At 48.3% G+C, this 57,671-nt stretch carries 47 protein-coding genes (2 of these 47 running past the window's edge); 6 read left to right on the forward strand and 41 right to left on the reverse strand.

Annotation, left to right across the window (positions count from 1 at the left end; genetic code table 11):
* The 6 genes from rho to FO446_RS26805 all read right to left on the reverse strand — a co-directional run.
* A protein-coding gene (gene rho / locus FO446_RS26780; RefSeq protein ID WP_237899542.1) for a transcription termination factor Rho crosses the window boundary here: on the reverse strand, nucleotides 1-684 show its 5' portion. It extends 597 nt beyond the left edge of the window; the window shows 684 of its 1,281 coding nt (coding positions 1-684); the start codon lies at nucleotides 682-684; the stop codon falls past the left edge of the window.
* 67 nt (nucleotides 685-751) lie between these two features.
* Nucleotides 752-1,714, reverse strand: coding sequence for a class II fructose-bisphosphatase (glpX, locus tag FO446_RS26785; protein ID WP_173610446.1), 963 nt, complete (start codon nucleotides 1,712-1,714; stop codon nucleotides 752-754).
* A 28-nt stretch (nucleotides 1,715-1,742) separates the two neighbouring features.
* Nucleotides 1,743-3,026: a UDP-N-acetylglucosamine 1-carboxyvinyltransferase gene (locus FO446_RS26790; RefSeq protein ID WP_173610445.1), complete on the reverse strand. Its 1,284-nt coding sequence runs from the start codon at nucleotides 3,024-3,026 to the stop codon at nucleotides 1,743-1,745.
* Nucleotides 3,027-3,105: 79 nt separating this feature from the next.
* The gene (fsa, locus tag FO446_RS26795) at nucleotides 3,106-3,750 is read right to left on the reverse strand and encodes a fructose-6-phosphate aldolase (RefSeq protein ID WP_015893657.1); all 645 of its coding nucleotides are present in this window, start codon (nucleotides 3,748-3,750) and stop codon (nucleotides 3,106-3,108) included.
* 14 nt (nucleotides 3,751-3,764) lie between these two features.
* On the reverse strand, nucleotides 3,765-4,619 hold the full coding sequence (gene fba, locus FO446_RS26800) for a class II fructose-1,6-bisphosphate aldolase (protein ID WP_016740164.1): 855 nt from the start codon (nucleotides 4,617-4,619) through the stop codon (nucleotides 3,765-3,767).
* A 103-nt stretch (nucleotides 4,620-4,722) separates the two neighbouring features.
* Nucleotides 4,723-5,097 (reverse strand): response regulator, encoded by a 375-nt coding sequence (locus FO446_RS26805; protein ID WP_007725537.1) that lies wholly within the window; start codon nucleotides 5,095-5,097, stop codon nucleotides 4,723-4,725.
* Nucleotides 5,098-5,267: 170 nt separating this feature from the next.
* Here FO446_RS26805 and FO446_RS26810 point away from each other — a divergent pair, with 170 nt between their 5' ends.
* Nucleotides 5,268-6,062, forward strand: coding sequence for a lipid II flippase Amj family protein (locus tag FO446_RS26810; protein WP_173610444.1), 795 nt, complete (start codon nucleotides 5,268-5,270; stop codon nucleotides 6,060-6,062).
* Nucleotides 6,063-6,132: 70 nt separating this feature from the next.
* On the opposite strand, the gene FO446_RS26815 is transcribed toward FO446_RS26810, so the two are convergent.
* The 18 genes from FO446_RS26815 to speE form a co-directional block, all read right to left on the reverse strand.
* The gene (locus tag FO446_RS26815; protein WP_173610443.1) at nucleotides 6,133-7,728 is read right to left on the reverse strand and encodes a CTP synthase; all 1,596 of its coding nucleotides are present in this window, start codon (nucleotides 7,726-7,728) and stop codon (nucleotides 6,133-6,135) included.
* Nucleotides 7,729-7,934: 206 nt separating this feature from the next.
* Nucleotides 7,935-8,495, reverse strand: a complete 561-nt coding sequence (gene rpoE / locus FO446_RS26820) for a DNA-directed RNA polymerase subunit delta (protein WP_173610442.1) — start codon at nucleotides 8,493-8,495, stop codon at nucleotides 7,935-7,937.
* Nucleotides 8,496-8,752: 257 nt separating this feature from the next.
* On the reverse strand, nucleotides 8,753-12,004 hold the full coding sequence (gene icmF, locus FO446_RS26825; protein ID WP_232773911.1) for a fused isobutyryl-CoA mutase/GTPase IcmF: 3,252 nt from the start codon (nucleotides 12,002-12,004) through the stop codon (nucleotides 8,753-8,755).
* A 121-nt stretch (nucleotides 12,005-12,125) separates the two neighbouring features.
* Nucleotides 12,126-12,758: a TetR/AcrR family transcriptional regulator gene (locus FO446_RS26830; RefSeq protein WP_007725542.1), complete on the reverse strand. Its 633-nt coding sequence runs from the start codon at nucleotides 12,756-12,758 to the stop codon at nucleotides 12,126-12,128.
* 170 nt (nucleotides 12,759-12,928) lie between these two features.
* Nucleotides 12,929-14,071 (reverse strand): acyl-CoA dehydrogenase, encoded by a 1,143-nt coding sequence (locus FO446_RS26835; protein WP_173610440.1) that lies wholly within the window; start codon nucleotides 14,069-14,071, stop codon nucleotides 12,929-12,931.
* Nucleotides 14,072-14,106: 35 nt separating this feature from the next.
* Nucleotides 14,107-15,249: an acyl-CoA dehydrogenase gene (locus tag FO446_RS26840; RefSeq protein ID WP_173610439.1), complete on the reverse strand. Its 1,143-nt coding sequence runs from the start codon at nucleotides 15,247-15,249 to the stop codon at nucleotides 14,107-14,109.
* 30 nt (nucleotides 15,250-15,279) lie between these two features.
* Nucleotides 15,280-16,131 (reverse strand): 3-hydroxybutyryl-CoA dehydrogenase, encoded by an 852-nt coding sequence (locus tag FO446_RS26845; RefSeq protein ID WP_173610438.1) that lies wholly within the window; start codon nucleotides 16,129-16,131, stop codon nucleotides 15,280-15,282.
* Nucleotides 16,132-16,146: 15 nt separating this feature from the next.
* Nucleotides 16,147-17,325 carry an acetyl-CoA C-acetyltransferase gene (locus tag FO446_RS26850; protein ID WP_173610437.1) on the reverse strand — a complete coding sequence of 393 codons (1,179 nt, stop codon included), beginning with the start codon at nucleotides 17,323-17,325 and terminating at the stop codon, nucleotides 16,147-16,149.
* Between the two features lie 161 nt (nucleotides 17,326-17,486).
* Nucleotides 17,487-18,596, reverse strand: coding sequence for a hypothetical protein (locus FO446_RS26855; RefSeq protein ID WP_232773910.1), 1,110 nt, complete (start codon nucleotides 18,594-18,596; stop codon nucleotides 17,487-17,489).
* Nucleotides 18,593-19,132, reverse strand: a complete 540-nt coding sequence (locus tag FO446_RS26860; protein ID WP_237899543.1) for a sigma-70 family RNA polymerase sigma factor — start codon at nucleotides 19,130-19,132, stop codon at nucleotides 18,593-18,595. Before FO446_RS26860 ends, FO446_RS26855 begins: the two co-directional genes overlap by 4 nt.
* A gap of 115 nt (nucleotides 19,133-19,247) precedes the next feature.
* Entirely contained in the window at nucleotides 19,248-21,323 is a 2,076-nt protein-coding gene (locus FO446_RS26865; protein WP_237899544.1) for a heterodisulfide reductase-related iron-sulfur binding cluster, read from the reverse strand.
* Between the two features lie 266 nt (nucleotides 21,324-21,589).
* Nucleotides 21,590-22,954 carry a lysine 2,3-aminomutase gene (ablA, locus tag FO446_RS26870; protein WP_173610433.1) on the reverse strand — a complete coding sequence of 455 codons (1,365 nt, stop codon included), beginning with the start codon at nucleotides 22,952-22,954 and terminating at the stop codon, nucleotides 21,590-21,592.
* 164 nt (nucleotides 22,955-23,118) lie between these two features.
* Nucleotides 23,119-24,537: a sigma-54 interaction domain-containing protein gene (locus tag FO446_RS26875; RefSeq protein ID WP_221867343.1), complete on the reverse strand. Its 1,419-nt coding sequence runs from the start codon at nucleotides 24,535-24,537 to the stop codon at nucleotides 23,119-23,121.
* A gap of 77 nt (nucleotides 24,538-24,614) precedes the next feature.
* Entirely contained in the window at nucleotides 24,615-25,007 is a 393-nt protein-coding gene (locus FO446_RS26880) for a hypothetical protein (protein WP_173610431.1), read from the reverse strand.
* A 74-nt stretch (nucleotides 25,008-25,081) separates the two neighbouring features.
* The gene (locus FO446_RS26885) at nucleotides 25,082-25,495 is read right to left on the reverse strand and encodes a YwiB family protein (RefSeq protein ID WP_173610430.1); all 414 of its coding nucleotides are present in this window, start codon (nucleotides 25,493-25,495) and stop codon (nucleotides 25,082-25,084) included.
* Nucleotides 25,496-25,550: 55 nt separating this feature from the next.
* The gene (locus tag FO446_RS26890; protein WP_237899545.1) at nucleotides 25,551-26,795 is read right to left on the reverse strand and encodes an MFS transporter; all 1,245 of its coding nucleotides are present in this window, start codon (nucleotides 26,793-26,795) and stop codon (nucleotides 25,551-25,553) included.
* 179 nt (nucleotides 26,796-26,974) lie between these two features.
* Nucleotides 26,975-27,844, reverse strand: coding sequence for an agmatinase (gene speB / locus FO446_RS26895; RefSeq protein WP_017252411.1), 870 nt, complete (start codon nucleotides 27,842-27,844; stop codon nucleotides 26,975-26,977).
* Between the two features lie 19 nt (nucleotides 27,845-27,863).
* Nucleotides 27,864-28,697: a polyamine aminopropyltransferase gene (speE, locus tag FO446_RS26900; protein WP_088911020.1), complete on the reverse strand. Its 834-nt coding sequence runs from the start codon at nucleotides 28,695-28,697 to the stop codon at nucleotides 27,864-27,866.
* Between the two features lie 196 nt (nucleotides 28,698-28,893).
* On the opposite strand from speE, the gene FO446_RS26905 reads away from it, so the two are divergent.
* Complete coding sequence (locus tag FO446_RS26905; protein WP_237899546.1) at nucleotides 28,894-30,945, forward strand: transglycosylase domain-containing protein; 2,052 nt, start codon at nucleotides 28,894-28,896, stop codon at nucleotides 30,943-30,945.
* Between the two features lie 51 nt (nucleotides 30,946-30,996).
* Here the strand turns inward: FO446_RS26905 and FO446_RS26910 are convergent, their stop codons facing one another.
* The 9 genes from FO446_RS26910 to FO446_RS26950 all read right to left on the reverse strand — a co-directional run bounded on the left by FO446_RS26910 (nucleotide 30,997) and on the right by FO446_RS26950 (nucleotide 42,601).
* A complete protein-coding gene (locus FO446_RS26910; protein WP_015893678.1) occupies nucleotides 30,997-31,254 on the reverse strand; it encodes a hypothetical protein in 258 nt (85 codons plus the stop codon).
* Nucleotides 31,255-31,494: 240 nt separating this feature from the next.
* On the reverse strand, nucleotides 31,495-31,992 hold the full coding sequence (locus tag FO446_RS26915; protein WP_173610426.1) for a YwhD family protein: 498 nt from the start codon (nucleotides 31,990-31,992) through the stop codon (nucleotides 31,495-31,497).
* 97 nt (nucleotides 31,993-32,089) lie between these two features.
* Nucleotides 32,090-32,407 carry a hypothetical protein gene (locus FO446_RS26920; protein WP_237899547.1) on the reverse strand — a complete coding sequence of 106 codons (318 nt, stop codon included), beginning with the start codon at nucleotides 32,405-32,407 and terminating at the stop codon, nucleotides 32,090-32,092.
* Nucleotides 32,408-32,433: 26 nt separating this feature from the next.
* The gene (locus FO446_RS26925) at nucleotides 32,434-35,220 is read right to left on the reverse strand and encodes a lipase/acyltransferase domain-containing protein (protein WP_237899548.1); all 2,787 of its coding nucleotides are present in this window, start codon (nucleotides 35,218-35,220) and stop codon (nucleotides 32,434-32,436) included.
* Between the two features lie 66 nt (nucleotides 35,221-35,286).
* Entirely contained in the window at nucleotides 35,287-39,234 is a 3,948-nt protein-coding gene (locus tag FO446_RS26930) for an ABC transporter permease (RefSeq protein WP_237899550.1), read from the reverse strand.
* A gap of 39 nt (nucleotides 39,235-39,273) precedes the next feature.
* Nucleotides 39,274-40,173: an S-layer homology domain-containing protein gene (locus FO446_RS26935; RefSeq protein WP_237899552.1), complete on the reverse strand. Its 900-nt coding sequence runs from the start codon at nucleotides 40,171-40,173 to the stop codon at nucleotides 39,274-39,276.
* A 36-nt stretch (nucleotides 40,174-40,209) separates the two neighbouring features.
* The gene (locus tag FO446_RS26940; protein WP_237901097.1) at nucleotides 40,210-40,599 is read right to left on the reverse strand and encodes a thioredoxin family protein; all 390 of its coding nucleotides are present in this window, start codon (nucleotides 40,597-40,599) and stop codon (nucleotides 40,210-40,212) included.
* A 186-nt stretch (nucleotides 40,600-40,785) separates the two neighbouring features.
* On the reverse strand, nucleotides 40,786-41,313 hold the full coding sequence (locus FO446_RS26945) for a YwgA family protein (protein ID WP_221867337.1): 528 nt from the start codon (nucleotides 41,311-41,313) through the stop codon (nucleotides 40,786-40,788).
* Entirely contained in the window at nucleotides 41,306-42,601 is a 1,296-nt protein-coding gene (locus tag FO446_RS26950) for an HD domain-containing protein (protein WP_007724798.1), read from the reverse strand. The genes FO446_RS26945 and FO446_RS26950 overlap by 8 nt, the downstream gene beginning before the upstream one ends.
* Before the next feature lie 197 nt (nucleotides 42,602-42,798).
* Here FO446_RS26950 and FO446_RS26955 point away from each other — a divergent pair, with 197 nt between their 5' ends.
* Nucleotides 42,799-43,650 carry a CPBP family intramembrane glutamic endopeptidase gene (locus FO446_RS26955; RefSeq protein WP_237899553.1) on the forward strand — a complete coding sequence of 284 codons (852 nt, stop codon included), beginning with the start codon at nucleotides 42,799-42,801 and terminating at the stop codon, nucleotides 43,648-43,650.
* Nucleotides 43,651-43,710: 60 nt separating this feature from the next.
* Here FO446_RS26955 and FO446_RS26960 read toward each other — a convergent pair whose 3' ends face one another.
* From FO446_RS26960 to FO446_RS26980, 5 genes are all read right to left on the reverse strand, one after another.
* Nucleotides 43,711-46,821: an efflux RND transporter permease subunit gene (locus FO446_RS26960; RefSeq protein WP_237899554.1), complete on the reverse strand. Its 3,111-nt coding sequence runs from the start codon at nucleotides 46,819-46,821 to the stop codon at nucleotides 43,711-43,713.
* Nucleotides 46,818-48,050, reverse strand: coding sequence for an efflux RND transporter periplasmic adaptor subunit (locus FO446_RS26965; RefSeq protein ID WP_237899555.1), 1,233 nt, complete (start codon nucleotides 48,048-48,050; stop codon nucleotides 46,818-46,820). The genes FO446_RS26960 and FO446_RS26965 overlap by 4 nt, the downstream gene beginning before the upstream one ends.
* 31 nt (nucleotides 48,051-48,081) lie before the next feature.
* Nucleotides 48,082-48,708 (reverse strand): TetR/AcrR family transcriptional regulator, encoded by a 627-nt coding sequence (locus FO446_RS26970; RefSeq protein ID WP_173610417.1) that lies wholly within the window; start codon nucleotides 48,706-48,708, stop codon nucleotides 48,082-48,084.
* A 127-nt stretch (nucleotides 48,709-48,835) separates the two neighbouring features.
* Complete coding sequence (locus FO446_RS26975) at nucleotides 48,836-49,564, reverse strand: bactofilin family protein (protein WP_173610416.1); 729 nt, start codon at nucleotides 49,562-49,564, stop codon at nucleotides 48,836-48,838.
* Between the two features lie 14 nt (nucleotides 49,565-49,578).
* Nucleotides 49,579-50,202: a YhbD family protein gene (locus tag FO446_RS26980; RefSeq protein ID WP_237899556.1), complete on the reverse strand. Its 624-nt coding sequence runs from the start codon at nucleotides 50,200-50,202 to the stop codon at nucleotides 49,579-49,581.
* Between the two features lie 139 nt (nucleotides 50,203-50,341).
* On the opposite strand from FO446_RS26980, the gene FO446_RS26985 reads away from it, so the two are divergent.
* Nucleotides 50,342-51,355: a hypothetical protein gene (locus FO446_RS26985; protein ID WP_237899557.1), complete on the forward strand. Its 1,014-nt coding sequence runs from the start codon at nucleotides 50,342-50,344 to the stop codon at nucleotides 51,353-51,355.
* Between the two features lie 96 nt (nucleotides 51,356-51,451).
* Here the strand turns inward: FO446_RS26985 and FO446_RS26990 are convergent, their stop codons facing one another.
* A complete protein-coding gene (locus tag FO446_RS26990) occupies nucleotides 51,452-52,384 on the reverse strand; it encodes an RluA family pseudouridine synthase (protein WP_232773901.1) in 933 nt (310 codons plus the stop codon).
* Nucleotides 52,385-52,935: 551 nt separating this feature from the next.
* A complete protein-coding gene (locus FO446_RS26995) occupies nucleotides 52,936-54,048 on the reverse strand; it encodes an aminopeptidase (protein WP_173610412.1) in 1,113 nt (370 codons plus the stop codon).
* Between the two features lie 569 nt (nucleotides 54,049-54,617).
* On the opposite strand from FO446_RS26995, the gene FO446_RS27000 reads away from it, so the two are divergent.
* Together FO446_RS27000 and FO446_RS27005 are read left to right on the forward strand one after the other, a co-directional pair.
* Nucleotides 54,618-55,865, forward strand: coding sequence for an MDR family MFS transporter (locus FO446_RS27000; RefSeq protein WP_173610411.1), 1,248 nt, complete (start codon nucleotides 54,618-54,620; stop codon nucleotides 55,863-55,865).
* Nucleotides 55,866-55,945: 80 nt separating this feature from the next.
* Nucleotides 55,946-56,593, forward strand: coding sequence for a hypothetical protein (locus FO446_RS27005; RefSeq protein WP_237899558.1), 648 nt, complete (start codon nucleotides 55,946-55,948; stop codon nucleotides 56,591-56,593).
* A 53-nt stretch (nucleotides 56,594-56,646) separates the two neighbouring features.
* Here FO446_RS27005 and FO446_RS27010 read toward each other — a convergent pair whose 3' ends face one another.
* On the reverse strand, nucleotides 56,647-57,671 hold the 3' portion of the coding sequence (locus tag FO446_RS27010; protein WP_237899559.1) for a DUF4855 domain-containing protein. It continues 1,690 nt past the right edge of the window; the window shows 1,025 of its 2,715 coding nt (coding positions 1,691-2,715); its start codon lies beyond the right edge, outside the window; its stop codon occupies nucleotides 56,647-56,649.

Below are 57,671 nucleotides of genomic sequence, written 5' to 3' on the forward strand. Positions count from 1 at the left end.
GTCAAAAGTCGAGGCAACTACCTCTCCTTTGACAGATCGCTGCATATCCGTCACCTCTTCCGGGCGCTCATCAATGAGCAAGACAAACAAGTGGATATCCGGGCGGCTTTCGGTAATGCTGTTGGCAATTTCTTTGATCAGCATGGTTTTCCCCGCTTTTGGCGGAGCCACAATCAATCCACGCTGACCCAGTCCAACAGGAGAGAGAAGATCCATCAGGCGAGTGGAAACACGTGTAGGGGCTGTCTCCAGTACGAGCTTGGTTTGGGGATACAACGGTGTCAAAGCGGGGAAATGAAGACGCTCTGCGGCTGTCTCAGGGTCTTCTCCGTTCACAGCCTCTACTTGAAGGAGCCCAAAATAACGTTCATTCTCCTTCGGTGGTCTTGCTTTTCCTGATACCACATCCCCCATCCGCAGATCAAAACGGCGAATCTGCGACTGGGAAATGTAGATATCTTCTGAGCTGGGGAGATAGTTAATGGGGCGGAGGAAGCCGTATCCCTCCGGCAATATTTCGAGAACCCCCTCCATAAACATGAGACCATCCCGCTCCGCTCGTGCCCGAAGAATCGCGAAAATCAATTCCTTCTTCTTCAGTTGGGAGTAGTACGGAATATGGTATTCCTTGGCCAACTTATAGAGGTCGGTCAGCTTCTTTTCTTCTAGTTCAGAAAGTAACATACATCCACCACTCTTTATTTACTCTTGAAAAAACCTAGCTCAACAAATAGATGCGAAAATGATTTTCTTACAAACCTTTCATCGGCTTGCGTTCCAAGCGGTGGTTCCCTTCAATGAAGCGTACCGTTCCGGTTTTTGCACGCATAACAACGGAATTGGTCGTCGCACGAGTTCCTTGGAAGCGAACCCCTTTGAGCAACTCGCCATCCGTTACACCTGTCGCTGCAAAAATAGCGTCATCACCTTTGACCAAATCATCCATGAACAGTACTTGATGAGGGTTCGTCAATCCCATTTTGACACAGCGTTTAATCTCATCTTCATTTTGTGGCAAGAGCTTGCCCTGAATTTCTCCCCCGAGGCATTTCAAGGCAACTGCTGCCAGAACACCTTCAGGAGCTCCTCCAGAACCGAACAAAATGTCTACACCTGTATCCGGGAAAGCGGTATTGATCGCAGCCGCTACGTCTCCGTCAGAGATGAGGCGAATACGCGCCCCTGCCTCACGAATCTCGTGGATCACCTTGGAGTGGCGATCACGGTCAAGTACAATAGCGACCAAATCGCTGATATCTTTCCCTTGTGCCTGTGCTACCGCCTTCAGGTTATCGCGAACCGGTGCGTTGATATCGACCTTGCCGACTGCTTTAGGCCCTACTGCCATTTTCTCCATATACATGTCAGGAGCATGCAACAAATTTCCGCGGTCTGCGATAGCAATGACCGAAATCGCTCCCCACGTACCTTTTGCAAGGATATTTGTTCCCTCCAAAGGGTCTACAGCCACATCGACTGCTGGAGCCACTCCCTGGCCCAGACGCTCACCGATGTAAAGCATTGGCGCTTCGTCCATTTCGCCCTCGCCAATTACTACGACGCCATCCATCGGCACTTTCATAAATTCATTGCGCATTGCGGTCGTTGCCGCATCGTCAGCCTCATCTTTTTTTCCGAGACCCATCCAACTGGCAGAAGCCAAAGCAGCGGCTTCAGTCACACGTACCAATTCAAGTGTTAAACTGCGTTCCATTCTGGAAGACTCCTCTCCTGGTGATTGGTTAACGCTGGTGGTTTTCCATGCTTTGCAGGCCCACACGAGTAATGTCGGCCCCCAAGGCTTGCAACTTGCCCACCAGGTTTTCGTAGCCACGATCTATATGTTCGAGTCCTTCTAATTCTGTCGTGCCGTTCGTTGCCAGGCCGGCAATGAACAAAGCTGCTCCCGCACGCAAATCTGAAGCGACCACCTTGGCACCATTCAGTTTGCTTCCGCCTTCGATGACAGCCGATCTTCCTTCAATCTTCAAGGAAGCTCCCATACGGCGCAGTTCATCTACATGTCGAAAACGCGAGCTGTAAATATTGTCCGTCACGATGCTTGAGCCTTTGGCAAGAGTCAGCAAGGTCGTGATCGGCTGCTGGAGATCCGTTGGAAAACCCGGATACGGACTCGTTTTCACATCGATTGATCGATAAGAATCATGTCCGATGACTTGAATACTGTCATCCTGCTCTACCACGTGCACACCAATTTCGCGCAGCTTGGCCGTTACAGACTCCAAATGTTTCGGTATAACATTCTCCACCATCACATTGCCGTTCGTTGCTGCTGCCGCAATCATGTACGTCCCCGCTTCGATTCGATCGGGGATAATCGTATGACGGCATCCGCGCAAGCGTTCGACGCCTTGAATGCGGATCATATCCGTTCCTGCCCCTTTGATGTTTGCTCCCATATTGTTGAGCAAGGTTGCTACATCGACGATTTCAGGCTCACGGGCAGCGTTTTCAATAATGGTCACACCGTCTGCTTTGGCAGCAGCCAGCATGATGTTAATGGTCGCACCAACACTGACCAGATCGAGATAAATTCGCGCACCCTGCAAACGTCCATTTTGGGCACGGATAGTCATGACGCCGTTTTTGTTCTCCACTTCGGCGCCCATCGCTTCAAAGCCTTTGATATGCAAATCTACTGGACGCGGGCCCAAATCACAGCCACCTGGCAAGCCTACCTGGGCTTCACCGAACTTGGCGAGCAAAGCTCCCCACAAATAGTACGAGGCACGAAGCTTTTTGATGCGACCATTTGGCATGAGCATCAGCCTCATACTGCGTCCGTCTACTTCCATCCAATCTTCTTCGAACAGCACGTCAGCTCCCATTTCCTGCAAGAGCTCGTGATAAATACCTACATCCTGAATACGGGGGAGATTCTCAATAACAACGGGTCCATCTGCCAGCAACGCTGCTGGAATGAGTGCGACCGCGCTGTTTTTTGCTCCGCTGATGGTCACCGTCCCCGCGAGCGGTTTTCCACCGTTGATGATCAGCTTATCCATGCTTTGCTCTCCTCAGGCGTAATCGGGAAAGAAGCACCTTCCCCAATGGAAAAGGTGCTTGGACTTTCAACACGTGTCCTTATTTTTGCATGCTTGCCCAGTCAGCGAGGAATTTCTCCAAGCCACTGTCTGTCAGTGGGTGGGCAATGAGTTGTTTGAAGACTTTCGCTGGAATGGTAGCGAAGTGAGAACCACGGCGGGCTGCCTCCGTTACGTGAACAGGGTGGCGCACAGATGCCGCAATGATTTCGGTGTCGATACCGTGAACAGAAAAGATTTCTGCAATATCTTCGATCAATTGCATACCATCTTGACCAATATCATCCAAGCGTCCCAGGAACGGAGACACGAAGCTCGCACCTGCGCGCGCAGCCAAAAGTGCCTGGTTCGCGGAGAACACCAGTGTTACGTTTGTTCTGATTTTGCGCTTGGCAAAATACTTGGTTGCCTTCAAACCTTCTGCGGTCATTGGCAGCTTGATAACGATGTTTTTCGAGAGAGCAGCGAGCTTCTCTCCCTCTTCGATCATGCCTTTTGCATCGGTACTGATGACTTCGGCACTGATCGGACCGTCAACAATATCGAGAATTTCTTTCAGGGTTTCAACAAAATCGCGTCCTTCTTTGGCAACCAGAGACGGATTTGTCGTTACGCCCGCCAGAACTCCCCATTCGTGAATCTCGCGAATTTCTTCAACGTTTGCTGTATCGATCAAAAAACGCATGATTATCCTCCCAGTTACGCGCGGTTGCTGCTTCCGAACAGGCGCATTTTTCCTTTGACTACTTCCTTGATCGCATCGCGAGCAGGGCCCAGGTATTTGCGTGGGTCGATCTCATTCGGCTTGGCAGCCAGCACTTTGCGAACTGTTTCCGTGCATGCGACTTGGCTTTCTGTATTTACATTGATTTTTCCTACGCCCAAACGGATGGATTCGATAATCGCTTCGTCTGGTACGCCGGAACCACCGTGAAGAACGATCGGCGCTCCAATATTGCTCGCTACTTTTTCGATAATGTCGTAGCGGATTTTTGGAACTCCTTTGTACATACCGTGTGCTGTACCTACAGCAATCGCTACGTAGTCTACTTTTGTTTCTTCCCAAAAGCGGATTGCTTCCTCAGGATTTGCCAGAGTGGCATCTTCCTCGTCAACAGACAAGTCGTCTTCCACCCCGCCGATGGTACCGAGTTCACCTTCTACCGATACGCCAACAGCGTGAGCAGCCTCTACAACCTGTTTGGTCAGGCGAAGGTTATCTTCAAACGAATGATGGGAACCATCGAACATAACAGAAGAGAACCCAGCACGAATGCACTTCATTACCATGTCAAAATTGCTACCATGGTCAAGATGCAAAGCAACAGGAACTCCTGCTCGTTCAGCAGCCACTTTTGCAATCGCTACTGTATAATCGATCCCCATGTATTTCAATGCACCCTCAGAAACACCAAAGATCACAGGCGATTTTTCTTCCATCGCAGCTTCCGTAATCGCTTGAGTAAACTCCAGATTGTTCAGGTTAAATTGTCCGACGGCGTATTTATGCTTTTTGACGTCTTCGGTAAAAGCGGTCATAGGTACCAGTGGCATTTTGTAAATCCTCCTCTAGCAGACTTCAGTCATGTGGCTTATTATACCACAGACAAGCATTTGTTAACAGGGACGCTTGTACCCTGACCTTTGCAGTCTGTTTCTAACAAGCTAATTGCTGATGTACTGCCATTCGTAGTTCATCGATATCAAAAGGCTTTGTAAAATGAGTCAATGCTCCCAGTTGTGTTGCTTCTTTGATCATGTCCAGCTCTCCGTAAGCTGTCATCATGATGACTTTGATTTCCTGATTGATCTTCTTGATGTGTTTCAAGATCTCAATACCATCCATCCCAGGGATCTTCATGTCGAGGATAACCAAATCTGGTGATTCTTTTTCCACGATTTCCAATGCCATTTTCCCGTTTGCTGCCTGAAAGGTCTTGTACCCTTCTTTTCCCAGCACCTCATACAGTAAAATGCGAATCCCATACTGGTCATCCACAACCAGTACCTTTTTATCTTGTTTGTCGAACAATCTGATTCCCCCCTGACGAATGCGTTTTCTTAATTATTATGGGTTCGCCTAAAATCAGGAAACTCCTTCACCTTTTTTGCTAAACGTCAACTTAAAATTTCCCATGGGCCTCATTTCGAGTATAATGGAAAAACCAATTTCCCCTACACACAAGGAGCCAGATACTTACTATGGATGCTCTGTGGCTGATTTGCTTGTTAACATTTATTATCCATACGACAGAGACACTTACCTACGGAATCCGTTTTGCAGGGGTACAAACGGGCAGGATTGCTGTAGCGATGTCTTTGGTCGGGATCGTATTGCTCCTCTCCCGTACTTCCAACCTGATTCAAGGACCCTTTACTGGGGGATTGATGGATCAAGCTGCAATGGAACACTTTGATCCTAGCACGCATTTGCACGTAATTATTGCAGCGTCCTCGCTCGGAACCTTGGCGGCTATTGTACTGTTTCCCACTTTTGTCCAAATATCGAAACGAATGATCTCGCACTTGGAGATAGCTGGCTCGATTCCACAAATGATTCGCACGGCAGTTAGTGTCGATACCATCCGACGTGTCCACCACCATGTTCGGATTCCTAGCTGGCAAGCCATCTCTCGGTTTCGAATCAAAGGCGTTCCCAAACGATTACTGTTATTAAATGCATTTGGGACAGCCATCTACACAAGCAGCGTACTGTCCGTGTTGTACGCGACATTGCTAGCCCCCGATTACAAAGCAACCGTTTTGATGTCTTCCGGATTAATCAACGGTTTTGCCACGATTTTCATGACGATTCTGGTAGACCCGCAAATTGCCCTTTTGACAGAAAAAGCAATGCAAGGGAAAACCACGCAGCAATCGATTCGTGATATGTACCTGTGGCTGATGATCTCACGTTTTATCGGAACGATTTTGGCTCAATTCCTACTCATTCCCGCCGCCTACTGGGTAGCCTGGCTATCACCCTTGTTCCATTGATCTGCTTCTAAAAGCACAAGACGCACCTGCGAATACATCGCGGGTGCGTCTTTCTATTTATCGATCTATGTTATTTGTTCAGGGAAGCCTTCACGAAGTCACGGAACAGTGGCTGTGGACGGTTCGGACGGGATGTGAACTCTGGATGGAACTGTGTCGCTACATACCATGGATGTTCGGGAACTTCCACGATTTCAACCAGACGACCATCTGGAGTTGTACCCGCAAAACGCAAGCCCATTTGCGCCAATTGATCACGGTATTCGTTGTTCACTTCATAGCGATGACGATGACGTTCATAAACCAGAGTGCTTCCGTATGCAGCCTCAGTCAGCGTGCCTTCTTCCACTTTGGTTGGACCGAGGCCCAGACGCATTGTACCGCCCTTGTCCTCGATATCTTTTTGCTCTGGCAAAAGGTCAATCACCGGATACGCTGTATTCGGGTTGATCTCGGAGCTGTTTGCTCCATCCATACCCGCTACGTGGCGAGCGAACTCGATCACAGCGATTTGCATACCCAGGCAAATTCCGAGGAATGGCACTTTATTTTCACGAGCATAGCGCGTAGCGATGATTTTACCTTCGATACCACGATCGCCAAAGCCGCCTGGTACGAGGATACCATTTACATCACCGAGCAATTCGCCAACATTTTCTGGCGTAACTTCTTCCGCGTGCACCCATTTGATTTCTACTTTGGAGTCGTTCGCATAGCCACCATGGTACAGCGCTTCTGCTACGGACAAGTAAGCATCATGCAATTCTACATATTTACCAACAATTGCAATGGTAGTCGTTTTCGACAGGTTTTTGATTTTCGATACGAGCGATTTCCACTCTGTCATATCCGCATCCTGGCAAGTCAGCCCCAGGTGGCGGCATACGTAATCGTCCAATCCTTGTGCCTGCAATTGCAGTGGCACATCGTAAAGGCTATCAGCGTCTACACATTCCACTACCGCGTTCTTATCGATATCACAGAACAGAGCCAACTTGTCTTTCATTTCTTGTGTCATCGGTTGCTCCGTACGTGTCACGATCACATTTGGTTGAATACCCAAGCTGCGCAGTTCTTTCACGCTGTGTTGCGTAGGTTTGGTTTTCATTTCACCTGCTGCCTTGATATATGGTACCAGGGTTACGTGGATGTACATGACGTTTTCACGACCGATGTCACTTTTGATCTGGCGAATGGATTCAAGGAATGGCAAGCTCTCGATATCCCCAACAGTTCCACCGATCTCGGTAATCACTACATCTGCCCCGGTTTCGCGACCTGCACGGAAAATGCGATCTTTGATTTCGTTCGTGATGTGAGGAATTACTTGAACGGTTCCTCCCAAATAGTCGCCACGGCGTTCTTTGGCGATGACAGTCGAGTAAATTCTACCCGTCGTCATATTGGAGTTAGCGCTCAGGTTGATATCGATAAAGCGCTCATAGTGGCCCAAGTCCAGGTCTGTTTCCGCACCATCGTCCGTTACGAAAACTTCCCCGTGTTGATATGGACTCATCGTTCCCGGGTCAACGTTGATGTATGGGTCACACTTCTGAATGGTTACCTTCAGACCCCTATTTTTCAAGAGTCGGCCCAGAGAAGCCGCTGTAATTCCTTTTCCCAACGAGGATACAACCCCGCCTGTCACAAAAATATACTTCGTCATCGTTAACGTCCCCTCTTTCCCTCACCCTTAAGTTGTTATAAAAATCGAATGAAGACGGCTCCAAAAAAAAAGAAAAACAAAAGCGAGTCCTATCCCGTAAAGAAATGGGGTAGGGGCACTTTTGTTTTATAGTTTCCCATATTTGATCCTTCTTCATGTGAAGCCCAAGGAGTATTTTATCTGTCCCTTAAGCGGAAGTCAAGGATCTATTTCTCGTCTTCGTCGTCGAGCTCTTCGTCGGATTCCTCTTCCTCAAGCTCTTCGTCCTCTTCGAACATCTCATCTTCTTCGTCTTCGAGTTCTTCCTCGTCGATTTCTCCATCGATTTCTTCTTCTTCGATATCAGAATCTTCGTCGACGAATTCCTCTTCGTCCTCAAAGATGACAACATCGTCGTCTTCGTATTCTTCGACACCTTCGTCTTCGGTATCGTAATCGTCGAAGTCGTCTTCCGTGACGATTTTCTTCTTCTTCGTTCCGCCACCCTCTTGAGTTTCCTCCACGGTGTCAGTTGGGTACCAACGTTTCAATCCCCATACATTGTCACCAAGGCACACGAAACGGCCATCAATGTTAATTTCTGTGTATACTTGCGCGATGATTGCCATGAGTTGTTCATCAGTTAGCTTGCGCACTGCAACCAGTTCATTCATCAGCTCGCGGAAGTTGTAAGTGCGGTTAGTTTCACGCAAAATTTCATACGCAATGTCAACTAACGCCATCTCACTCAGTTTCTCGGAATCAATATGAGCAAACAATTGACTCACTCAGGGCACGTCCTTTCCATATGAAAACGATTGATTTGAATACTGACCCGGTGCCCTGTTCGGGGGACGCAGGCCTGTATAAGTCATTCATAAATGATATCGATTTCTTCGATTGTACAACGTACAACATAAGAAGGCTATCATACAGTATTCCTTATTTTAGACGAAAATGCAAGGCTTTCAAACAGGGGCTGACTAATTCTTGTCGACACCAAAACCAAAGACATCCCTCGGCAATCGTTACCGAGGGATTTGTCTTACATATTTCTGCGGTATTGGCCACCCACTTCATACAGGGCAGCACTGATTTGTCCAAGCGATGCTACTTTTACCGTCTCCATCAGCTCGGCAAAGATGTTCTCTCCCGCCATAGCCACTTCCTGCAGGCGCCGGAGTGCAGCCGCAGAAACATCCTTGTGGCGCTCCTGGAACGCACGGAGATTTATGATTTGCTGTTCTTTTTCCTCTTCGGTCGCGCGAGCCAATTCAATCTCGTAATCGTCCTCGGATGCATTCGGGTTAATGAACGTGTTCACCCCAATAATTGGCAGTTCACCCGTATGCTTTTTCATTTCGTAATACATGGACTCGTCTTGAATTTTGCCGCGCTGGTATTGAGTCTCCATTGCCCCCAGCACGCCTCCGCGAGAACTGATCCGCTCGAACTCTTGCATAACTGCCTCTTCTACCAGATCTGTCAGCTCATCGATGATGAATGCCCCTTGAAGCGGGTTCTCGTTTTTGGCGAGTCCCATTTCCTTGTTGATGATCATCTGAATCGCCATCGCCCGTCGCACAGAGTTCTCAGTCGGGGTTGTAATCGCTTCGTCGTATGCATTCGTATGGAGAGAATTACAGTTGTCGTATATCGCAATCAAGGCCTGCAAGGTCGTTCTGATGTCGTTGAAATCCATCTCCTGCGCGTGCAAGGAACGGCCGGACGTCTGAATGTGGTACTTCAGCTTTTGACTGCGGTCATTTGCACCATAACGATTTTTCATCACAGTTGCCCAAATCCGGCGAGCCACACGTCCAATCACGGTGTATTCCGGATCGAGACCATTGGAGAAGAAGAAGGACAGGTTCGGCGCAAAGTCATCGATGTTCATCCCACGGCTCAAATAATACTCGACATAAGTAAATCCGTTAGAGAGCGTAAACGCAAGCTGCGTAATCGGATTCGCCCCCGCCTCCGCAATATGATAGCCGGAAATGGACACGGAGTAGTAGTTCCGCACTTTATGGTCGATAAAATACTGCTGGATATCCCCCATCATCCGCAAGGCAAATTCTGTCGAGAAGATACACGTGTTTTGCCCTTGATCCTCTTTCAAAATATCTGCCTGAACGGTTCCGCGAACAGTCGACAGCGTGTACGCTCTGATTTGCTTCGCTTCCTCTTCGGTAGGCTGACGCCCTTCTTTTTGAACAAAGGCATCCAACTGCTGCTCAATCGCCGTATTCATGAACATGGCCAAAATCATTGGAGCAGGACCGTTGATTGTCATGGACACAGAGGTGCTAGGTGCACAAAGATCAAAGCCGGCGTACAGCTTTTTCATGTCATCCAAAGTACAAATGCTAACCCCACTCGTACCGATTTTCCCGTAAATATCCGGGCGGTAGTCAGGGTCCTCTCCATACAACGTAACCGAGTCAAAAGCAGTACTGAGTCGCTTCGCTTCATCATTTTGAGACAGGAAGTGAAAGCGTCTGTTCGTCCGCTCTGGAGTACCTTCGCCTGCAAATTGTCGCTTGGGGTCTTCTCCCTCGCGTTTAAACGGAAATACTCCTGCAGTATACGGGAATTCCCCCGGGACATTTTCTTTTAACGACCACTTTAAAATTTCGCCCCAATCCTCGTAATCAGGGACGGCTACTTTTGAAATGCGTGTACCCGACAAAGATACGCTGAACAGCTTGGTAACCAATTCCTTGTCGCGAATTTTCGTGACGAATTGATCCTTCCGATAGGCCTCCTTGAGCTTGGGCCAATTTTCCAGGATACGTCGGCACTCCGGATGCAGCTTTTCTTCAAAGAGAACGATTTGTTTATCAAGTACCGCAACCAGCTCGGAAGCCGCAGAATCTCCCGAGGCCAGAATTGTTTCCTTCGCACCCTGCAACTGAAAAAGCTTGCGTGCAATCGCTGACTGTTCTTCTGTATAGGCACGATATTGACGAACGGTGTTGGCAATGTCTTGCAAATAATTGATTCTCTCTGTCGGAATCAACGAAGTTTTATGAATCTTTACGGGAGTCGTATCCAAATGCTCTACAGACCAGTCAACGCCAGTCTTTTCTACAATCCGATGCATCAGGGCAGCAAACAACACATTTGTTCCCGGGTCGTTAAACTGGCTCGCAATCGTACCATACACAGGAACCTTCTCATCCGGCAGCTCAAAAAGCTGATGATTGCGTCGATATTGCTTGCGAACCTCGCGAAGAGCGTCCTCTGAGCCTTTGCGCTCAAATTTGTTGATCGCGATCACATCAGCGAAGTCGAGCATATCAATCTTTTCCAGCTGAGATGGCGCCCCGAATTCACTGGTCATGACATACATGGAGACGTCGCACACTTCTGTGACCTGCGCATCCCCCTGACCAATCCCGCTCGTTTCCACAATGATCAGATCAAAATGGGCAGAGCGCGTTACTTGAATCGCGTCTTTTAATGCAGCAGACAGCTCCATGCCTGATTTGCGAGTAGCGAGACTGCGCATATAAACGCGGGGTGTCGAGTTGGCATTCATGCGGATGCGGTCACCAAGTAACGCTCCACCTGATTTTTGCTTGGATGGATCGACAGACAAGATTGCAACCGTCTTCTCGGGATAAACGCGAATAAATCGACGAACAAGCTCATCGGTTAATGAGCTTTTTCCTGCTCCACCCGTACCTGTAATCCCTAATACCGGTATGGTTGAATCGGCTTCCACTAAACTTTCACGGAGAGGCTCTGTCCATTCGGGCTGGTCCACTGCATACTCCGCAACGGAAATAAGCCGGGCAATCGCCTGATGGTTTTGCTCGCGCAAGCCTGCTACTTCTTCCTCCAGCTGCTTGACGGTTGGGAAGTCGCTGCGTCTGATCATGTCGTTGATCATGCCCTGCAAGCCCAATCGTCTGCCGTCATCTGGCGAGTAAATCTTACAGACTCCGTACTCTTCCAATTCCCGAATCTCGCGTGGAACGATAACGCCACCACCGCCGCCAAAAACACGGATATGCTCTGCTCCCCGCTCGCGTAATAGATCAATTACGTATTTGAAATACTCCACATGACCGCCTTGGTACGAACTGATGGCAATCCCTTGCACATCCTCCTGGACAGCGGCTGTTACAATATCGTCAACAGAGCGGTTATGTCCGAGATGGATAACCTCTACTCCCGACGATTGTAAAATACGGCGCATGATATTAATCGAGGCGTCGTGACCATCATACAGACTGGCTGCGGTCACAAAGCGAACCTTGTTTTGCGGACGATACACTTCCGTTTCCATCGTTCCACTCTCCTTTTTATACGTTTAAAAAGGCGGAAAAACAGGGCCAAGCAGATCAAGGCGCGGTAGACGCGAAGTATGCTTGGCACCCTATGTTTCCCAGACTTTTTAAACTCTTTTCTTAATCGGAGACACTGATTTCGCGAAGCAACAGGGCAATTTGCTTCTCTGTGTACTCCTCAATGGTATAGTGCTTTTTCAATGCCCAGCGGCGGAAGACCCACATTTCGCCCAAAACCATGATATTGTCCGCCATTAGCTTGACGTTCTTTTCGTCAATGCGCAACGAACCATCGGCAATCCCTTTTTCCAGGATTTCGACGAAAATATGCGAAATGGCTTCTTCACGGCCCAATACGTAGCGGAGTGTTTCTTTTGGCAATGATTTGGCTTCCTGATAAATAAGCAACACGCGGTCGCTCATCTGATCCATCACGCGGATCAGACTTTTTAGTGCTACCTTTAATGTTTTCAAGCCAGTTCCGTTGAAGTTGATCGCTTCACGCAAGCGCGTCTCCATCTCCGCATGAATGGCATCGCAAACAAGATAAAGCACGTCTTCTTTTGACTCGATATACTCGTACAACGTACCAATACTAAATCCAGACGCCCGGGCAATCTCCCTTGTCGTCGTTTTATGAAAACCTTTATTAATGAAGAGATGAACGGCAGCCTCAATAATCTGCTCTCGTCTTCTCTCGATCAGTTTTGGGTCCTTTACCAGGGACGGTATCGTTTTTCTCTTGTCAGACACTCCAAAATCCACCTTTCCAACCGACTGAGCGTTTGGTCAGACGCCTCATAGAAAAGAAGGCGCAAACACTCTACTTTTGTATCATCGCAGATCATTATACGCGAGTAAGAGCACAAAGCCAAACTTTTCTTTTCTATGTGTGTAATCGTGTTGGAAGACGGGACAGCTTCCTACTCTTTTAGAAGGAAATTGCTGATCACGACACGTTGGATTTCATTTGTTCCTTCATAGATTTGTGTAATTTTGGCATCACGCATGAAGCGCTCCACAGGATACTCCCGCGTGTAGCCGTAACCTCCGAAAACTTGAACAGCCTCGGTTGTCACTTCCATCGCTGTATCCCCTGCAAATACTTTGGACATCGCAGATGCTTTGCCATATGGTAGACCTTGATCCTCCAGCCACGCTGCTTGGTAAGTGAGCAAACGGGATGCCTCGATCTTGGTTGCCATGTCTGCCAGTTTGAACTGGATTGCCTGCAAGGAAGCGATTGGTTTGCCGAACTGACTGCGTTCTTTGGCATAATTCCGTGCATGCTCGTACGCACCTTGTGCAATTCCCAATGCTTGAGCAGCGATACCGTTTCTTCCACCGTCCAACGTCATCATCGCGATCTTGAAGCCTTGGCCTTCTTCGCCCAGTCTATTTTCTACCGGCACGCGTACATCTTCAAAGTTGACCGCAAGTGTTGGCGAGGAACGGATGCCCAGCTTTTTCTCCTTTTTCCCCATCGTGAAGCCATCCACGCCTTTTTCAACGATGAAAGCCGTGATGCCCTTATGCTTCAGCTCTGGTTGAGTGACCGCGAATACGATGTAGATTTCGGCTTCGCCTGCATTGGTAATGAAGATTTTGGTGCCATTTAAAATGTAGTGATCGCCATCACGTACGGCTGTCGTGCGCATTCCAGCAGAATCGGACCCAGATCCCGCCTCGGTCAAACAGTACGCGCCCATCTTCTTACCTTCTGCCAATGGACGCAAAAACTTTTGCTTTTGCTCCTCTGTCCCGAATTTGTAAATCGGCCAGCTCGCCAAGGAGACATGGGCAGACAGTGTCACCCCAATAGAGGCATCCACACGGGAGAGTTCTTCGACTGCAATAACGTAGCTCAGGTAATCTGCACCTGCTCCGCCGTATTGTTCGGGCCAAGGAATACCTGTCAGTCCAAGCTCAGCCATTTGTTCAAAAATGGAACGATCAAAGCACTCTTCTTCGTCGCGCTCGGCTGCTGTCGGAGCTACTTGATTCTCTGCAAAGTCGCGAATCATCTTGCGCATCATGTCATGTTCTTCCGTCAGTTGGAAATTCATATGGCTCACTCCCCCATGTGCTTTTCATTTTTCTATCAATCAGCAAGCAAATGCTTGGCGATAACAATTCGCTGAATTTCGTTGGTGCCCTCATAGATTTGCGTTACTTTCGCATCCCGGAATAGTCGCTCAACCGGATATTCTCTGGTGTAGCCATAGCCGCCAAAGATTTGTACTGCTTCTGTGGCGAGCTCCATCGCAGAGTCTGTGGCAAAGCGTTTTGCCATCGAGGCTTCCATTCCACAAGCAATTCCTTGACTGCGCAGCCACGCCGCTCGGTATACCAGCAATCGGGCTACTTCTGCTTTTGTCGCCATGTCAGCCAGCTTGAAAGCGATGGCTTGCTGCTTGGCAATCGATTGTCCGAACTGCTTGCGTTCCCGCGCGTACTCTGTCGCGTATTGGACTGCGGCCTCGCAAATACCAAGGGCTTGTGCAGCAATCCCGATTCTACCAGAATCCAGATTCGCCATCGCGATACAGAAGCCTTCCCCTTCCTGTCCAAGCAGGTTGGCAGCCGGTACACGGGCATTGTCGAATATGAGCTCTGTCGTATAGGAACCGTGAAGTCCCATCTTCTTTTCCTTTTTCCCAACCGTGAAGCCCGGGGTATCCTTGTCTACGATAAAGGCCGATATTCCCTTGGGTCCTTTTGTCGAGTCAGTAACGGCAAAGGCGATATACGTATCAGCCTCCCCGCCGTTTGTGATGAACACCTTGTTTCCGTTCAGGATGTATTCATCGCCTTTTTTCACGGCTGTGGTTCGGATACTGCTCGCATCAGAACCTGCATGCGGCTCAGTCAAGGCAAAAGCTCCGAGGTATTCCCCACTCGCAAGCTTGGTCACGTATTTGCGTTTTTGCTCCTCGGTACCGAAGTAGAGAATCGGATTCGTCCCGACGGAGGTATGCACGGACAAAATGACACCTACTGTCGCACTCACCTTGGAAATCTCGTGAATGGCCAAAATGTAGGAAATAAAGTCCGCTCCCGCTCCTCCCCACTCTTCGGCGATTGGAATGCCCATGAGCCCCATTTCGCCCATCTTTTTGAGGATCTGACGTGGAAACTGGTCCGTCTCCTCCATCACCGGGACGAATGGTGCGATCTCTTTCTGGGCAAAGTCTCGCACCATGCGGCGCATCATCTCTTGCTCTTCGTTCAATCGGAAATCCATGTCCGTCCTACCTTTCTGCGAAATCTTCGGCTAGCTGTACACGTAGAAACCACGACCGGATTTTTTGCCTAGCCATCCTGCTTTTACGTACTTGCGCAGCAATGGGCATGGGCGGTATTTCGAATCACCGAACCCTTCGTGCAGTACTTCCATAATGTAGAGGCAAGTATCCAGCCCGATGAAATCAGCCAGTTGAAGCGGTCCCATCGGATGGTTCATGCCCAGCTTCATCACTTCATCGATCGCTTCCGGTGTTGCAACTCCTTCGTACACGCAATAAATCGCTTCATTCAACATTGGCATCAGTACCCGATTGGACACAAAACCTGGGAAATCGTTGACGCTCACGGGTACCTTGCTCATTTGTTTGGACAAATCTTCTGTCAGCTGATAGACCTCATCGGACGTTTGCAGCCCACGGATGATCTCAACCAGCTTCATCACTGGAACGGGGTTCATAAAATGCATCCCGATTACTCTTTCCGGCCGCTTTGTAACTGCCGCAATCTCAGTAATCGGCAGCGAGGATGTATTGCTCGCGAGCACCGTATGCGGCGGACATACTTCATCCAGCTTGGAAAAGATTTGCGTTTTGACCGCCATGTTTTCTGTCACCGCTTCTACCACAAAATCTGCTTCAGACGCATCTGCCAGATCAGTAGACAGTGTCAAACGGCCGAGAATCGCTTCCTTATCTGCTTCGCTGAGCTTGCCTTTTTCCACGTTGCGCGACAAGTTTTTCGTAATCGTGGCCAGACCGCGCTCTACAAATGCTTGCTGGACATCGTTCAGAAAAACGCGAAAGCCAGCCTGCGCCGCTACTTGGGCAATCCCGCTGCCCATTTGTCCTGCCCCGATGACCATAATCGTTTGTACGTTCATGTAAAAAGGCCTCCCTTACTCTACTTTAATCAAGATGGCGTCACCCTGTGCGGCACCACTGCAAATGGCCGCGATCCCTAAGCCGCCGCCTCGTCTTTTTAATTCATAAGCAAGGTGCATAATGATCCGAGCCCCACTCGCGCCAATCGGGTGTCCGAACGCAATCGCTCCCCCGTTTACATTCACTTTCTCTGCGTCCCAGCCAACGATTTTGCCACTTGTCAAAATCACCGCGGCAAACGCTTCGTTTACCTCAAATAGATCGATCTCCGAAAGCGAGACACCTGTCTTTTCCAAGAGCTTGTTGATCGCAAGCCCCGGAGTTGTCGCGATATAAGGAGCTTCTGCGCCGACTGCGGCGTGCCCCAGTATCGTCGCAAGCGGCTTGATGCCCAGCTGTTGTGCTTTCGCGTCTGACATCAGCACCATTGCTGCCGCCCCGTCGTTGATTCCTGGTGCATTGCCTGCCGTGATTGTTCCGTCCTTTTTGTACACGGGTGGCAGCTTCGCCAATCCTTCCTCGGTGGTATCCGGACGTGGTCCTTCATCGACGGTTACTTGCAGCGGATCCCCTTTTCTTTGCGGAATGGAAACCGAGACAAGCTCGTCGGCAAAAAGTCCTTTTTCCATCGCTTGTGCGGCTCTCTGCTGGCTGCGCAGCGCCCACGCATCCTGCTCTTCTCGCGTAATCCCGTTCTCTTCCGCCACATTGCTGCCGTGAACAGCCATCGCCACTTGATGAAACGGGCAAGTGAGGCCGTCGTACATCATGAGATCGCGAACGGTCGAATCTCCCATCCGCATTCCGTTACGTGCATCTGGCAGTGCATACGGTGCGTTGCTCATGCTCTCCATGCCGCCAGCGACGATGATTTCTCCGTCTCCGGCCCGAATGATCTGGTCCCCCATCGTCACTGCACGCATCCCGGACGCGCATACTTTGTTGATCGTCTCACTCGCTACATTCCACGGCAAACCAGCTTTGCGAGCTGCCTGGCGTGAGGGCACCTGACCCGCACCTGCCTGCAAGACCATACCCATGATCACTTCGTCCACCTGATCGCCGGAAATACCAGCGCGCTCTACCGCTTCCTTGATCACAATGGAGCCGAGCTCTACTGCCGATAGCGCTTTCAAAGAGCCACCAAACTTACCAAAAGGGGTACGCGCTGCCCCTGCAATGACCGTTTTCATCGAATGCCCTCCATTCGGATGATGTTTCACATCAATAAAAACTAAATTGATCGAGCGTTCGTTCATTTTACATACTTTTATTTTGCCGTCTTCCGTACGAATAGTCAATCTATAATGAAAAAAAGAACAGCCTGACTTTTGTGAAAGCCAGGCTGTTGCTGCTATTGTCGTGCCATCCAGCTTAGTTTCCAGATGCCTTGTTTGTTTTTCTGCATTTTATATCCAACCTTATCCCTGTTGTCCTTGAAGGTCACCCATACAACCGCTTCCTTGTCAGACGTTTGTTCAAGCGTTAAGTCATTTGCCAACTCTCGCATCGTTTTCAACTGCTTCCAGCTATTTCGTGCTCCAACCGGATCTTTTTTCATATCTTCCAAATATTGCTCCAGTGTTGGCTTCTCGAATCCATCGTCCTCGATATGCAAAGCGTACTGCATTTCGAGCTGACCCTCTTGCTGTGCTTGCACATACAGCTTCCATACATCGATTGGAGATAATCCACGCAAAAGCTCATCTTTTTTCTCATACATGTAATTGTAATAACGATCCTGTTCCTCTGTCTTTAAATCGAATATGGACGGAGGAGCAGGTGTCTCGGCACCATCTTGAACGATTTCTTCTTGGACAGTTCCGTTGCTATTCAGCTTGAAAAAATAGACGTCTTTGCCTTGGACATAGCTCACGGAATACCAATGAAGCTTTTTATCCTTCCATCCAACTAACATCTCCAAGCCCACGTCTCTTTTTAGTAGAGCCTCTGTCTCGATCATTGTCCAGTCTTTTCGCTGATATCCTTCTTTTGCGAGAATCGAATAGCCCCAGTACTCTTCTGTGCCATCGTCCCCGCTTCCGCCATAATCGTCTACAACTTTGTAAGGGATCGAAATCTTTTCTTTCATTTGTTCTTGTGTCATCCCAACACGCAAGACATCGATGATCTCATCTACCGTTTCCATAATCACCTGATCATCAGAGGCCGGGTGAGCTTTTGGATCGGGCTTTTGATGGGTACCTGGCTCGGCAGACGTTTCCTTCGGCGTATGTGTACTCGTCGTGCTTTCCTTCTGCAGTAGATAAGGGGTAAGCACGATGACAAGCGCGACCGCAACAAGCGCTGCGCTTACGGGGTAGATGAAACGAAACCTTTTCTTGCCTTTCTTCTCGATATTCATGCGAATCCTCTCCTCCAAGCCAGTCGTATCGTCCATTCCGCGCAACAGTGTCCGGTCAGCCGTTTCCTTGAATTCCGCCAGCAATTTATCCAGATTCATTCGATCCCCTCCTTTTCCAGGAGCGCTTTGAGCTTCTGGCGTGCGCGGTGCATTTTCGTATAAATGGCTCCTGCGGACGTGTCCAAAATGACCGCGATCTCCTCTACGGACAACTCCTCGTAGTAGTGAAGGACAATCAATTGACGATAGCTATGCGGCAGCTTCATCACGAGATGGGCAAAACGGGCGCGAAGGTCATTTTGCAAAACAGACGACTCTGCTCCCTCGACTACCTCTATGTCCACTTCCGGCTTGAAAAACAGGTGACGAAACGACCACGAGCGCAGATGTTTTTTCGCTTCGTTGACGGCGATTCGGTACACCCATGTTTGCATCGAGCTCTCTTGGCGGAATTTCCCCAAGTTTTTGTAAGCTAACAGGAACACTTCCTGGGTAATATCCTCAGCAAGACTACGGTCCTTGACCATTAAATACACGAGTCGCAGCACCTTTTTTAAATAGTGCCGGATTAATTGATCAAATAATGCTTCTTTTGTTTTTGTTAAACTTTTCTCTGCAAGCTCCAGCTTCCTCACTCCCTTCCCACTCCTTTAGATTCAGCTGGCTCCTTTATCTTACAGTTTTTTGCAAAAAAATAATGCGCAAGCCTCGTCGCTTTGATTAGCACCGAGACTTGCGCATGGTATGAACCTAGATGGCGTCTGCGAGAATTTCCGCGACGTCGCGTGTTTTAACGTGGTCTTCCTGCTCTTTGGTCTTGATTCCGTCGTTCATCATCGTCAGGCAGTATGGGCATGCACTCGCGATTTCCGTCGGGTTGACCTCCAGAGCTTGCTCCGTACGTGTGACATTGACACGAGAGCCTTCATGTTCCTCCATCCACATCAAGCCGCCGCCCGCTCCGCAGCACATGCTGTCGCAGCCGCTGCGCTTCATTTCGACTACCTCTACGCCAGGAATGGCTTCGAGGATCACTCGTGGCTTGTCGTAAATTTCGTTGTAGCGACCCAAGTAGCAGGAATCGTGGTAGGTGATGCGCTCTTTGACTTCCTTGGTTGGCTTCAATTTGCCTTCCTTCACCCACTCCGCCAACAGCTCAGAGTGGTGGTACACCTCTGCCTTCAACCCAAACTCCGGATATTCGTTCTTGAACGTATTGAACGCATGCGGATCGCAGGTGACGATTTTTTTGACTTCATAGGCTTCAAACAAGGCGATATTTTCTTGAGCGAGCTGCTGGAACAAGAATTCATTACCAATGCGGCGGGCCGTATCGCCAGAGTTCTTTTCCTCGTTGCCCAGAATGGCGAACTTCACGCCTGCTTCATGCATGAGCTTCACAAATGCCTGCGAAATTTTTTGGCTGCGCAAGTCAAACGATCCCATCGAGCCTACCCAGAACAAGTACTCGAATTCCTCGACCTGCTTCACAGTTGGCACCTCGTACTCACCATTCAGACCTTCAATCCATTTCGTCCGGTCTTTGCGGTTGATTCCCCACGGGTTGCCCTGACGCTCGATATTGTTCAAGGCGCGCTGCGCTTCTGCTGGCATGCTTCCTTCTGTCATAACCAAATAGCGGCGCATATCGATGATTTTATCGACATGCTCGTTCATTACCGGGCATTGGTCTTCACAGTTGCGACAGGTCGTACACGCCCATAGCTCCTGCTCGGTAATGACATCGCCGATCAAGCTTTTCTCATAGACCGCGGTTGCTCCTTCCGCTGTCGCCGCTACTTCAGATGCTTGGAACGCAATCTGATTGGCAGTCGTCTGCGAAAAAGCGAAGCTCGGCATCCATGGCGTACGCGACGTCACCGACGCACCTTTTTCCGTCAAATGGTCGCGCATTTTCGTAATCAGATCCATCGGGGAGAGCATTTTTCCCGTTCCAGAGGCCGGGCACATATTCGTGCAGCGACCGCACTCCACACAAGCGTACAGGTCGATGAGCTGCGTTTGTGTAAAATCCTCGATTTTGCCGACACCGAATTCTTCCTGCGTCTCGTCCTCGAAATTAATGCTCGTCAGCTTGCCTGGCGGGTCCAGCTTCTTGAACCACACGTTGACTGGCGCAAACAGCAGATGCGCGTGCTTGGACTGCGGCACATATACCGCGAAGCCGAGCAAGATGATCAGATGCAGCCACCAGAAAACGTAAAAGCCTACCACTGCACCCGTTGTCCCTACCCCAATCGCAGAGAGAGCCATCGCGAAAACAGAAGAGATCGGAGCGAACGCCGATGGCTCATGTCCGAGCCAAATTTGTTCAAAAGCGAGCGAGAGCAATACAGTCGCCATCAGGGAGGAAATCAGCAAGAGAACAATCCCTGACTTGAAGCCGCGCTTCAGACGCTTGAGCTTTTCGATATAGCGGCGGTAAAAAGCGTAGCCGACTGCAGCCAAAATGAGAAACGTGGTGATCTCCTGCATGACAGAGAAATATTTGTGAGCGCTGCCAAAAGGAAGCTCGTAGCCTTTCGAAAGCCCTTTGATAATCAGCTCGATGGCCCCGAATTGCAAGGTGATAAAACCGTAAAACATCACAACGTGCATCACGCCGCTCTTTTTGTCCTTTAGCAGCTTCTTGTGGAAAATGACGTTGTCGAGCATCAGATTGATGCGTGCCCCAAAGTCATTTTTCACATCCGGCTTTTTCCCCAGCCTGATAAACAAGTATCTGCTGTACACGACATGCCCAGCTAAATACAGCCCGTAAGCAAGAACCAGGAAAAAGGCGATCAAATTAATGAGTGCCAGCATGTTTTCTACTCCCCTCTATTGCGAGTTTGTCTTTGGACGTGGAAATCGTTTTTTCTATCTTATCAGAATCATGGAAATAAATGAATGAGTATTCAGTCAGTGTGTTTATTTTTTTGAAAAATGAAACGATACTGAGCGACCGCTCATAATGGGTACAACTCGATCTTAACACACAAGTTGCGAATCATCCATCCTCTTCGAAGAGTTGGAAATATTCTTACGAAAAAAGAAACAGCTACCTTCATACGGGTAGCTGTTCAACATGCTTATTTTCCTGAAGCTTCTTTGGTCTCGGCAGTGGTCTGTTCTTTCTTGGCCTTTTGCTCCGTGCGAACATCTGCGAGTGATTTGACCTTGGTTGCTTTGATACGCTTGTTGCGCGGCAGATCAGTCGGCTCCAGATTGTCTACCTCGTCTTGCATGAGTGCTGCGATACCAACTGCTTTGCCTTTTGCAGCCTTGCAGTATTCGCAGTTTTCTTCATCATGCTCATGGTATTGCTTCGGCTCTGGGTAGGACGTGATAACGCCTTCAAAATTACGCAGGACAACTTTATCGGACGCTTGCGAAATGATGTAATTCGGACTGACTGGAATTTTACCGCCGCCGTGTGGAGCGTCTACTACAAAGGTCGGAACTGCATAGCCGGAAGTATGGCCGCGCAGGTGCTCAATGATTTCGATCCCTTTGCTGACGGGCGCGCGGAAGTGTCCGATTCCCTCAGACAGGTCGCATTGATAGATGTAATACGGGCGAACGCGGATTTTCACCAGGTCCTGCACCAGCTTTTTCATCGTATTCGCGCAATCGTTGATACCGGCCAAAATAACTGCCTGGTTGCCGAGCGGAACACCAGCATTGGCGAGCATTTCGCAAGCCAGCTTCGCTTCCGGTGTAATCTCTTTTGGATGGTTGAAGTGTGTATTGAGCCAAACCGGATGGTATTTTTTCAAGATATTGCACAGGTTTTCAGTAATGCGCTGCGGGAATACAACGGGTGCGCGCGTACCGATCCGAATAATTTCAACATGCGGGATGTCGCGCAGGCTGCTGATGATGTACTCCAGTACGCGGTCATTGATCAACAGACCGTCTCCACCGGAGAGCAGTACATCGCGGACTTCTGGTCTTGAGCGAATGTAATCGATACAGGCATCCAGTTGTTTCTTTGGCACGCCCATGCCGATCTGGCCGGAAAAGCGACGGCGCGTACAGTAACGGCAATACATGGAGCATTGGTTCGTCACCAGGAAAAGCACGCGATCTGGATAACGATGTGTCAGACCGGGTACAGGAGAATCGGTATCCTCGTGGAGTGGGTCTTCCATGTCGTATTTGGTACGAACCATCTCAGAGGACAATGGTACAGACTGCATGCGAACGGGATCGCTTGGATCGTCTGGATCCATCAGATTAGCATAGTACGGTGTGATGTTGAGTGGAATCGTTTGCGTAGAAATACGTACGCCCTCTTCCTCTTCCGGTGTCAGGTTGATCACCTGCTTCAAATCATCGACCGTCTTGATCGTGTGCGTAAGCTGCCACATCCAGTCATTCCATTGCTCGTCCGTGACATCCTTCCAAAGTTCTATCGAACGCCAATCGCGTTTTGTCGCTACTGTCATGTGCATCCCGTCTCCTCTCGTCTTATGGTGAACCTCTTCGCTTCACTCAATCAACAAGAGATGCAAGTGCCATGCCAACAAATCAAAAGATTTAGAAAATATGGAATAGAGCATTTTGTGAGCGCTTCTATTCCCTGTAATCCTTCGCGAGTCTGCCGAATTTTCGGCAATCAACAGGGAGGGATCATCCGCTGCGAGAGCTTGTATTGCAGCGTCTGTCTTGGGATGCCCAAGAGCTTGGCGGCGCGAAGTACATTGCCATCCGTTTGCTGCATCGCATCTTTGATCACTTTTTCCTCTACCTCACGCAAAATTTCGGGCAGCGTACAGCCTTCCTTTGGTAGGAGTTGAGCCGAAATTGACGCTTCTTTTTTCTCGGACTGCGAGCGTTCCAGTAAATGAGCCGGAAGATGATCCAGCAAAATAATGTCTGACTCCACCATATTCATGGCTGCTTCTATGACATGTTCCAGTTCACGGACATTCCCCGGCCACTCATACGCAGCAAACAATTGAGCCACTTCCCTGCTGATTCCACGCACATTCATACCGAAGATCCGGTTAAACTTTTGCAAGAAATGATCGATCAGCATCTCCACATCTTCTCTGCGCTCGCGCAATGGCGGCAGTTCAAAAGAGACGACGTTGATCCGGTAGTACAGGTCGGCACGCATGACTCCTCGCTCCACGAGTGACTGCGGTGCTTCGTTGACTGCGGCGATTACCCGCACGTCTACTCTGGTCGAATGGCTCCCACCGATCCGTCTGATCTGACCGTCCTGGAGGACTCGTAATAGCTTTGCCTGCAGGTCGAGCGGCATGCTGTTCAGTTCATCCAAAAATAGAGTACCGCCATCCGCCAGCTCGAATAATCCTGGGCGATCATCGGCTCCCGTGAAGCTTCCTTTTGTCGTGCCAAACAGCAAGCTTTCGAGCAGCGCGGCAGGTAGCGCGGCACAATTTTGCGCGATGAATGGCTTACTGCTGCGGACAGACGCGTGGTGAATGGATTGAACAAACAGTTCTTTTCCCGTCCCGGTTTCGCCGTATATCAATACAGGAGAAGTTGTCCGGGCAGCCTTTCGAGCGCGCTCTTTGAGGCGCTTCATTTTTTCACTCATCGTCAAAATGTCTTCGAAATGGAAAGTCGTTTCATCTACCGTGCGTTTTGTCCGTTTCGGCTTGCTAATTTTGGCCTGAAGATCCACCAAGCGTTCCGACAGTTCTTTTAGCTTGCCGATATCCTTCGCCACCTCGACTGCGCCGACTAACCTTTTGCCTACTCTTACCGGGAGTGTTGTGTTGATTGTCTCTACACGCATTCCCTTCCAGTTCTTATATGTCTGTGTCTGGTTGTAAATTGATTCGCCACTATCGATAACACGCAGCAGGGTACTCGACTGTCGATCAAGTGAAGGAAAAACCTCCAACAATGGCTTTCCCAACACCTCTTCTGGGGTCAACCCATCGAGCTTGGCTGCGACGTGATTGTAGAAAATCGTAATGCCATTTGCATCCACAACGTGAATTCCCTCATCGATAGCACCCAAGATCGCCTGCAACATTTCTACCGTATCTGACAACGGCATCCCGGCTTTCACTCCTTCCTTTCATCCATACTGCCAAAAAATCATCACTTCGCCGAATATTCGGCACTTTTACGCATTTATCGATTACGCCCTACCTGAATGGCAAGCATTGCGGTATACAGTAAATGTCCCAATATCCAGATGAGGAACGCTGTCATACTCATCGGGGATTGACTCAGCACACTAAATGGGAAAAACGCAACAGAAAAACTGAGCATCCAGTACAGCAAATATCGTACCGACCGGGCTTTTCGTTCCCGCGGGTAAAAGTGCATGAGAAAAAAGGCGACGATCACACTAATCAGCAGATGAATCAATAGTTCTACAATAGAGGGCAGGTTTTCCATACCCGGTACATAGCTGACATCAATTAAAACGGGAAAGGTATTGGTATCAAACAAACCATCCCCGAGCGCTAAAAAAGCAGCAAGACCCAGACCGGCTATTAGTCCATTTGCGAGTACAAACATGCTGTATCCCCCTCCCACTTCAGCCGCAAGTACTCCTATTGTACGTGCAAAAAACCGCCCTTGCAAAGGGCGGCTTATTTTCCTAGCTCTATTTTCAGCTCATGCTCACCAGCGTACTGCTCATTCATCCATAGCTGGTACGCGATTTCTACCTGTACAGGAACCTCTGCCTCGTAGCGAATTCGCAGCTTGTTCGTATGCGTCTCCATGGCAAACGGGCCATAGGGACTTTGATAGGTAGAATGAGTGCTGGCTCCTTTTTCGAATTGCTGTCTGGTTGAAACACCACCCTGACGGACCAGCGTAATAGACGTATCTGTCAGCTTCAGTGTCGTGCTTACTTCGCCTACGCCCTCCATCTGCTCTTTGTAGGTCAAGTACCACGCGGATGCTTTTTGTACGCGCCTGCCCTCATAGCTGTGGGTCGTTTCTTCCCAGTTGCCTTCGACATGATGCCGTGCCGTCAATTTCACTTGTATGTCTTGCATGCTGCTTCCACACTCCACTTTCTTTCGCTTCCCATTTATCCCTACATTCTACCCTTCATCGCTCTTCTGTGGCAACCGCAGCCTCTGCTTTGGCATCAGCCAGCAGGTATCTCATGGTAGCAGCAATCCCGATTGCCGCCAGCAGCAGTAGACCCGCCAACACCAAGTACCCGACTCCTGCCCCCGTATAATCAATCATAGCCGTAAACAAACCGATCAGGACCAGACGCATCATCATGCCGATTGAGTTGAAAAAGCTCATCACCCGCCCCATCTGATGCTTCGGCACAACTGTCATATAGAGCGATTGCCGAATCAAGCGCACAGAAGCGTTACTCCACCCGTAAAACGTGTACGCCGCAATCAGCGCCCAGCCATACGGCAAAGCAATCATGACGACAATGGCAATCGCGAACAACAACGTATTGCCGATCATGGCTGCCAGTTGTCCCAACTTGCGAACGACGATCGCAACGAGTAAACCTGCCGCCACAGCCCCCAGTGCATATGTGACCTCTCCCAGCGAATAAACCGAGACACCCTCCTGCAGCGTTTGGCTTATGTAAACAGGCTTCAATAAGTTCGTCGCCATAACAGCGATGAAGGGCATGAGTGCGGATATGCCAAACAGCAGGAATCCTTTCTTTTGCTGAATGTACCGCCAGCTTTCCATCAGCTGCCCCGTCCACGCGACACCCTGGTTTTGCTTCGCTTCTTTTTCCAGCGTGAAGGTATACGTCATGGTAGACAGCAAGGTAAAGGCGAACAAGTACGTAATCGCATTGAAAATAATCACCACATGCAGTCCATAGGAGCTAAGCAGAATCCCTGCAAACGCGCCAGCAAGAACGGATGCCGTCTGTCCTTCGATCTCGAGCAGACTGTTGATGCTGTTGTAGTGTTTGGGCTCAAACGTCTCCTGTACCAGCGCGGACTGCGTCGGGTAATGAATTTGGTACATAAAAGTCGTCGTCAAATAGATGACAATCAGCATCCACTCGGTGTACTCTCCGAAAAAGCCCCAGATTGCAAGCATGCCAAGCACGCTAAATCCGATCAAGTTTTCTATCAGCAGCATCTTCTTGCGGGAGTAACGATCGATGAGCGTCCCGATATACGGCCCAATGAAAAACATCAGTACCGCAGAAGTAAACATGGTCGAACCCAAAAGTTGAGCAGAACCTGTCGTTTCCACGAGGAACCAGGCAATCCCGATCATCGTCATCCCTTGCCCAAAACCGGAGAACAAATTGGAAAAGAACAGCTTTCGAAATGGTGCGTAGGCAAATACCTCTTTCATGCAGACAACTCCTTTGTAGGAAACCCTCCGTCGACTTTTCAATCATCTTACTATTATGATTGTACTGACAAATTTATACTTTGTAAACTAAAATGTTTATTAATTGAAATTGACGTCCCAACTAATAGGAAAAGCCCCCGGTTCTTTTGCAAACCGAAGGCTTATTTAAAGCGGATATCTTATTTTACAAAGCTCAAGAGCAGCTCGCGCACGATTTTGGATGCCGCGATTTGCGTCATTTCACTGTGGTCATACACAGGAGCAACCTCCACCAGGTCACAACCGATGACATTCGCACCGTTGTTTGCCATGAAGTGAATAGTATCGAGCAGCTCACGAGACGTGATGCCGCCTGCTTCTGTTGTACCTGTTCCTGGAGCGTGCGCAGGGTCCAATACATCGATATCAATCGACAGGTAGATCGGACGGTTGCCGATGGTAGGCAGCACTTGCTTCACTGGCTCCAGTACATCGTATTTGTACAGGTGCATGTTTTCTTTTGCCCACTCAAACTCGTCCTTCATCCCGCTGCGGATTCCGAAAGAGTACACATTTTTACCGCCGATCAGGTTGCATACCTTTTTGATCGGGGTGGAGTGGGAGTATTCGTATCCCTCGTAGTTGTCGCGCAGGTCAGTATGCGCGTCAAAGTGGAATACGACCATGTCCTTGTACTTTTCATAAACCGCTTGGAATACTGGCCAGGAAACCAAGTGCTCTCCGCCCAGACCCAATGGGAATTTGCCATCTGCCAATACTTTTGCCACGAATGTACGGATCGCGTCCAGGCTACCTTCCACGTTTCCAAAAGGAAGAGGAATATCGCCAGCATCAAAGTATTTGATGTCTTCCAACAGCCTGTCCAAGTACGGGCTGTACTCTTCCAGACCGATGGAAACCTCACGAATACGGGCAGGGCCAAAACGAGAGCCCGGACGGAAGCTCACTGTCCAGTCCATCGGCATACCGTAAATAACCGCTTGGCTTTCTTCGTAATTCCCGTGACTACGGATAAAGACATTTCCAGAGTATGCTTCGTCAAAACGCATAGGTGTAGTTCTCCCCCGATTAGTCGCGGGTCAGCTCAGCCACAAAGTTAGGCAGTTTGAAAGCAGCGTGGTGAACTTCCGCATTGTAGTATTTGGTGCCCAAATCTTTGATTTTCGCTGGATCTACTTCCAACGGATCATGTTGCTTGGAAGCGATGGTGAAGCTCCACAGTCCGGATGGATAAGTAGGGATGCTGCAAGTGTAGAGACGAGTAACCGGGAAGATCGATTTCAGGTCTTTGAACACACGCTTGATCAGATCACGGTTGAACCAAGGAGATTCTGTTTGAGCAACCATGATACCGTCTGGTTTCAAAGCATCGTGAATGCCTTGGTAGAAACCTTTTTCAAACAGACCTACGGCTGGTCCTACTGGCTCTGTAGAGTCGACCATGATCACATCGTACTCACCTTTGTGGTCGTGAATATGTTTAATGCCATCGATTACTTGTACATCTACACGTGGATTGCCTGTCAATGCACTCGCAATCTCAGGGAAGTATTTTTTGCAAGACTCAATGACGCCACCGTCGATTTCAGCCAGAACTGCTTTTTCTACAGACGCGTGCTTTACGATTTCACGAATAGCACCGCCATCGCCGCCGCCTACAACCAGAACCTTTTTCGGGTTCGGATGCGTGTTCAACGCGATATGAGAAATCATTTCATGGTAGACAAACTCATCGACATCGGTAGTCATAACCATGCCGTCGAGCACTAACATGCGACCAAACTGCTTCGTATTAATTACGTCGATTTGTTGAAACTCGGATTTCTCACTGTATAGGGTTTCTGTAATTTTCGTTGTTATCCCGTGATTTTCCGTCTGTTTTTCGGTGTACCACAATTCCATGTTCATGGCTATGTAACCTCCTTCAATTAACCGCATGAAAATACAATATAACAAGAAAATTATAGTAGCTGTCTTCCAAATTGCAAGATATTTTTCTAGCAAGGAAAGTTTAACCAGCTTGCAAGCGACACATACTACTAGTAACGTAGTATGTCCTATTTTATTGATTCAACCGCAGAAAGGAGGAGAGGCACACATGGAAGTCATTCGCGAAGCCCCATTACTGCGCTATTTGCGTTGGGCTAAGAAATTTGTAAAATTTACCATTATCAGCCTATTATGTTTCTCTTTTGCCATCTTGCTACTCATTTTGTACTTACGCTCACAACCACTCCCGGAAACGTTTGTGAAGCAAACCACGACGATTTACGCTTCCAATGGAGAGGTTTTGGATACGATGCACCGTGGCGAAAACCGGATTTCTGTGCCACTTGCAGAGATTTCACCAGCATTGCTTGATGCGACCATCGCTATCGAAGATCGTTCGTTCCGCGAGCATTTTGGTTTTGATTGGAAACGGTTAGCCATGGCTGCTTATGTCGATGTCGTTAACATGGACATGCGTCAAGGTGCCAGTACCATCACCCAACAATTGGCGAGAAATCTGTACCTCAGCTTGGACAAGACCTGGGAGCGAAAAATCAAAGAAGCCCTTCTTGCGATTCAGCTTGAACTGAATTACAGCAAGGATGAAATATTAGAAATGTACGTGAATCAGATTTATTACGGTCATTCAGCCTATGGCGTACAAGCTGCTGCCCAAACCTATTTCGGCAAGGACGCCAAAGATTTGACGGTAGCAGAGAGCGCCATGCTCGCAGGCATCCCGAAGGGTCCTACTTATTATTCACCGTTTGTCGATTTGGAACGTGCCAAAGCCAGACAAAAGCTCATTTTGAATGCCATGGAGCGCGACAATCTACTGACATCGAAGGAAGCAGAGCAAGCCTACGCGGAGCCAATCAAGCTGAAACAGCGAGCAAACGAGAATGTAACCGAGCCAGCTCCTTATTTCCGCGATTACATCGCGAATTTGGTAAAAAACAAATATGGCATTGACGAAGAAAAATTTATTCATGGCGGTCTGAAAATCCACACGACCCTTGATCCAGTTGTACAAAAAAAGGCCGAGGATATTGTTGCTTCTGTCCTACCAAAGAATAATCCGAATTTGCAGGTAGCCCTCGTCGCCATGGACCCTGCTACCGGCTATATCAAAGCGATGGTAGGTGGACGTGACTACAAGGTGAGTCAGTTCAATCGCGTGCTTGGCAAGCGTCAGCCCGGTTCCTCCTTCAAGCCGATCATGTATTTGTCAGCCTTGCAAAACGGCTATACACCGCTCACGTTGATGAAAAGCGAACCGACCGTTTTTACCTACGATAACAATAAGCAGTACATCCCCGGCAATTTTGGTGGAAAATATGCAAACGCACTGATCAACATGCGTGAAGCAATCAAAACCTCCGACAATATTTATGCCGTCAAGACTATTGATTTTCTCGGGCCACAAAAAGTGGTTGATCAGGCAAAGCAATTAGGTATCACCAGCTCGATGCAAGCAGTTCCCTCTCTCGCACTAGGAACTTCACCTGTCTCTCCCTTGGAGTTAAACGCAGCTTATGCAGCAATCGTCAACAAGGGACAAGCCGTTAAGCCCATTGCCATCACCTCCATCGAGGACAGCGAGGGCAACATTTTGGTTGAAGAAAAACCTGAGAAAACACAGGTAGCTGATCCGGTCGCCTCTGCTCTCTTAGTGAATATGATGCAAAGTGTATTTGAACAAGGCGGTACGGGATATCGCGTAGCTGGCGAAATGAACCGACCGGTAGCAGGGAAAACAGGATCCACGGATTATGATGCTTGGCTGAGCGGATTCACTCCGCAGCTGGTTTCGACCGTATGGGTAGGTTACGACAAAAATCAAAAGGTCGATGATGTAAAGGAAGGCTATCTGTCCAAAAAAATCTGGGCACAGTTCATGGAAAGTGCGCTCAAAGGTCAGCCCCCTGCGCTCTTTGACATGCCAGCTGGTGTTGTTTCTGTCTATATCGATCCCGCTTCTGGAAAACTGGCGACCGAGCATTGTCCGAATCCACAGCTCTTTTATTTCGCCAGTGGAACAGAGCCTCAAGATTACTGCACGGATCACATCCCGACAAATGAGACACCGACACCTTTAAAGCCGCCAGATTCTTCGACCTTTTGGCAGCGCATGGGCAGTTGGTGGAAACCGAATCAATAAAGAAAAAAAGGACGTTTCTCTTGATCGAGTACGTCCTTTTTGATATACCTATTAACCTAGCGTGCTCTGATTGTCCCCGCCGCCCACGACTCCGTCTCCATCGGCAAAAACATGGTCGTTGACGATTGTAATCAGGCCGGCATGATCAAGCTGTTCCAATACTTCGAACAAGCTGTCCCTTTTTCCAGCAGGGAGCTTGCGTACAAAGTTGTTTATCTCGGTCGGAGTCACGTGTGTGCGGAAATGGACACCACCGTGCCTCACAAAATGATCATGCGATTGTTCATTACCACGGAGATCTTCTTCCAATGGGTACCGCCCCTTCCGTCAAACAGTTTGGTTCAATCCCCATTAGTGTTCCGCGATTTCCCAAAAACTATGATCAGCAATGATAATTATATATAAGACAAACAGGGAAAGAGTGACGGCTCTCTCCCTGTTTGCTGACCAAGTGTACATGTACACAATATGGAAATAAGTTTACCTGACTTCAATTGTGTGAACAATTGATTTCACGATTTGTTCACAGACCGTTCACGATTTCCAACTTTAGGACAAATTTTGCTTTAATTCCTCTGTGGAATTCTCATACATCGCTGCGTTATTTTCAATCAAAAGCTTTTTCAAAGCGGCCTTTTCCTTATCGGATAGATCGGACAGCATAATACGTCTCTTCATGGAGTAATCCATGCGATTCACATGATCTGCCAAAATTTTGTAGCCCCGACGCGCTTCCCGATCGATTTCCATGTAGCACGCAGTTGCCCCTGCATAGTAAGGACCAGCTTCATTGCGATCGACTGTTACCCAAACGAGCCAATAAGGCTTTCCATTTGGTACTTCTTCTTTATTTGTCGTCCATTTGATGCCCTTTTCTACAGAACTTTTGGCATGCAAGGCACCCATGTCAATGTACGCTTCGTCCCCATCGATTATGACCGAGGATACAGCATTCAGGTCGAGTACACCTTGACCAAAACCGCCATGTACATCGGTTTTTCCACTCATGATGGTAAAGCCGCCTTTTTTATTATCAAAAATATCCATTTGAATAACCTCCAGACAATCATTCTCCTTCCTTTATTCTACTCGAAAAGCGTGCGATGACGCAATTTGCCTATGTGCCCAGTTATTTATCCATGGGCTATTGGGTGTTTCGTTTTTTGTTTACGAGCTGGATCATTTTTTCGATACCCCACATGATCAGGATTGTTACGACCGCTGTATGGACCGCCATGGCAACCTTCATGACTAACAGTTCACCTAGCATCGTGTCAGAGGGAACAATAAACAGGTAGTACACAAAGCTGATAAAAAGAACACTTAGAAAGATCAACCAGCCTCGAAAGCCTAGCGTGAAGCGAATGGAAGCGGCGATGAGCAAACCGATCAAAGGCCCCGCAAACATCAATGAAAATACGAAAGGACCGAGTATGAACCAGACTATCCAATTATCATCCATTGTCTTACACCCTTTGTTTTTGATGACTACACATCATTGGAATCCGTAGATTCTTCTACCTCTGTCAGTCCACGCACATCAAGCACGTAACGTCTTCCTGTTTCTTTGTAACGCTCCGAATCATCTGAAGAAAAGCGTTTGATCAGAAAGCGCGCTGGCTCCTCTCCCTCTACAGCTACAGTCGGCTGGAATTCCAAGTTTTCACCATCTCGAACATGGATAACAACGATGCGATCGTGATATTCAATTGACAGGTCTTCCCGTACTTCTTTTTTATTGGCGTCGAGCGTAAAGGTCTGACCGGATTTGTTTATCGTCACTTCAGGAAAGCTTTTGTCATCTTGTGCAATGATGTAATACAGGTAGTCAGCATTTTGGTCCGGAGCATTGCGCAATCCTGATTGTAATTCCTCATCTCCCTGTAGCAATCGCGTTACTTGGTCGATGACTTCTGGTATGGTCGGCAGTTTGGCGTGTTCGCCTTTCACGTAGTATCGTTTTTTCATATCCTTCTGGGCGTAATTGGCACTCATATACGGAACGGTACCATCCCCAACGCCAGGATCGAGAATCGGGGACCATTCGTTATAAAAAGAATCGTAAAAGTAACCAAGCAGTGTTACTTGACCTGTACCCACGATGGAATACTGGGGAACATTGATCGTTTTGTTATCCCACTTTTCATGCATTTTGCCGCCATGTTTGACGAGCGGCGCATAGTCGAGGCGAATATTTTTGTCCTTTAAAAATTCATCATAGGTGTAGTACTGAATGTTACTCCTTTTCAGGAAGCCAACCGTTTCAAAGTATTTTTTAGAGGGTAACAGCTCGTAAACGGCAGGTGCATAAGAGGAAATCACTTTCCCTGTTTCCTCATCCAGCCAAGGGATCGAAAAATTGTATCCGTGCTTAAGAGCCTGATAGGCCCGTGGAGAGCCAAGGAAGGGTGTGCCCATGTATACGACACGATTCACTTTGCGCTGGTAGGACACATTGGATAGAAGTGTTTCTTTTACCAAGAGCCCACCCATGCTATGTGCCACCAAATGCACCTGATTTGCCCCACTTGCCTTCAGTGCAGCGTCGATTTTCTCTTTTAGAAGTTTGGCATTTTTGGTGCTGCTGTAACGCCAATCGTACGGCAGTGCAAATAAGGTGCGGTGCTTTTTGTATCCTGCCTTCTCCAGTTCCTTTACCATGCTGTAATACTGTTCGGTAAGTTCTTTTAAAAACGGTGCATAGGAAAGATACTCGATGGCATAAAAATCATCTTTTTCCGGGTGGATCGTCGCATCACGGACGACTGGCTGCACATCTACACTATTTGGCTTGATCGGCTCCAACGAGAGTAGCCGACGGTGTTTAGGATCATTAATACCAATGAGACTATCGCCAAGTCCCAACCATATTTCCGATCTCTTTCCATTCTGCTCCACTTCCAGGCGCGATCCACCCACTCCCGGGATCAAGATAACCGGAATCGTTCTGTCTCCTATATAAAGACTGTACGAGTTAGCAGTAAATCCCGAGCGTTGGCTGGCCATAACCTTGACTTTGTAGGTTCCAGGATAGGCATTGAAGATAATATGTTCATCCGAATTTTTCGCTTTCTCGGATCTAGCGACGACTTTTCCAGCCTCGTCGAGGAGAAATACGTCCATATCCATTCCAGTAGGGATATCCTTGAGGGAGACCTCCACAGTAGAGGAGAGCTTAATGGATAAGCTGTAAAAATCCACATCCGTCTTTGAATGAAGATTCCCTACGATTTTTCGGTTATACGCATCCAGCTCGTAGGCCTCTTCCATTGTGTCGTTTGGCTCGTATCCATCTGCCTTGCCCCCTCCTTGATCTGCGGAGAAATCAGCTCGCAAGCGGTAGTAGTAATCTTTCGAAAACGAGCCCTGTTTTCCAACGACCTTGATGTAGTACCATTTGTCTTTTTCAAGTGCCAGTCCTTCGATGAGTTCAGGCTCATTTCCATGCTGCTCTGAACGGGCAAGCTCCCGTTCCTCCTCATCATACACATACAAATCGTAGTCTTCGTTTGCCCGAATATCTGTGAGGGATATATTCATCTGTCCATTTGTTGTTCCTCTGATTTTCCAAAAATCAACATCATCCTTGCTGCTAATCTTTCCATGGCTATCCTTTCCATCAAAGAGCCAATCCGATTTGCTGCCCAAGGTATCATTCGGTTCTACCTCAAAGCGAGCTTCTCGACTGCGCAGTTCCGCTTCTCCTGGCTTATTCTCACCTGAAAATTCCGCATAAAATTCCTCTGCCAGCCGCGAAAGCTCTTCATCAGTGGCATCCTGCTCCTGTTCTTGTTCTGACTCTTCCGGCGGAGCTGCGTTTTGGTCTTCAATCTCTAGTTCAACCAACACTAACGGCTCTCCCTGATCGGCAGCCATTTCATCCCAAGGCGCCTTTTGGATTTTTATTTTTTCTACGGTAGGGTCTATGTGTTCAGGTAACGTTAGCTCCCAGCTACGTAACGGCTCCTCTGAATCATCTATGAACATCGTTATCTGGATAGGGCTATCATCCGTAGGCATTACAGCGAGGGAAATCTGAGACTCCTCGTGAAAAGAACGAGTTTTGCTGTCGCTGCCCTGATTGACAGACAGCTCTACGTTATCCGGAGTACCCGATAATTGTGCTTGAAACCGCACCTCTCCCTCGTCGATCCATGCCCACGCCTCTTCTACGAATATCTCCGGTTCTTTTGCCCAGCCCTGTTCTACTATATTTCCCAAGCATAAAGCGAATAGGAGAAGTACACATAGCAAGCGCCGCGTGATTATTCCCACAAAAATCCCCCTCATCCTTTTTCTAGCTTTACTGTAGAAAAAGACAGAGCGGGGGTGCAAATATTTTTACTGAGTCGTATGGTTGCGGATTCCTTGTCGTTCCCATGCATTTGCAATGATTCGGAAGGGTAGTTGATAATCTTTTAGCTCGTGCCCTTGCCCGGAGGCTTTATTTTGATAGGGGAAGCCTTTGTTCACGTCAAAACGAAAGGAAACAGAGTAATAGACTGCGTAGCTCGCATCCTTTTGGAAGCCATGCTGTTTATCCCCCATCAAAGGCGTATCTACGCCCACTTCACGAGCTCCTAGCTTGGATGCGGAATAGGAGGGGCCTCTCCAGAGCCGAGGAGTCGCTTGTTGCAAGGCTAACAACGACTGTAACGGCGTTTGGCGTATGCCAGTTTCTGAAATCCACGCCCGCCCAGATGTCACGACGGGAAACTGGTTACTCACAGGATGACGGTGTCGATCCTGCAGCTCCACTTGTGTCAAGATGCGCTCACCCGCGTAATAATCGTTAGGCTGGCTGTTTGGATACCTGTCTCTGGCATGATACGCTTCCCATTCAGCTGTATGGCGAATCGAGCCTGTTGCATTAGGCTCAAAGACCTCAAAGGAGCGCTCTCCCCCTTTTACCGTAATGGTATAGCGTCCTGCCATCGTTTTGGATAGGTTCTGTGGTTCACACACCTCTTCATCTTCGTCGTTCATAGCACAGCTCTCGTAGGACAGCTCAAAATCGACCTGATAATCCATCACGATGACAAAGCCGTTGATTTCTGCTTTGTACTTTTGCGATTGGAGTACTTGGCGCCAAGTCGTCTGTGTTGGGACCGTAGTTCCTGTGTACACGACCTCAGTGCCTGTAGATGCACTGCTTACCTGCCATTGCATCGGCACTCCGGGGCCCGTCAGCTTCAGATCGAGCTGTGGTGGTGTATAGACAGCCATACTCTTGGCATCTGAAATCCACCCCGGATTCGCAGTGACAGTTACGTTTTTAATATTGTCCCCGCTGACTGCACTCTCCAATTGTGCTTTAAATTGCGTAATTTTCTGATTGATCTCCTGCTCTGTTTTTTGGAAGCCTTCGTTTATTTTCGTCTGATCTATGACCACGCGAATCGTAGCAGGCTCACGTTCCCACACGCCGTCTGCATGTAATGGCAGTTTTTGTAGCTGTCGACCGTCACTGTCATAAATCTCCAAGCCAATTTCACCACCATCAAAATCGCCCCCACCGCCAGGCGGCTCCGGAACTTCTCCACCGACAATCTTCACTGGCCAAGCCGCACGATTGTCTGTCCAGATCGTCTCGTTTTCCGGCATGGATTTCGCAGGATTGATATGGGCGATAAAATCCTCGGATTTTTGCGGATACTTCGTCGGAACCGTGATCTTGCGCACCTCACCCGGCTTGAATTCATTCACGTCCAAGCGAGTTTCCTTTTCTGAGCTAGCCCAGCGAACAGCCAATTTCGTATCATGCGTTAATTTCCCGGCATTCTTCACGTTAAATGTAATCGTCGCATCGGTTCCTGCAGCTCGAGGGCTCTTCGGATCAATTTGAAAGCTCGATTTCACAATGAGTAAATTCTCTCCATCCGGTTTTGGATCACCTTTGCCGATTTGCACAAAAAAATGACCGTCGCAGCCGTCACTCTGGGTTGAATAAAATTGCACCTTGTACAGCCCTTCTAAAAGAAGACCATTTTCGTCTCTCGGGAAATACACCCAGTGGTTATTTGTGGAGCTGTTTGAGCTATCGAGTGCCTTTCCGTCTCGCTTTCTTTCCCAAGAGCCAGACGCAGGATCAAACCATCTCATCGAAAAGTGACTATCATCCGACAAAAACATCCGAAACCGATACTTGTCTCGAATCTCATCTGCTGCTATTTCAATGGTTTCCCCACGTTGGATATCCTTGCTCCACTTCTGATTGTTTCGATCGATTTCTACTGACGCTAGAATATCCCAGCATTTTTGGTCAGACTCAATGGTGAATCGCACCTCACCTGTACAGCCCGTCTCGGACTCGAACAGCAGTACAATTTCATCGCCAACATCTACGTTTGCCGGCAACATGAGCCTGAATGGCTCGCCCGCTGCAAGCTTGTCGGTTAACGCTGTTTTTCCACCGGGGCTCTTCCAATACCAAGTACCAGATACCTTCGAAGAAAACGATAGATTGGTATCGTATTGATCTCCAACCTCTGTAAAGTACTTGATGTATACGGGGTCTTTCAGTGTAAAACCTGAGCTGACCGATCCGTTCATGCTTTCCCCTTCGGGAGAAAATGGCAGAGGTGGTTCACTATGCACCAAAAACGCAACCTTTTTTTGATCAGCGATTGAGCAGGAAGCATCTTTTACCACAATCGTTATTTCCCAATTGCATTCAGGTCGCTCCCCCCACTTTGTTCCATCGAAGTTTAGCTTCAGTTTGTACGTTTTTCCTCGCTCGAATGGAAAATAGTACGGGTTATGAACATTTCCGTCCGGAAGCTTTAAACTGGAGGAATCATAGGGTCCCCATCTGCCATTATCATTTTCTTTGACTGGCAAGGTATAGATTTTTCCGTTTGGAAGCGATACATCCCACTTGAGAGATGCCTCCGAGCTATCTCCGTATTTGGTTGTGTATTTGGCTCGGAACGCAAGTGTATCGAACGGCATAATCTCAATCGTTTCACCGTTTCTTACTGCAGATGCCGATAGCGTAACGATGGGGCATGAGTCTTCGCCGTCTGGCGACTCGACTCTCAAATATTTCTCCCAGCACTCTGTTCCATCATCACTGATGTAGACGACTTTTACCCGTCCAGAGCTACCCACCCTACCTGTCGCGACCTTCCGATCCCCATTCGCTCCAGGCTTCATGTCATAACCATTCATCGTGTATTTTCCTGGTTTATTGGCAGAGAGAGTGATATCGGCATTTTTTTCGACAGCAATATCTGAGCCGCCGCTTGCAACAGCATTGTGGTCTTTTATATCCTTGTCGCCAACGACTTGAATGTTCAGTTTGGTTTTTGTTGATCCGATCGAACAAGCTGGGCCCGGGTCAGGCTTTTCGGGATCAGGCTTCTCCGGCGGGATTACATCTCCTACTGTGAATTGTGCTGTGTAAGGTGTGGAAACGCTTATGCTGCTTGATCCTTGGCGGCTTCTTTGATGCAGGTCAGTGATTGTTAGCGATACTTCATACACGCCTGGCTCGGTAGGCTTATATTCGGTATTTTTATAGATCCACTTGTAGCCCGGGGGATTGCTTGTCTCGTTTACTGTGGGTGTAGCCGTGCTTGGATCGTTGAATTTTTGATTAGACAAGAGGCTCTTGTATCCACGTCCTGTTGTCTTGTTGATCACATTTAAAGACCATACAAAAATGCCGCGGTCATAGTAAGAAAAGTCCGTGGCATTTGCATGGATCTCAACAGTTTCGTTGAGGTTGTATTTGGTTTTGTTAGTGGTTATGCTGCCGCTGGGTTGTGGGGTTGTTCGGAAGTGGCCTACTGAGATGTATCCGCCTTTGCCGTCTGGGACGAGGTTGTCTCCTTTGGTGTAGCCTGCGCCGCCTGAGGCGGAGGCTAGTTCTGCGAGGTTGTAGGCTTGGTAGGGGTCGAAATTTGGTACTGAATCACTAGAGACTTCCTTACTATAAATATTACCCGTTCCTCCAAGAATGTAGTTTGGATTTCCTCCGAACCGTTTAATCCAGTATGATGCTTCATTTTCGTCAACAAAATACCACCCTCTATCTGCCTTTTGGTTTACATCAGCAAAGCCCAATACTCTATTACTATCTGTAACTCTGTCTACTTCAATTTGAGAAACTGTTGCTCCGAGTTGTCCTTCAATTCCTTCGATTAAAAGAAGATAAAAACGCCCTTTGGGTGCAAGTTCTTTATTCGAATCAACAGTTGCTACTTTAATATTGTGATAATTAGGCGAACCATAGGTCGAATTCGGGTAAACAATAATTAAACAACACAATAGGAAAAGAGAAAGCACAGAATAAATTATTCTATGCTTAGTTAAGTGGATATGCATTTACTTCGTACCCTTCGTTTTATAGAATTTTCGGGTGTTATTAGTTTTCTCTAAAGAAGGTAATTTGGTATACAAGTAGATACCCGCATCAGTCGAGTCATTATTATTTATGACATTAAAAGAAAAAGAACTTGTGCTGTTTAATGGAATGTTAAAAGATTGATCGTTTATGAAACCTTCCAATTCATTTTGCTTTGTAAAAAATTGTACTAATATCATAAAATCACTATCACCCTTAGGCACCTTCCCACTAATCTTCCCATTCACAATCTTCAAGCTCTTATGAAACTCATCCGCAAATTTAGCCCCTTGCTCAAGCTGCCACTTATCCTTCCACAAATAACGCAAAATCTCCGCCGCTTCCCCTCGTGTCACAGGCAAATCCTCACGAAATTTGGGCTGTCCACTAGGCGCAGGCTTCATCCATCCCCACGTGATCAGCGCCCCGGTATTAGTTAAATTCGGATTCTTTTCACCCCGAATCGGCTTCCATGCAGCATACACCAGCGCTGCTGTTTCTTCCTTCGTCATCAGTCTGTTCGGCTCGACTTTCACTCCCGCCAAAATCCCCGCCTTCTGCGCCTTCTCATAGCTCATCTTCGCCCAGTGCCCTGCTGGGAGTTGCGGTAAGGGTTCTGCCTCCTTCAATCCGCGAATCGCTACTAAACTCGCAATAAACTGCCCCTGCGTGATTTGACTATTCGGATAAAAGTTCCCCTTGCTATCCAGCCATAAGTATTTCTTCTCTACACCGAAATCAATGGCTGCCTTTGCTGTATGTGAAGCGTAATCCTTCGCTGGCGCAACAGCCTGTACGCTAGAACAGTCAGCTACTCCAGTAAGCCCTGCCATTGCGAGAACAGCTGCTAGTAGGCATGACATCATTGCACGTTTGTTCATGGAATGACCCCCTCTTTACCGGATATTTTACCTATATTATCCATTTTTAGAAAGAGTCTGATTTAGGTGCCTTTGCAAAAAGCTTCGCAACGTATTCTCGGGTACCGCCCCTTCCAGCTTGTCGACCACTTTACCTTGTTCGACGACAAAAACAGTGGGGGTTGCCTCTGCCCCGAGGCGCGACGCTTCATCCAGCTCTTTCTGCTCATGGATATCCAGTCGTTGAATCATTTCCGGTGGATATTCCTTCACGACTCTCTCAAATGTCGGCCCAAACTCTGTACAATACACGCAGCTATCACTATAGACATACACCACTCTCACTTCATGCGCACTGGCTGTCCCCCACGCGCTTATACCGGCGACAAGTATCACAACACCGAGCGCGATCAACAGCCACCATTGCTTGCTTCTGCTCACGTCCATCTCCCTTTCGCTAAGCAAAATGTTTCATACCTATGCACTTGTCAAAGAACGATGCCCGTATTATGCAGCTCCGAACTGAGACAAAAAAAGCCAGCCCCATTGGACTGGCTGACATGTATAAAAAAAAGACGTACCACAACTCTTGCAAGTTCGTACGCCGTGCTTGTCCTTGTATGGTGTTCCCTATTACTTACTTGCATTGCCGCCGTCTTCCTTCATCAGGGCACGCAGTTCTTCGATAAACGCTTGCCCTTTTTGAATCTCTTCCTCGGTGTAGCGCTGCTTGCTCTTAAACGTAAAGATTTTGCCCTTCATTTCCTCATAAGGCAGGTGGTTGAAATACAGAATCGTAGAAACCAGCTCGAGAAAACGGGAATTCTCCTCGTTCATGCGCAAAATCGCACGTTCTCCACTCCCGAAGTCAACCTCATGAAACTTGAGAAAATCATGACCGGTTTCGTTCAAAGAGTAACGATACATATGAATGGCACCTTTACTCTCCATTTGCTCATCCAGAAGCCCCATGTTGCACAGCTCATCTACTCTAAGCGTCAGTTCCTCCGAATATGGACCGTACATGTGAAACTCGTAGCGCTCATCGAAATCCATCTCCAGATGTTTTCCTATGTACACCATCTTTTGCAATTTTTTTCGCCCGCTCACTTCGCCGACTATCTCAATCAGGCGTATGATCTTGGCGTGACGATTAAGCATCCTCCATCACTCCCAGACGTTCTCGAATCTTACGGGAGAGATCCCCCGGCAAAGCCATGACTTTATCCAATGGAAAGTACAGCTTGTAATCAAAGCGCCGCTTTCCGCTAATGGCCTGTACAATTTCTGACTTCTGTGACAGCTCGACCAGCTCGCCTGAAGGCATTTGAAGCATAATCGGAATGCGCTCCTCTTCTTCTCCGGCACGGTAAAAATCATACGGAAGATCGGAGGTCGTGTCTACCTCCAAATAATACATCGGATCAATTCCGGCAGATTGAAATAGTTCTTTTAGTTCAGACAGCAAGCGAAAATCCCTCGGATTATATTCGACGTATTTAAAGAGATTCCTGTCCAAAAAACGGGCGCACAAATCTTTCAACACAGGGTCTTGCTCTCTGCGCCAGAGTTGCATATAGAAAAGAATAATGGATTCATCGAGCGCCAAATAGTCAGCAAGCTCTACCTTTTCCTGCAAAAAAGGCAGCAGCATGACAGGTTCCTGCATGAACGGATAGCCTTGGGAGAACAAGAGCTTCGCCCGTTGAAAAATTTTGCACAAGATGACTTCCGCACTTCGTGTAACGGGATGGAAATAGACCTGCCAGTACATTTGATAGCGAGACATGATGTAGTCTTCGACAGCATGCATCCCGCTGAATTTAAAGACAATGCCATCCTCCTGCGGCCGCATGACACGCAAGATACGCTCAATCTCGAAATTGCCATAATTAACGCCCGTATAGTAGGCATCACGCAGCAAGTAATCCATCCGATCGGCATCGAGCTGGCTGGAGATGAGGCTTACGATCAGTTTATTGTCATATGTCTTATTAATCACTTCTGCCAATTTCTTCGGGAAGCTATCATCAAACCGACGAAGAATGCGGTTGATTTGCGTATCTCCAAGCAAAATGGCGCGCGTCCAATCCTCGTGATGGTACTTGAACACCTTTTCAAACGAATGGGAAAACGGACCGTGGCCCACATCGTGGAGCAAAGCCGCACATAGACACAGCAGCTTTTCCTCGTACGTCAACTGAATCCGACCTTCGAACGTCTCCAAAATTCTGCGCATCAGTTCATACACGCCAAGCGAGTGGTTAAAGCGGCTATGCTCTCCACCGTGAAACGTAAAAAAGCTGGTGCCCAGTTGCTTGACTCTGCGCAAACGCTGGAATTCTGCCGAGTTGATCAAATCCCAAATGAATTTGTCCCGCACGTGGACGTAGCGGTGAACAGGGTCTTTGAATACCTTTTCTTCATGAAGAAGCTGGGGCTGTTGCATCCTGGACACTCCCTTCCTGTACTGCTTTCTATCTATTACTGACAGTGAATTTTGATTCTATCATATCATACGTCTGATACCATTTCTTGCTTAATCAAACTCTTACAAAAATCTGAAGAATGCCATTTTCGTCTAGACCGAGTAAAAGGTATATAGGATTATATGGAAAAAATGGTTGGAATGAGAGGTTTTCACAAATGTGGACAAATACATTTCGATACATAACCAAAAACCCACTTTTCCTTCTTCTATTGATGATGATGCTCTTTCTGCCCCTGCTCGCCTCCTGGGGACAATTTCTCTCCTCAGGTTTTTTGGGACAAACGGTTTCCGTATCTCTCCTATTCTGGCCGAAAACCGATTGGAAGGTCGCTGTCCCGCTTCCTGGCTGGCTTATTTTTGGTGTTATCTCGCTGCTTTACGCTGGCGGCATCTTATGGCTTGTAGGGAGGAAAAAATTGGGGCAGGTATTTCTGTTCATCCTTGTCGGTCTCTTATTGGCAAAAGCGGCCGGAGCTGCTTTTCAGGCGATTAGCGGATGGTCTAGCTCGCAGCCAATCGGTGCACAGTCACTCGCTGGCAAAGCAAATCTGCTTGTGTTTGCCACTTGGCATAATCCTTTGTGGGAGGAGCTTGTCTTTCGCGGCATCCCGTTTCTCTTGCTAACACTCCTCTATCGGGGGAACACAGATCTGCCCACTGGTGCAAGATGGATGTATCTACTCATTCCTTCGATAATTTTCGCCTACTATCACGTACCTGGGCATGGTCTAGGAGCTATTTTTGAATCGTTTCTCATTGGTGTTTTGTGGGCATGGGCAGCACTTCGCTGGGGACTGCTAGCTCCAATCGTCCTGCACATTTATGCAGACGCGATGATCATTCCTTCACTCCCCAAAATGAAAAACATGCCTCTGGAGGAGATTCCCTGGCTAGTCAACCAAAGCATGTTGCTACAGTCAATCTGGGCTTTATGTGTACTTGTTTTTCTCATACTGGTCCTTACTCTTTTGATAATCGGCTGGCGAAAAGCAAGAAAAGCTTACTAAAAAAAACAGCGACAAACTCCCGAAAGAAATAAATCGGAGAGTTTGCCGCTGTTGCATGTATTACAGTGTCTCCGCCTCAGGCCCATACAAGTCCGGGCGCTTCGCGGCTTTTTTCGCCAGCTTTTTGATCTTGTGCTGCGTCAGAACCATATAGAAGGACGGCACGACGATCAAGGTCAAAAGGGTCGAAAACGCCAATCCGGAAATAATGGTTACCGCTAGCGGTTTGAACAAAACGTCACCTGAAATAGCGAGCGGCATCATACCCGCAATCGCAGTAAGCGAGGTCAAAAGAATAGGCCGCAGTCGTGCCTCACACGCAGAAATAACCGCCTGCTTCAGCTCCATTCCTGTATGGCGTGCCTCCTCGATGAACTCGATCAAAACGATTCCGTTACGCACCACGATGCCCGCCAACGCAATAATCCCCATCATTGTCATAAAGCCAAGCGGTGTCTGGGTCACGAACAAGCCGATCAAGCTCCCTGATACAGCGAGATAAATCGTACTTGTAACCAGTACCGGAATGGTCAAGGAATAGAATTGCATCGCGATCAAAATCAGGATCAGGAAAACGACCAGAATCGAGAGTTTGCCCATGTCGATGAAAATATCAGTCTGCTCGGAAGTCTCGCCGCCAATCTCATAGCGGTATCCTTCAGGCAAGGACATATTATCGAGCATCGGCTTGATCTCTGCCATTACTTCTGTCGCGGTTCTGCCTTTCAGATCACTGGTAACTGTCACGCTCCGCGACAAATCACGATGCGGGATCGTCTGTGTACTGAAAGTCGGTTTTACCTCCGCGAGCTGTGACAGCGGGATCAGCTCTCCTCGCGCATTGGCGATGCTGAGTCGCTGGAACAACAAGGCAGGGTCTTCCTGGCCTTTTTGCAAGAACAGCTTCATATCTATCAAGTCTGAGCCCGTATCAAACTCGCTGACGGTAATGCCTTCGCTCACCAGACGCAATGTCGTGGACAAGTCCGTGTAGTTGACGAGCTTTTGCTCCATCAGCTCTTTGTTGACGACAAATTCCAAGGTGTAGCGTTCTACCCCGAAATCGTCTTGGACATTGTACGTTCCCTCTAATCCGGCAACCTTTTCTTTTGTTTGTGCAGAAAGAGAGCGCAGCGTCTCAATATCCTCTCCATACAAACGAATCACAACTGGTTTTCCAACCGGGGGACCTGCCTCCAACTGCTTCATCAAGATACTCGCTTCTGGATACAGCTTTTTGAATTCCTCCGTCCACGGCTCCAGCATGTTCTCGAGATGGGTCTCTTTTTCATTATAACGAACCACCAGCTGTCCGACGGTAATGCCGCTTCCGGCAGCCGTATCTCCGCCGAACATTTTCGGTGCACTGCCTCCAGCGTAGGCAGATACTGCCTCGATGCCGGGCTGCTTCAACACCCAGTCTGCCGTCCCACGCACCACCCGGTCTGTTTCTTCCAGACTGTTGCCCACGGGAAGACGGATATCGATGAGAAACTGCGGGCGATCATCGTTCGGGAACAATTCCACGGGAGTGAACGGTATCAATCCATATGCTGCCGTTCCAATCAATACGCCAATCATTCCTGCCAAAAGCGGTCGCTTCAAAATTTTCGGCATGAACTTGCTCGCATACCACTTGGTCAGCTGCAACAATTGTTTCCCCAAAAGTCCGGCAGGCTTGCGATACCCTTCTACGCCAGCCTTTCTACGTTGCTCATACCATTGGCGAAAGATCGGGATGATCGTCAGCGACATGAGCATTGATGCCAGCATCGTCATCGAAATAATGACCGGAACCGGGCGAATGAACTGCCCGACGTTGCCGCTCAAAAACATCAAGGGCGCAAACGACGCAATCGTAGCCAGCGTAGCGGTCGTGATCGAAATTGATACTTCCTTGGCACCATTAACCGCCGCAGCCATCGGTTTTTCGCCCAGGACAGACAGTCGTCGCTCGATATTGTCATTGACCACCACGGCGTCATCGACCAAGATCCCGAGCACAATTATCAAGGAAACGATCGAGATCATGTTGAGTGAAATACCCAGAGATGGCAGGAACATAAGCCCCACAGCCAAAGAAATCGGAATCGCCATCGCAACTACCAACGATGTGATCAGGTTCAATCCGAGCGCACACACCACCAAAACAGCGATGATGGCAATCATCATTTCCCGGGTCAGGTCGCTAAAAAGCTCATCTACGCGTTCATTTTGACTATAAATCGAGTGTCTTTCGGCCCCTGCCGGAAGTGTTTTATCCAGCGTCACCATCATCTCGTCTACGCGCTTCTGCAAGGACGGCACATCACTTCCCGTCTCTGCATTGACGCTGATCGTGATCGAAGGCTTCCCATTGAAATACGAGGTTGTTTTCACCGTCTCCGTCGTCATTTTGATCGATCCGATGTCCTTCAGATAGATCGGGAAGCCATCTTTTGAACGGGAGATAATGACTTTGTTCAGTTCTTCGACATCTGTATTTTCCGCCAGCTTGAGCTGGTAGGTCCGTTTTTCTGTGGTCAGGTCGCCAAGCGGGATTTTTTCATTTTCCTTTTTGACAGCCATCATCACCTGACTCCACGTGATCCCGTACTGGCTCAGCTTTTGCGTATCAACCTCGATGTGGACTTCCTGCTCCGGTAGACCTTCCACCAGTACATCCGCTACGTTTGGAATGGTGCGCAGCTGTTCTTTCCACGATTTCAGCATGGTACGCATGCTGTACAATTCCTCACGCGTGTCAGCAGTGACCGCAAACGATTGGACAAACGTACGGTTCAAATCATCATTGATGATCGGTTGTTTCGCATCGGCTGGCAGATCAGCCTCTGCGTCTTTTACCTTCTTCCGCAATTCATCCCATTTTTGCTTCGGGTCTACGTCACTCTTTGCTTCCACCATGATAAATGAGACGCCGAGGGAAGATGAGGATGAAATATAGTTAAGTCCCTGCAATTCATTGATTTTTTCTTCCAGCTTTTTCGTAACAGCCTGCTCGACCTTTTCCGGCGAAGCTCCCGGGTAAACCGTCGTGATCGTCGCCATGTTCACGATAATATCCGGCATCTCTTGCTTGGGCAGTTGAAAAAAGCTGAGGGAGCCCACAAGTACGATCATGCTGAAAAACAGGAGCGTAATTTTGCGCTTTTGTACGATGTACTTGATCACGGTTGTGTACCTCCTGCCGCCTCGATTGGGTCACCGTCAAACAAACGGTCCACCCCTTTGACGATCAGTTGGTCTCCTTCTTTTAGTCCGTTCTTGATCTCGAGCTTGTCACTTACAATCTGCCCGATAGCTACGCTAGTTTTGACAGCCTTGCCGCCTGCATTGACGAAGACATGCGCATCATCTTTTCCTCTACTGATGACTGCTTCTACTGGTACGTAGACACCTTCCTGCCCCGTTACCGTTTTGGTTGCTTTCACCACCTGACCAGCAAACCAGTCTCGAGCTTGGTTGGCGATTTGGACCTCTACGCCAATCGTTCCGGTATTTTGGTTCGTGGCAGGAAATATTTTTGTCACTTTGCCATCCCGTTTTTGTCCATACAGGTCTAAGGAGATCGTCTCGCCTACTTTCCATGCAGAAATCTCACGGTCAGGAACGGGCAGTACGACTTTTAATGTGTCGATGTTGCCGACCTGATAGACGGGGGTACCTGAACCGACCAAATTGCCCGCAGACGAGAGCTTGGCGATGATCGTCCCATTAATCGGCGAACGAAGCTGCGTTTTGGCAAGTGTATTGGCTGCCACTTCTTTGGCGATAATCGTCTGATTGTATACAGCCTGCGTCAACTGTTTGTCTTCCGCACGAGCCCCTTGAGTAACCAGTGAATAAGACTGCTGTGCGTTTTGCAAATCCTTTTGAGCAATCGTCAGTCCATTTTGTGCACTTTCATACTCGCTTTTGGAAATGGCATTTTGCTGGTAGAGCTTTTCAATCCGATTGAAATCATCCTGCATTTTTTGGAGTCCAACTGTTGCCTTCTCCACAAGCAAACGCGCCTGTGTCACTTCTTGCTCTCTCGCCCCATTGTTTACCTTGCTAAGATTCGCCGCACTCTGCTGCACGGCAGCGCTGGACGAAGCAACCTGGAGTGAATAATCTGTGGCGTTTACACGGGCAAGCACATCTCCCGCTTTAACCGTGTCCCCTTCTTTTCGGTTCATCTCCACAATACGACCGCCTACTTCAAAAGAAACGAGTGCTTCCTCCAAAGGAGCCAGCGTACCAGACAACTCCGTAACGGTGACAGCCTCCTCCTTCTTCACTGGCGCAACAACGACATGTTTCACTTCCTTCTGGGGTGCCGAAGCGGGCTGTTGCTCGCTGCAAGCCGTCGTTGCCAGTAGTCCGATCATCATTACAGATACAAGCCATCTTCTCTTCATGACTTCCTCCGCCCCTATGTAGCTATGCTGTTTATTTGAGTCCTCTGATGCCTTGTAGCAAGATTTCAGAAGCATTTTCAAAAAGCTCTTCTTCTACCATTTGGATATCGAGATTGACCCGATACTTCGCCATGAAGGCGTAGAAAAAAGTGGAGACGAACATAAGAGCTGCCGTGAACGGATCTGCCTTTGGCAAATGCCCTTGCTCCTGAAACGCAAGGAGCTTTTTGGACAATACCTCGACTGCGGTCATCGGCAAACTGCTGAACATCTGCACGACTTCCGGGTGGTTATCCGCTTCAATCATGCAGATCATGAAAATTTCTTTGCGCTCGACCAATAAGCCGTAATACGTACGTGCGTAGCTGACCAGCATTTCCTTGATATCAGAAAACTCGCCTTGCAACCCTTGCTCCAGCTGCTCCCGGACATCCATGATTTCTTTCAGGAGCTCTGTCAAGATGCCTACCTTGTTCTTGAAGTGACGAAATACCGTTACCTCATTAACCCCCGCAAGCTCAGAAATCTTGCGTGTAGTCGCTCCCTTGTATCCCTTTTGTGCCATTAGCTGACGTGCGGCCGATAAAATTCGCTCACGGGTTTCCTGTTCCTCTTCGCCTCTCCCCCCCAGCTTCTGTTCTATATCTGGGTGATCCATAGCGCACCTCCATGCCAAGCAAGCAATTACTTGCATTTTCATTTTTTTCCAAGCTCATTATATAAAAAGACTGCATGCATGTAAATACTTGCATACAGTTTGGAATGTTCATTTTTCCTTGTCAGTCTTACCGTTGTGTCAGCGTCTTAATCTGTGAGCTCGGGTCTTGCTTGCATTCTGTGCTGTATTCGACCAGATCAATTTCGCAGTCGGGACCTATCTCGATCTTGTTGCCGCGAACGACCTTGGCCTTTGTGTTTTCCAAATAGATTTCGTCACCTTCAATCGTCTCTACGGACAAGGTATTATTGAGAAAATGCTTCAACAGCTTGCCCAAAGTGCTATTGCCTGTTCGGCGCACCTCGATGTGCTCTCCGCCCATTTCTTTTGCCTCACAGCTGCCATGCAGAATGACCTCGATTCGCCCCGCATTCAGCAGTCCTCCGATATTAAACGCACCGTTTGCCCGGAACACTTCGGCTTCACAATCCCCTGCGGTCTTCAATGATCCGTGAACCTTTACATCCTCTCCAGCCATATTGCCCTGTACTTTGACATTGCCACCGACTTTTAGACTCGTAAAATTCAAATCGTCCGCAACATCAAGCTGACCATATACAGACAATGTATCCATTTTCACTTTGCCTTTAATCGACGCGTTGCCCTCTACTTTTGCCGAAGAGCCAATGAGATTTCCCGTGATACTGACATGTCCGGCACAATGAAGCGACTCGCACTCTACATCGCCATTGATCTTGCCGTAACCCTGCACATCTACTTTGTTGTATACGCCACCCGTAGCATTCACTGCCCCATGAAAGATCAAATCTAGCTTGTTCTTATTCTCGTTCTGCATGGTATGGTCTCCCCCTACAAATATTTTCCTTTTAATTCCTCGATGTAATTGGCTAGATCGAGCCGTTTCACTACCTTTACACCGCTATCAAAATACATTTCGGTAGAGCCAGACACCAACACGAACGTGGAAATCCCCATCTTACGCATAAAGATCAGCTCACAAGGCTTCCCTTCGAATTTGGGATAGTGGCTAGCAAGTACCTGCAGCAATCCGCCGCCTTCATCTACACTTAAGTCTCCTGCGGCCAAAAGCTTTTCTAACACATAGGCGTATAGTGCCTGCTGGAAGGTAAAGGTCCGCAGACTCCCGAGAAAAACGTTAAACACTTCTAAAGAAGTTGTCGAAACAATGTTTCGTGCCAATAATTCCTCTGCGGTCAACGACGTGTCACTCATACTTGGTGAAAACATGTCCGCCAGTTCATCCAGCGACAGGTCGTCTTTCATGTTCAGGATCTTGTCGATTCGAGCCAAAATCTGTTCCCGCGGGAAAAAGGTTTCTTGCCCTGTAAAAGTTGCTCGACGAATGAACCACTCCTCTGGAATCAAGTTCTTTCGTTTCCAACGGTACAATTGTCCATACGAAATGCCAGTAAGCTCCAGCAGGTCCTTCTTCGAAATTACATTTGTGTCCAAGTGAAGCACCTCCAAAGACAATGTAACATAACACTGTTACGTTATTCAACTGCAGATTGTTTGACACTCGAATGATTGTCACAAAATCTCATGAGCTGGATCAAATAAATGATTGGAATGTAGAAAGGAAGAAGGACATATGAAAAAACAAACACTAGCTGTGACAAGTATGATTGCCTTGCTGTTAACCGTAGCATCTCCGTTTACAAACACACAGACACCAGCATACGCAGCTGGTCAGGCGCCCGCAGTAAAGCCAGAAATGAAGACCCTCGCCCAGCTTGACAAAAATGTCGTAGAAGCCGCTAGACAAGCGATGCAAAAGCAGGCGGGCGATGTGCCGATCGAACTGGACGAGATCAGGGGAGAAACGGCAAATTCCTGGGTGATTACGGCAAAAAACAACAGAGGTGAGGTGCTCGTTACCAAGCAGGAGGGAAAGGTTGTATCTGTAAACGTAAAATTAAAACTTAGCGAAGTGGCAGCTGATTTGCAGAATACTGTTACGAGCACGTTAAAAGGAATGGATAATCAGCATGCCTTTACGATTGATAGGGTAGAACGGATCAACTGGGAAAAACAAAACATTTGGCTGTTCAAAGGGCAACATGCATCGGTCAGCATTGACGCTGCCACCGGGAAGGTCAATGCTGCGAAATTGCATTATACAAACGAGCAAATAAACCCCAAAGTGACCGATACAGCGCAAAAGGCGCTGAAGTCTCTTTCCAACGATAAAGCATCGGCGCTGCTCCCTGAGGTAACACTGGTGAAAGAATCGAAAGAACGCTTGGATCAAGTATGGGCTTTCATGGATACCGAAGGGAAATACAGTATCGTCATAGGGGCGAAAACAGGGAAAGTGGTGGCAGCTACCCTGATCAGCGAGTTCATAAATGAGAACTATACCGCAGACGAAGATATTCCCAAGGTGTTTGCCAAACCATTCTTTACAAAAGAAAAGGCGATTGCTGCTGCCAACCCGATGATGAAAAAGGTTTTCAACCTCGATCTGACCGGATACAATGTTTCGTCCAAATATAACGTATATACGTTTACGAAAAAGGGGAAACCGACTGTTACGGCATCGATCAACCACAAAGGAGTCTTCCATGATTTCGTCGTTTCGCCTGAAAACGGCTTGATCAACTAGGGATGCTCTAAAATATTGGGGGCACAATCCACCTTTACCAAATACACCAATGAAACCACCTTTCTATTAAAGGTGGTTTCAGCTTCTTGGCCGTTCTTATGTAAACTCTGCTTGCATCAAGCGCTTCATATCCGATGGTATCGGTGCCTCGACTACAATCTCTTTTTCGAGAAGCGGATGTAAAAAGGACAATTTCGAAGCATGCAGAGCCTGTCGGCGTAACAAACCTCTCGCTCCCCCGTACATCGTATCGCCAGCAAGCGGGTGTCCAATGTGGGCAAAGTGAACGCGAATTTGATGGGTACGACCCGTTTCCAGCCAGACGCGAGCAAGCGTCATTCCCTCAGAGGTCTGCTGTACCTCGTAATGCGTGATGGCAGGATCGCCACTCTCCACGACACGGCGCTTCGTAGGATGACGCGCATCTCGGCCGATTGGCGCCTCAATCGTTCCAGCTCTCTCTGACAGCACCCCACTGGCAACCGCAAGATACTCGCGATGAATGCCCCCTTCGCGCAACAGCCTGTCAGCCAATTGATGACCATAGCTGCTTTTGGCTACCAGAATAGCTCCTGATGTATCCTTATCCAGCCGATGCACAGGATGTACGCTCGTCTGCTCACCACGTGCCGCCAGTACGGCAGCGAGTGCATGTACCAATGTGTCGGTCTCCTGTTTAATCGGGTGCACCATCATGCCTGCCGGTTTGTTTGCAATCAAGAGATGATCGTCTTCGTACAAAATGTCGATGGACGGCATTGGTGTGATCGGTCCCTCTGGCTTTGTATCATGCTGGGGCTGCCTAGGCGCTTGCTCTTGTCTCTCGATGACACGAACAGCGATTGTATCTCCTGTTTTTACTTGTCTTTGCAGGAAGGGCTGCTTGCGATTGAGCAAAATCCCCTTGCTTCTCGTCAGCCGCTGCATCATACGACCTGACACGTTGAGCTTTTGCCGGACGATTTGTTCCACGTTCATTCCCGTGTCTTGTTCACTGACGATGTATTCGATCCACTCTTTGCGGCTCACGTCTAATCCCTCTGTTCCATGCTTTTTTCTTATTGTAGCAAAAGGATGCCAGAGATGCTCGTTTGTAGTCGTCCAACGTTTGTGGTTGTGGAAGCCCTGCCACATGTCTTCCAGTCGCCTGTATCCTCTCTTCGTTCGGGCGGTCTCCTTCCAGACATGTGACAGTGCTTGCGTACAGCTTGTGATTACTTCGTGCTTTTAGAGCGTTTTGATTGTGATACAAGGGAGGTTTAGAACTTTCATCAACATGAATCAACTTACAAGAAGTTAAACAACAGCCACGTAGAAGAAGCGCATTTCCAGTCCAAGCGCCTCTGGAGCCCAACTCAGCGTAGGAAAAAATGGCGGGGGTTTTCAGCTTCACTCATGGAATACTTCCTGGAACTTCTACGTTTGAAGCGCTCCCGCCATTTATTCCGGAGCGAACAGTCAATCCCCTTTGCGGGGCGTAGGCCGAAGCGTAGACTGGAAATGCGCTTCTTCCCTCACCGATAGCTACGTTAAAAAACAAAAAAGCCACCATGCTCAGCATGATGACTCTGTTGTACCAATTACCCTTTTAGGTTTTCCGGATTGAGTCCTTGCAGCTCTGGCAATACGAACAAACCATCTTTACGAATCAGCACATCATCAAACCAGATTTCGCCGCCGCCGTACTCAGAACGCTGGATGTTTACCATATCCCAGTGAATTTGGCTGCGGTTGCCGTTATCTGCGGTGTCGTATGCACGGCCTGGTGTGAAGTGGAAGCTGCCGGCAATTTTCTCATCGAACAAAATATCATTCATTGGATGCAGGATGTACGGATGTACGCCTATCGCGAATTCCCCAATGTAGCGCGCCCCTTCGTCCGTATCGAAAATTTGGTTGAGTCTTTCTGTATTGTTAGAAGTCGCTTCGACGATTTTTCCGTCTACAAACTTCAGACATACATTTTCGAATTTCGTGCCCATGTAGCTTGTTGCGGTGTTGTACGTAATGGTTCCATTCACAGAGTCGCGCACAGGAGCTGTAAAAATCTCGCCGTCTGGAATGTTGCGAAGTCCGGAGCAGATGACACTAGGGATGTCCTTGATCGAGAATTGAAGATCCGTTCCCGGTCCAACCAGTCGCACTTTGTCCGCACGATCCATCAATTGCTGCAAAGGCAAAAAGGCTTCGTGCATCTTTTTATAGTCAACGGAACATACGTCAAAATAAAAATCTTCAAAAGCAACGGTAGACATGTTGGCATTTTGCGCCAAAGCCGTTGTCGGGTAGTTGAGCAGTGTCCAGCGTACATTGTTGGTCAGGTAGTCATGCAATTCTTGCATCACGCTTTGATGCGCACGACGACACTCTACCGGCACATCTGCCATCTCACTGTCGTTGGATGGACCATTGATGACGATATAGGTATCCAAATCTTTGTACATTGGCTCTTCCCATTTCGCCAAATGAGTCGCACGCTCTGCACTTGCACCGAGCATCAGCTCACGTTGGATAGACGGGTCAATAATCCGTACGAACGGATAGGCCCCCAAATCGTACGCCTGCCTAACCAATTCCTTCGCCAAATCGTGACCCTCGCCACGAACTTCAATCAGCAAGCTTTCTTTTTCCTTCAGGCGTACAGAATGGCTCAGCAAATTTGTAGCCAACTTGACGATGCGTGCATCCCGCATGCGATATCCCCCACATTCCTAGCATGATTTGGTTGTTGTTAAAAAATATTTTACCGAATAGAAGCCCCTTTTTCAATTCTATATGTTCTTGGTACTATTCGAAAAAAACTAAAAAATTATCTTGCATAAATTCGACGATTTCGAGTATTCTAATCAACAAGAGTTTACCTATGTAAAAAATTTGAAAGACGGGAGTGCTGAGTTCATGGTGTTTTCTGTAGTTATCTTCGCTTAGGTGGGGCCTCTCTTAAGGGGCACTGCCTCTTATAACCCTATCAAAAGCTAGAAGCTGCAGGATGCCTGAACCGCTTCCGTCTTTTTCCCGATATGAATTGCGGGCCATGTTCTCGGGTGAACAGTCGGTTTACTGTACCTAAAACCATAGGTAGGTGACCGTCTCTCTTTTGTCCCCCGTTGAATTGGTTATTTCCCGCCACCTTTGTATCGTTTGATGAAGCGCAAGCGGAAGAGCAGTGTCTCTACCCCGTTTGCGCTTTTTTACGTGGAATTTTTCCAAAAAGAGAACCGAGGTCAAGGCACCTGCCGAAATGAATGGAGGAATTCGTGTCATGATTTGGCGTTCGTGGGATCTAAATTTGAAAGTACGTCTCTTTGGTGAATTGATTACGCACACATTCTTTTGGATGTACTTTCCGTTTATGGCGATTTATTTTAGCGATACGTTCGGGAAGGATGTAGCGGGTCTTCTATTGATGGTGCCACCGCTGCTCGGGATGCTGTCCAATCTGTTTGGCGGGTATTTGGCCGACCGGGTAGGGCGCAGATTCACCATGCTGCTCTCGCTCTGTACATCGACGGTGATGTTCGCACTTTTTGCGTTCTCTCCGTCACCTTGGATCGACTATCTTGCCTTCATCGGGATCGGGATCGCTGGGGCTCTCTACTGGCCTGCCAGCTCTGCCATGGTAGCTGATTTGACCACAGAAGAGGATCGAAGAATTGTCTTTGCTACCTTTTACACAGCGATGAACATCGGGGTGGTTGCAGGTCCCGTATTGGGTTCTGTCTTTTTTGTCCATTATCGCCCGCAGCTGTTGATGTTCTGTACCATCGTTGAATTGCTTTTTGCGATCACCGTCTTTTTCCTGATCAAGGAAACGCTGCCTGAACACGTCCGTCAGGAGAAAGCAAAGGAGCGTTTTTCCCTGATTGAGCAGTTCAGGAGTTACGCCATTATTTTCCGAGACAAAGCGTTTGCCCTGTACATTGGCGCAGGGATTTTGATCGCCATTGGATTCATGCAATTGGATATTTACATGGCTTTGTATGTCAAAGAGCATGTCATGCAGCAAGTATTATTCTCATGGGGCAATTGGACTTATACAGTCGGGGGAACCAGCGCATTCGGCTGGCTCATGGCGTTGAATGGCTTTTTGGTGGTTCTGTTTACACTGCCAGTCACACGCTGGTTCGAAAACTGGAGTGATCGCAACAGCCTCGTCATCTCCTCCATCTTATTCGGTGTCGGTCTGTTCTTGATGGCCTTTACGACGAATATTTGGCTTCTGTTTGGCTGTATGGCGATTTTGACATTCGGCGAGCTGATGCGGACACCAGTCGCCCAGAGCTTTATCAGTAAATACTCGCCGGAGGATGCACGCGGTCAGTACATGGGAGCCTCTTCGCTTCAGTTCTCGATTGGTCGCTTCATCGCTCCCCTGACGATCGGTCTATCCCAATGGCTTGCTCCTGTTGGCGTATTCGGTGTCGTCCTGGGCTTAACCCTAGTCAGTGCTTATCTGTATATCATTTTGTTCCGCATGATCGGTACCAAAGAGGTTAGCAAAAATAGCTAGAATAGAGGTATGTCCGTTCTACCAAATCCCCTCCTCTCATATAAATGGATCATAGATAGCTTGACCAGGAGGGGATCGTCATGAACCAGCCGAATGCCTTTGCTACCTTTAAGGAGCATCGAGGAGTCGTCTATCGAATTTCTACCTATCTTCAATGGGGACCGAATTCAGAGGGCCATCGCTCTCTTGGGAGCTGTCTCTTACTGAACCCTGGTAGTGCCAAGCTTTTTCGTGAAAGACCTGCATCCGGTCATAGCATCATGGGTCAGACCACACTCGATCCCACCATGCGACAATTGATCCGACTGGTGGAAGCAATCTACGGAAAACAGGCATTGGTAGGCAGATTTCATATGTACAACCTGTTTTCTGTGCAAAATGCTGCTGCCGTGAGTGCTATATCTCATTTTGAGCAACTTATTCAGGAGAAAGAGACGACGCTTGAGGCTCAGCTCGTATCTACGCGGGAACTGCAAAAACACCCGTGGCTCCTACTTGGTTGGGGGCTTTCCCACCACCATTCGTGGCTGCAGTTTTCTTCCCTCAAGAAACGGTGGAAACAACGGATCGCAGTAGCAGGGGTACCGACTTTTGGCAAACCCTGCCCAAAAGGAATCGATTACTACCATCCGAGTCCCCCTCTACATGCGACGAAAGAAAAGATCGTGCAGGAGCTGGTGGGGATCTATAGGAAAACGATTGGGGGAGAGTCTGTCCATCCGCTTTAGATAAAAAAGAGTCTGTCTCCCCTTAATGCGGGAAACAGACTCTTTTCCATTCACTACGGCATCTCGCTGCCCTCGAAAAATTCTGTTCTGTCAAAACGACCACGCATCCATTTGTACGTATCATCATAGATGGCGCGTTTGACAGGGTCCGTGCTCTTGACAGACTCTAGCAATGTCTTGGAGCCGAAGTAGTAGGCGTGTACGTTGTTTTTATCCATCCCCAGCTTGTGGGTGGCAACTAACTGATTGTAGTAGGTCTGATAGAACTTCGGATCATTGTACATCTTCCAGTCGCCTTCGATCTCGATGTCCATGTCGTACTTGTTGACGACATCCAGTACCCCTTGAATACGGTCAATTCCTACCGGCTTGTCGCTGTAATAGCTCGGCTGCAGGAATGCCTTATCGAAATAAAGAGATTTCCACTCGGACACTCCCGGTGATCCGAAATACGGAATCCAGTAGTAGCGCAACGCCTCGTCATGCACCATGCTACCCATGTCACGAATCAACTGACGCTCTTTCGGTGCGCTATCCTCCACCAGCTCATGGAACCAATAGATTCCTTCCAGCTTCAGATAAGCGTATCCTTCCTTGTTCCAGCGCTTCATGAGCTCCTGGAAGTACCATTCCAACGCAGCTTTGCGATTCAAATACGCTTGCTCTTCCCCAATTCCCGCAGGGTTGAAGGAGAGGGATGGTTTCTTTTCATCCAGCTGACCAAAATTGGTCTGACTGGCATTCGGATACGGCAGTGCCAGCACGACATTTTCCTGCGTCGGTGTCGTATACAGCGTTCCACGCAAGCGGTTATACTCCCGCATAGCCTGGTTGAGAGCGTCGAGCTGCTTGTTCGAGCCGAACAAATCATTCATGTACTTTGTCCAGCTTTCTTTCGTAGCAGGAATGGTCTGATATGGCAGGAACAGAATCGTATCAAACATCTGGTCACGCATATAACCATCTACAGTGCGGTAGCCAACCATCGGGAGGAAATCCTCTTTGGTCCATGTCCCGAGTTCGCCATGCTCTCCTGAATAAGCGAGCAGCATATTTTCCACACGACGCCCTGCTTGTT

Origin of the sequence: Brevibacillus brevis (assembly GCF_022026395.1) — a bacterium.
Taxonomy (GTDB): Bacteria; Bacillota; Bacilli; order Brevibacillales; family Brevibacillaceae; genus Brevibacillus.

Excerpts from the sequence above, each read along its gene's own strand:
- FO446_RS26915 (WP_173610426.1), bottom strand. The coding sequence starts at position 31,992 with ATGGATATTTTTGATAATAAAAAAGGCGGCTTTACCATCATGAGTGGA.
- icmF (WP_232773911.1), bottom strand. The coding sequence starts at position 12,004 with ATGGAAACGGAAGTGTATCGTCCGCAAAACAAGGTTCGCTTTGTGACC.
- fba (WP_016740164.1), bottom strand. The coding sequence starts at position 4,619 with ATGCCACTGGTACCTATGACCGCTTTTACCGAAGACGTCAAAAAGCAT.
- FO446_RS26890 (WP_237899545.1), bottom strand. The coding sequence starts at position 26,795 with ATGAAAGAGGTATTTGCCTACGCACCATTTCGAAAGCTGTTCTTTTCC.
- FO446_RS26845 (WP_173610438.1), bottom strand. The coding sequence starts at position 16,131 with ATGAACGTACAAACGATTATGGTCATCGGGGCAGGACAAATGGGCAGC.
- fsa (WP_015893657.1), bottom strand. The coding sequence starts at position 3,750 with ATGCGTTTTTTGATCGATACAGCAAACGTTGAAGAAATTCGCGAGATT.
- FO446_RS26835 (WP_173610440.1), bottom strand. The coding sequence starts at position 14,071 with ATGAATTTCCAACTGACGGAAGAACATGACATGATGCGCAAGATGATT.
- FO446_RS26965 (WP_237899555.1), bottom strand. The coding sequence starts at position 48,050 with ATGAAGAGAAGATGGCTTGTATCTGTAATGATGATCGGACTACTGGCA.
- FO446_RS26975 (WP_173610416.1), bottom strand. The coding sequence starts at position 49,564 with ATGCAGAACGAGAATAAGAACAAGCTAGATTTGATCTTTCATGGGGCA.
- FO446_RS26875 (WP_221867343.1), bottom strand. The coding sequence starts at position 24,537 with ATGCCGTTGTCAGATACGGTAGAAATGTTGCAGGCGATCTTGGGTGCT.
- glpX (WP_173610446.1), bottom strand. The coding sequence starts at position 1,714 with ATGGAACGCAGTTTAACACTTGAATTGGTACGTGTGACTGAAGCCGCT.
- FO446_RS26955 (WP_237899553.1), top strand. The coding sequence starts at position 42,799 with ATGTGGACAAATACATTTCGATACATAACCAAAAACCCACTTTTCCTT.
- FO446_RS26885 (WP_173610430.1), bottom strand. The coding sequence starts at position 25,495 with ATGCAAGACATACAAGTGAAATTGACGGCACGGCATCATGTCGAAGGC.
- FO446_RS26970 (WP_173610417.1), bottom strand. The coding sequence starts at position 48,708 with ATGGATCACCCAGATATAGAACAGAAGCTGGGGGGGAGAGGCGAAGAG.
- speB (WP_017252411.1), bottom strand. The coding sequence starts at position 27,844 with ATGCGTTTTGACGAAGCATACTCTGGAAATGTCTTTATCCGTAGTCAC.
- ablA (WP_173610433.1), bottom strand. The coding sequence starts at position 22,954 with ATGCACATGACAGTAGCGACAAAACGCGATTGGCGTTCGATAGAACTT.
- FO446_RS26790 (WP_173610445.1), bottom strand. The coding sequence starts at position 3,026 with ATGGATAAGCTGATCATCAACGGTGGAAAACCGCTCGCGGGGACGGTG.
- FO446_RS26945 (WP_221867337.1), bottom strand. The coding sequence starts at position 41,313 with ATGCTTAATCGTCACGCCAAGATCATACGCCTGATTGAGATAGTCGGC.
- FO446_RS27000 (WP_173610411.1), top strand. The coding sequence starts at position 54,618 with ATGATTTGGCGTTCGTGGGATCTAAATTTGAAAGTACGTCTCTTTGGT.
- FO446_RS26840 (WP_173610439.1), bottom strand. The coding sequence starts at position 15,249 with ATGGATTTCCGATTGAACGAAGAGCAAGAGATGATGCGCCGCATGGTG.
- FO446_RS26950 (WP_007724798.1), bottom strand. The coding sequence starts at position 42,601 with ATGCAACAGCCCCAGCTTCTTCATGAAGAAAAGGTATTCAAAGACCCT.
- speE (WP_088911020.1), bottom strand. The coding sequence starts at position 28,697 with ATGGAATTGTGGTACACCGAAAAACAGACGGAAAATCACGGGATAACA.
- FO446_RS26880 (WP_173610431.1), bottom strand. The coding sequence starts at position 25,007 with ATGTTTGTACTCGCAAATGGACTAATAGCCGGTCTGGGTCTTGCTGCT.
- FO446_RS26810 (WP_173610444.1), top strand. The coding sequence starts at position 5,268 with ATGGATGCTCTGTGGCTGATTTGCTTGTTAACATTTATTATCCATACG.
- FO446_RS26995 (WP_173610412.1), bottom strand. The coding sequence starts at position 54,048 with ATGCGGGATGCACGCATCGTCAAGTTGGCTACAAATTTGCTGAGCCAT.
- FO446_RS26815 (WP_173610443.1), bottom strand. The coding sequence starts at position 7,728 with ATGACGAAGTATATTTTTGTGACAGGCGGGGTTGTATCCTCGTTGGGA.
- FO446_RS26920 (WP_237899547.1), bottom strand. The coding sequence starts at position 32,407 with ATGGATGATAATTGGATAGTCTGGTTCATACTCGGTCCTTTCGTATTT.
- FO446_RS26940 (WP_237901097.1), bottom strand. The coding sequence starts at position 40,599 with ATGGACGTGAGCAGAAGCAAGCAATGGTGGCTGTTGATCGCGCTCGGT.
- FO446_RS27005 (WP_237899558.1), top strand. The coding sequence starts at position 55,946 with ATGAACCAGCCGAATGCCTTTGCTACCTTTAAGGAGCATCGAGGAGTC.
- FO446_RS26865 (WP_237899544.1), bottom strand. The coding sequence starts at position 21,323 with ATGCTGGCACTCATTAATTTGATCGCCTTTTTCCTGGTTCTTGCTTAC.
- FO446_RS26985 (WP_237899557.1), top strand. The coding sequence starts at position 50,342 with ATGAAAAAACAAACACTAGCTGTGACAAGTATGATTGCCTTGCTGTTA.
- FO446_RS26855 (WP_232773910.1), bottom strand. The coding sequence starts at position 18,596 with ATGAATCTGGATAAATTGCTGGCGGAATTCAAGGAAACGGCTGACCGG.
- FO446_RS26935 (WP_237899552.1), bottom strand. The coding sequence starts at position 40,173 with ATGAACAAACGTGCAATGATGTCATGCCTACTAGCAGCTGTTCTCGCA.
- FO446_RS26850 (WP_173610437.1), bottom strand. The coding sequence starts at position 17,325 with ATGAAAACGGTCATTGCAGGGGCAGCGCGTACCCCTTTTGGTAAGTTT.
- FO446_RS26905 (WP_237899546.1), top strand. The coding sequence starts at position 28,894 with ATGGAAGTCATTCGCGAAGCCCCATTACTGCGCTATTTGCGTTGGGCT.